Source organism: Aeromicrobium sp. EU05-FHT14F07 (genome assembly GCF_058790455.1).
Window position 1 is genome coordinate 1 of record NZ_JBYTCR010000021.1, and the last position, 55,568, is coordinate 55,568.

The 55,568-nt window shown below is 71.0% G+C and carries 54 protein-coding genes, 1 tRNA gene and 1 riboswitch (1 of these 56 running past the window's edge); of the genes, 24 read left to right on the forward strand and 31 right to left on the reverse strand.

Going from position 1 to position 55,568, the window contains the following annotated elements; translation table 11 throughout:
• The 3 genes from AC3WRM_RS16015 to AC3WRM_RS16025 form a co-directional block, all read right to left on the reverse strand.
• Window positions 1-247, reverse strand: a 247-nt coding sequence (locus AC3WRM_RS16015) for a leucine zipper domain-containing protein (protein ID WP_492249602.1), incomplete at its 3' end; no start/stop codon positions are given.
• A 95-nt stretch (window positions 248-342) separates the two neighbouring features.
• A complete protein-coding gene (locus AC3WRM_RS16020; RefSeq protein ID WP_492249601.1) occupies window positions 343-2,079 on the reverse strand; it encodes a phospho-sugar mutase in 1,737 nt (578 codons plus the stop codon).
• Between the two features lie 35 nt (window positions 2,080-2,114).
• Window positions 2,115-2,906, reverse strand: coding sequence for a purine-nucleoside phosphorylase (locus AC3WRM_RS16025; protein ID WP_492249600.1), 792 nt, complete (start codon window positions 2,904-2,906; stop codon window positions 2,115-2,117).
• Between the two features lie 180 nt (window positions 2,907-3,086).
• Here AC3WRM_RS16025 and AC3WRM_RS16030 point away from each other — a divergent pair, with 180 nt between their 5' ends.
• Window positions 3,087-3,293, forward strand: a complete 207-nt coding sequence (locus tag AC3WRM_RS16030) for a hypothetical protein (protein ID WP_492249599.1) — start codon at window positions 3,087-3,089, stop codon at window positions 3,291-3,293.
• Window positions 3,294-3,412: 119 nt separating this feature from the next.
• Here AC3WRM_RS16030 and AC3WRM_RS16035 read toward each other — a convergent pair whose 3' ends face one another.
• Both AC3WRM_RS16035 and AC3WRM_RS16040 read right to left on the reverse strand, forming a co-directional pair.
• Window positions 3,413-4,231 (reverse strand): aldo/keto reductase, encoded by an 819-nt coding sequence (locus AC3WRM_RS16035; protein ID WP_492249598.1) that lies wholly within the window; start codon window positions 4,229-4,231, stop codon window positions 3,413-3,415.
• Between the two features lie 109 nt (window positions 4,232-4,340).
• Window positions 4,341-5,459, reverse strand: coding sequence for a citrate synthase 2 (locus tag AC3WRM_RS16040; protein ID WP_492249597.1), 1,119 nt, complete (start codon window positions 5,457-5,459; stop codon window positions 4,341-4,343).
• Between the two features lie 80 nt (window positions 5,460-5,539).
• Between AC3WRM_RS16040 and pdxH the strand changes: the two genes are divergently transcribed.
• Window positions 5,540-6,196 (forward strand): pyridoxamine 5'-phosphate oxidase, encoded by a 657-nt coding sequence (pdxH, locus tag AC3WRM_RS16045; RefSeq protein WP_492249596.1) that lies wholly within the window; start codon window positions 5,540-5,542, stop codon window positions 6,194-6,196.
• Window positions 6,197-6,218: 22 nt separating this feature from the next.
• On the opposite strand, the gene AC3WRM_RS16050 is transcribed toward pdxH, so the two are convergent.
• Entirely contained in the window at window positions 6,219-6,497 is a 279-nt protein-coding gene (locus AC3WRM_RS16050; protein ID WP_492249595.1) for a hypothetical protein, read from the reverse strand.
• 50 nt (window positions 6,498-6,547) lie between these two features.
• Between AC3WRM_RS16050 and AC3WRM_RS16055 the strand changes: the two genes are divergently transcribed.
• Complete coding sequence (locus AC3WRM_RS16055; protein WP_492249594.1) at window positions 6,548-7,804, forward strand: MFS transporter; 1,257 nt, start codon at window positions 6,548-6,550, stop codon at window positions 7,802-7,804.
• A gap of 72 nt (window positions 7,805-7,876) precedes the next feature.
• On the opposite strand, the gene AC3WRM_RS16060 is transcribed toward AC3WRM_RS16055, so the two are convergent.
• Together AC3WRM_RS16060 and AC3WRM_RS16065 are read right to left on the reverse strand one after the other, a co-directional pair.
• Window positions 7,877-8,596, reverse strand: a complete 720-nt coding sequence (locus AC3WRM_RS16060) for a hotdog family protein (protein ID WP_492249593.1) — start codon at window positions 8,594-8,596, stop codon at window positions 7,877-7,879.
• Between the two features lie 52 nt (window positions 8,597-8,648).
• Window positions 8,649-10,004, reverse strand: a complete 1,356-nt coding sequence (locus tag AC3WRM_RS16065; RefSeq protein WP_492249592.1) for a cryptochrome/photolyase family protein — start codon at window positions 10,002-10,004, stop codon at window positions 8,649-8,651.
• A gap of 46 nt (window positions 10,005-10,050) precedes the next feature.
• Between AC3WRM_RS16065 and AC3WRM_RS16070 the strand changes: the two genes are divergently transcribed.
• Entirely contained in the window at window positions 10,051-10,740 is a 690-nt protein-coding gene (locus tag AC3WRM_RS16070; RefSeq protein WP_492249591.1) for an iron-dependent transcriptional repressor DtxR, read from the forward strand.
• 791 nt (window positions 10,741-11,531) lie between these two features.
• Here AC3WRM_RS16070 and AC3WRM_RS16075 read toward each other — a convergent pair.
• The 5 genes from AC3WRM_RS16075 to AC3WRM_RS16095 form a co-directional block, all read right to left on the reverse strand.
• Window positions 11,532-12,647, reverse strand: a complete 1,116-nt coding sequence (locus AC3WRM_RS16075) for a helix-turn-helix domain-containing protein (protein ID WP_492249590.1) — start codon at window positions 12,645-12,647, stop codon at window positions 11,532-11,534.
• A gap of 43 nt (window positions 12,648-12,690) precedes the next feature.
• Window positions 12,691-13,302 (reverse strand): hypothetical protein, encoded by a 612-nt coding sequence (locus tag AC3WRM_RS16080; protein ID WP_492249589.1) that lies wholly within the window; start codon window positions 13,300-13,302, stop codon window positions 12,691-12,693.
• 461 nt (window positions 13,303-13,763) lie between these two features.
• Window positions 13,764-14,669 (reverse strand): NAD(P)H-binding protein, encoded by a 906-nt coding sequence (locus AC3WRM_RS16085; RefSeq protein WP_492249588.1) that lies wholly within the window; start codon window positions 14,667-14,669, stop codon window positions 13,764-13,766.
• 2 nt (window positions 14,670-14,671) lie between these two features.
• Window positions 14,672-15,478, reverse strand: a complete 807-nt coding sequence (locus tag AC3WRM_RS16090) for a DUF1295 domain-containing protein (protein WP_492249587.1) — start codon at window positions 15,476-15,478, stop codon at window positions 14,672-14,674.
• Entirely contained in the window at window positions 15,475-16,782 is a 1,308-nt protein-coding gene (locus AC3WRM_RS16095) for a class I SAM-dependent methyltransferase (RefSeq protein WP_492249586.1), read from the reverse strand. The genes AC3WRM_RS16090 and AC3WRM_RS16095 overlap by 4 nt, the downstream gene beginning before the upstream one ends.
• 128 nt (window positions 16,783-16,910) lie before the next feature.
• On the opposite strand from AC3WRM_RS16095, the gene AC3WRM_RS16100 reads away from it, so the two are divergent.
• The 4 genes from AC3WRM_RS16100 (at window position 16,911) to AC3WRM_RS16115 (ending at window position 20,967) form a co-directional block, all read left to right on the forward strand.
• Window positions 16,911-17,360, forward strand: a complete 450-nt coding sequence (locus tag AC3WRM_RS16100; RefSeq protein ID WP_492249585.1) for a PGPGW domain-containing protein — start codon at window positions 16,911-16,913, stop codon at window positions 17,358-17,360.
• A 10-nt stretch (window positions 17,361-17,370) separates the two neighbouring features.
• Entirely contained in the window at window positions 17,371-18,576 is a 1,206-nt protein-coding gene (locus AC3WRM_RS16105) for a S8 family serine peptidase (RefSeq protein WP_492249584.1), read from the forward strand.
• Window positions 18,573-19,523: a 1-aminocyclopropane-1-carboxylate deaminase/D-cysteine desulfhydrase gene (locus tag AC3WRM_RS16110; protein ID WP_492249583.1), complete on the forward strand. Its 951-nt coding sequence runs from the start codon at window positions 18,573-18,575 to the stop codon at window positions 19,521-19,523. Before AC3WRM_RS16105 ends, AC3WRM_RS16110 begins: the two co-directional genes overlap by 4 nt.
• Before the next feature lie 76 nt (window positions 19,524-19,599).
• On the forward strand, window positions 19,600-20,967 hold the full coding sequence (locus AC3WRM_RS16115; protein ID WP_492249582.1) for a dihydrolipoyl dehydrogenase family protein: 1,368 nt from the start codon (window positions 19,600-19,602) through the stop codon (window positions 20,965-20,967).
• A gap of 3 nt (window positions 20,968-20,970) precedes the next feature.
• Here AC3WRM_RS16115 and AC3WRM_RS16120 read toward each other — a convergent pair whose 3' ends face one another.
• Complete coding sequence (locus tag AC3WRM_RS16120; RefSeq protein ID WP_492249581.1) at window positions 20,971-21,963, reverse strand: DNA topoisomerase IB; 993 nt, start codon at window positions 21,961-21,963, stop codon at window positions 20,971-20,973.
• Between the two features lie 85 nt (window positions 21,964-22,048).
• On the opposite strand from AC3WRM_RS16120, the gene AC3WRM_RS16125 reads away from it, so the two are divergent.
• Window positions 22,049-23,014 (forward strand): CE1 family esterase, encoded by a 966-nt coding sequence (locus tag AC3WRM_RS16125; RefSeq protein ID WP_492249580.1) that lies wholly within the window; start codon window positions 22,049-22,051, stop codon window positions 23,012-23,014.
• Window positions 23,015-23,135: 121 nt separating this feature from the next.
• Here AC3WRM_RS16125 and AC3WRM_RS16130 read toward each other — a convergent pair whose 3' ends face one another.
• From AC3WRM_RS16130 to AC3WRM_RS16150, 5 genes are all read right to left on the reverse strand, one after another.
• A complete protein-coding gene (locus AC3WRM_RS16130; protein ID WP_492249579.1) occupies window positions 23,136-23,804 on the reverse strand; it encodes a (2Fe-2S) ferredoxin domain-containing protein in 669 nt (222 codons plus the stop codon).
• The gene (locus AC3WRM_RS16135; RefSeq protein ID WP_492249578.1) at window positions 23,801-24,613 is read right to left on the reverse strand and encodes an ABC transporter ATP-binding protein; all 813 of its coding nucleotides are present in this window, start codon (window positions 24,611-24,613) and stop codon (window positions 23,801-23,803) included. The genes AC3WRM_RS16130 and AC3WRM_RS16135 overlap by 4 nt, the downstream gene beginning before the upstream one ends.
• Window positions 24,610-25,674 (reverse strand): FecCD family ABC transporter permease, encoded by a 1,065-nt coding sequence (locus AC3WRM_RS16140; protein WP_492249577.1) that lies wholly within the window; start codon window positions 25,672-25,674, stop codon window positions 24,610-24,612. The genes AC3WRM_RS16135 and AC3WRM_RS16140 overlap by 4 nt, the downstream gene beginning before the upstream one ends.
• Before the next feature lie 13 nt (window positions 25,675-25,687).
• Window positions 25,688-26,671, reverse strand: coding sequence for an ABC transporter substrate-binding protein (locus tag AC3WRM_RS16145; protein ID WP_492249576.1), 984 nt, complete (start codon window positions 26,669-26,671; stop codon window positions 25,688-25,690).
• A gap of 62 nt (window positions 26,672-26,733) precedes the next feature.
• Window positions 26,734-26,919, reverse strand: a riboswitch (cobalamin riboswitch).
• A gap of 43 nt (window positions 26,920-26,962) precedes the next feature.
• Window positions 26,963-28,363: a short-chain fatty acyl-CoA regulator family protein gene (locus AC3WRM_RS16150; protein WP_492249575.1), complete on the reverse strand. Its 1,401-nt coding sequence runs from the start codon at window positions 28,361-28,363 to the stop codon at window positions 26,963-26,965.
• A 177-nt stretch (window positions 28,364-28,540) separates the two neighbouring features.
• On the opposite strand from AC3WRM_RS16150, the gene aceA reads away from it, so the two are divergent.
• The 4 genes from aceA (at window position 28,541) to AC3WRM_RS16170 (ending at window position 32,471) form a co-directional block, all read left to right on the forward strand.
• A complete protein-coding gene (aceA, locus tag AC3WRM_RS16155; protein WP_492249574.1) occupies window positions 28,541-29,833 on the forward strand; it encodes an isocitrate lyase in 1,293 nt (430 codons plus the stop codon).
• The gene (aceB, locus tag AC3WRM_RS16160; protein ID WP_492249573.1) at window positions 29,833-31,440 is read left to right on the forward strand and encodes a malate synthase A; all 1,608 of its coding nucleotides are present in this window, start codon (window positions 29,833-29,835) and stop codon (window positions 31,438-31,440) included. Before aceA ends, aceB begins: the two co-directional genes overlap by 1 nt.
• Window positions 31,437-32,303 (forward strand): 3-hydroxybutyryl-CoA dehydrogenase, encoded by an 867-nt coding sequence (locus AC3WRM_RS16165; protein ID WP_492249572.1) that lies wholly within the window; start codon window positions 31,437-31,439, stop codon window positions 32,301-32,303. The genes aceB and AC3WRM_RS16165 overlap by 4 nt, the downstream gene beginning before the upstream one ends.
• A 95-nt stretch (window positions 32,304-32,398) precedes the next feature.
• Window positions 32,399-32,471 (forward strand) — tRNA-Arg (locus tag AC3WRM_RS16170).
• Window positions 32,472-32,736: 265 nt separating this feature from the next.
• Here the strand turns inward: AC3WRM_RS16170 and AC3WRM_RS16175 are convergent.
• The 8 genes from AC3WRM_RS16175 to AC3WRM_RS16210 form a co-directional block, all read right to left on the reverse strand.
• On the reverse strand, window positions 32,737-33,438 hold the full coding sequence (locus tag AC3WRM_RS16175) for a hypothetical protein (protein WP_492249571.1): 702 nt from the start codon (window positions 33,436-33,438) through the stop codon (window positions 32,737-32,739).
• Window positions 33,439-33,496: 58 nt separating this feature from the next.
• A complete protein-coding gene (locus AC3WRM_RS16180; protein WP_492249570.1) occupies window positions 33,497-34,468 on the reverse strand; it encodes a hypothetical protein in 972 nt (323 codons plus the stop codon).
• Window positions 34,468-35,724, reverse strand: coding sequence for an ATP-grasp domain-containing protein (locus AC3WRM_RS16185; RefSeq protein WP_492249569.1), 1,257 nt, complete (start codon window positions 35,722-35,724; stop codon window positions 34,468-34,470). The genes AC3WRM_RS16180 and AC3WRM_RS16185 overlap by 1 nt, the downstream gene beginning before the upstream one ends.
• 12 nt (window positions 35,725-35,736) lie before the next feature.
• A complete protein-coding gene (locus tag AC3WRM_RS16190; protein WP_492249568.1) occupies window positions 35,737-36,747 on the reverse strand; it encodes a TauD/TfdA family dioxygenase in 1,011 nt (336 codons plus the stop codon).
• Window positions 36,744-40,070, reverse strand: a complete 3,327-nt coding sequence (locus tag AC3WRM_RS16195) for an amino acid adenylation domain-containing protein (protein WP_492249567.1) — start codon at window positions 40,068-40,070, stop codon at window positions 36,744-36,746. Before AC3WRM_RS16195 ends, AC3WRM_RS16190 begins: the two co-directional genes overlap by 4 nt.
• An 858-nt stretch (window positions 40,071-40,928) precedes the next feature.
• On the reverse strand, window positions 40,929-41,447 hold the full coding sequence (locus AC3WRM_RS16200) for a helix-turn-helix domain-containing protein (RefSeq protein WP_492249566.1): 519 nt from the start codon (window positions 41,445-41,447) through the stop codon (window positions 40,929-40,931).
• A gap of 101 nt (window positions 41,448-41,548) precedes the next feature.
• Window positions 41,549-42,772 carry an MFS transporter gene (locus AC3WRM_RS16205; protein WP_492249565.1) on the reverse strand — a complete coding sequence of 408 codons (1,224 nt, stop codon included), beginning with the start codon at window positions 42,770-42,772 and terminating at the stop codon, window positions 41,549-41,551.
• Window positions 42,773-43,258: 486 nt separating this feature from the next.
• Window positions 43,259-44,437: a PQQ-dependent sugar dehydrogenase gene (locus AC3WRM_RS16210; RefSeq protein WP_492249564.1), complete on the reverse strand. Its 1,179-nt coding sequence runs from the start codon at window positions 44,435-44,437 to the stop codon at window positions 43,259-43,261.
• A gap of 134 nt (window positions 44,438-44,571) precedes the next feature.
• On the opposite strand from AC3WRM_RS16210, the gene AC3WRM_RS16215 reads away from it, so the two are divergent.
• The 4 genes from AC3WRM_RS16215 (at window position 44,572) to AC3WRM_RS16230 (ending at window position 46,944) form a co-directional block, all read left to right on the forward strand.
• Complete coding sequence (locus tag AC3WRM_RS16215; protein WP_492249563.1) at window positions 44,572-44,856, forward strand: gas vesicle protein GvpO; 285 nt, start codon at window positions 44,572-44,574, stop codon at window positions 44,854-44,856.
• 130 nt (window positions 44,857-44,986) lie between these two features.
• Window positions 44,987-45,760 (forward strand): HAD-IIA family hydrolase, encoded by a 774-nt coding sequence (locus tag AC3WRM_RS16220; protein WP_492249605.1) that lies wholly within the window; start codon window positions 44,987-44,989, stop codon window positions 45,758-45,760.
• A 100-nt stretch (window positions 45,761-45,860) separates the two neighbouring features.
• A complete protein-coding gene (locus tag AC3WRM_RS16225; RefSeq protein ID WP_492249562.1) occupies window positions 45,861-46,757 on the forward strand; it encodes an NAD-dependent epimerase/dehydratase family protein in 897 nt (298 codons plus the stop codon).
• A 4-nt stretch (window positions 46,758-46,761) separates the two neighbouring features.
• Complete coding sequence (locus tag AC3WRM_RS16230) at window positions 46,762-46,944, forward strand: hypothetical protein (RefSeq protein WP_492249561.1); 183 nt, start codon at window positions 46,762-46,764, stop codon at window positions 46,942-46,944.
• Between the two features lie 16 nt (window positions 46,945-46,960).
• Here the strand turns inward: AC3WRM_RS16230 and mscL are convergent, their stop codons facing one another.
• The 3 genes from mscL to AC3WRM_RS16245 form a co-directional block, all read right to left on the reverse strand.
• Entirely contained in the window at window positions 46,961-47,359 is a 399-nt protein-coding gene (mscL, locus tag AC3WRM_RS16235; protein WP_492249560.1) for a large conductance mechanosensitive channel protein MscL, read from the reverse strand.
• Between the two features lie 91 nt (window positions 47,360-47,450).
• Complete coding sequence (locus AC3WRM_RS16240; RefSeq protein ID WP_492249559.1) at window positions 47,451-48,053, reverse strand: SAF domain-containing protein; 603 nt, start codon at window positions 48,051-48,053, stop codon at window positions 47,451-47,453.
• 59 nt (window positions 48,054-48,112) lie between these two features.
• Window positions 48,113-48,436: an FmdB family zinc ribbon protein gene (locus AC3WRM_RS16245; protein WP_492249558.1), complete on the reverse strand. Its 324-nt coding sequence runs from the start codon at window positions 48,434-48,436 to the stop codon at window positions 48,113-48,115.
• A gap of 116 nt (window positions 48,437-48,552) precedes the next feature.
• Between AC3WRM_RS16245 and AC3WRM_RS16250 the strand changes: the two genes are divergently transcribed.
• Complete coding sequence (locus AC3WRM_RS16250) at window positions 48,553-49,956, forward strand: hemolysin family protein (RefSeq protein WP_492249557.1); 1,404 nt, start codon at window positions 48,553-48,555, stop codon at window positions 49,954-49,956.
• A complete protein-coding gene (locus tag AC3WRM_RS16255) occupies window positions 49,949-50,992 on the forward strand; it encodes a hemolysin family protein (protein WP_492249556.1) in 1,044 nt (347 codons plus the stop codon). The genes AC3WRM_RS16250 and AC3WRM_RS16255 overlap by 8 nt, the downstream gene beginning before the upstream one ends.
• Here the strand turns inward: AC3WRM_RS16255 and AC3WRM_RS16260 are convergent.
• Window positions 50,989-51,612 carry a 5-formyltetrahydrofolate cyclo-ligase gene (locus tag AC3WRM_RS16260; protein ID WP_492249555.1) on the reverse strand — a complete coding sequence of 208 codons (624 nt, stop codon included), beginning with the start codon at window positions 51,610-51,612 and terminating at the stop codon, window positions 50,989-50,991. The two genes, AC3WRM_RS16255 and AC3WRM_RS16260, sit on opposite strands and share 4 nt — an antisense overlap.
• Window positions 51,613-51,659: 47 nt before the next feature.
• On the opposite strand from AC3WRM_RS16260, the gene AC3WRM_RS16265 reads away from it, so the two are divergent.
• From AC3WRM_RS16265 to AC3WRM_RS16285, 5 genes are all read left to right on the forward strand, one after another.
• Window positions 51,660-53,000, forward strand: a complete 1,341-nt coding sequence (locus AC3WRM_RS16265) for a UTP--glucose-1-phosphate uridylyltransferase (RefSeq protein WP_492249604.1) — start codon at window positions 51,660-51,662, stop codon at window positions 52,998-53,000.
• A gap of 5 nt (window positions 53,001-53,005) precedes the next feature.
• Entirely contained in the window at window positions 53,006-54,328 is a 1,323-nt protein-coding gene (gene glp, locus AC3WRM_RS16270; RefSeq protein ID WP_492249554.1) for a molybdotransferase-like divisome protein Glp, read from the forward strand.
• Between the two features lie 64 nt (window positions 54,329-54,392).
• Window positions 54,393-54,821 (forward strand): cyclic pyranopterin monophosphate synthase MoaC, encoded by a 429-nt coding sequence (gene moaC, locus AC3WRM_RS16275; protein ID WP_492249603.1) that lies wholly within the window; start codon window positions 54,393-54,395, stop codon window positions 54,819-54,821.
• Window positions 54,818-55,345, forward strand: coding sequence for a MogA/MoaB family molybdenum cofactor biosynthesis protein (locus AC3WRM_RS16280; RefSeq protein WP_492249553.1), 528 nt, complete (start codon window positions 54,818-54,820; stop codon window positions 55,343-55,345). Before moaC ends, AC3WRM_RS16280 begins: the two co-directional genes overlap by 4 nt.
• Window positions 55,342-55,568, forward strand: partial view of a GNAT family N-acetyltransferase gene (locus AC3WRM_RS16285; protein ID WP_492249552.1) — the 5' end (the start) only. 388 nt of this gene lie beyond the right edge of the window; the window shows 227 of its 615 coding nt (coding positions 1-227); its start codon is at window positions 55,342-55,344; its stop codon lies beyond the right edge, outside the window. Before AC3WRM_RS16280 ends, AC3WRM_RS16285 begins: the two co-directional genes overlap by 4 nt.

The following is a 55,568-nucleotide window of genomic DNA, read 5'->3' on the forward strand; positions in this document are numbered from 1 at the left end:
ACCGCAAAGCAACGATCCGCCGCTTCACCTGCTCGGAAGTTCGATGCGGACACGAGCGGGGCCGGCTCGACCGGTCGACCATCCCGGCCGGTCCCTCGACGCGGAACCGGTTCGCCCACTTGCGGGCCGTGACGGTCGAGACCATGAACATCTTCGCCGCCTCGGCCGGTCTCCACCCGTCCTCGACGATCAACCGAGCCAGCCGAAGCCGAGCACGAGGGGTCAGAGCAGCGTTAGCGTGGACCACGAAGGCATCCTGGGACGAGACGGAACCTAGACAGCTCCACTCTCACCCCGGAGGCCTTCACCTATCCAGAGAAACAACGTCCCTGGACATCACAGCTAGGCGAGGCCGAGGGCCGTCGCGAGATCGGAGCGCAGCGCCTCCAGCGTCGCGGCGGCCTGCTCGCGCGACACGTCGACGGACTCGCGCACGGACACGACGACCTCGATGTAGCACTTGAGCTTGGGCTCGGTGCCCGACGGGCGGCAGATGATGCGCGCCGAGTCGATCGCGGGCCCGTGCGGCGCCGCTTCGGTGGCCGGGGGCAGTGCCAGGGCGAGGCGGATCCCGTCCGTGGGCGGGAGGCCCGCGTACCCGTCGGCGAGGTCGTCGACGGCCGTCACCTCCAGCCCGCCCAGCAGGCGCGGCGGCGTCGTGCGCAGGGTGCTCATGGCGTCGGTGATGATCGACAGGTCGTCCACGCGCACGGACAGCTGGCCCGTCGCGTGCAGACCGTGCTCGCGGTAGAGGTCGTCGAGGAGGTCGAGGAGCGTGCGACCCTCGGCCTTCAGCGCCGCCGCCAGCTCGAGCACCGCGAGGATCGCGGAGACGCCGTCCTTGTCGCGGGCCACGTGCGGGGCGACGCTGTAGCCGAGCGCCTCCTCGTAGCCGAACGCGAGGTCGCCGATCTTGCCCAGCCACTTGAAGCCCGTGAGGGTCTGCTGCCACGGGCGTCCGTGCGCAGCCGCCTGGCGTCCGAGCATGTCCGAGGAGACGATCGACGCCCCGTAGGTTCCGGTCACGCCACGTCGCAGCAGCAGCTCGCCCAGCAGCACGCCGACCTGGTCGCCGGTGAGCATCCGATAGGCCTCGCCTGCCTCACCTGTCGGCCGCGGCCCGGCACCCCCGCCTGCCTCACCTGCCGCCCGCGGCCCGGCACCCCCGCCAGGTACGCGCACTCCCACCGCGCAGCGGTCGGCGTCGGGGTCGTTGGCCACGATCACGTCGGCCTCCACCTCCGAGGCGAGCTTCAGAGCGAGGTCCATCGCGCCCGGCTCCTCGGGGTTCGGGAACGCGACGGTGGGGAAGTCGGGGTCGGGGTCGCCCTGCTCGGCCACCACGTGCAGGGGTGCGAAACCGGTGCGCCGCACGACCTCGACGAGGGTGTCGCGTCCGACGCCGTGCATCGGCGTGTAGACGGCCACGACGTCGCGCGGGCCGTCCTGCGCGAGGTCGACGACGGCCTGCACGTAGGCCTCGGCGACGTCGGCGCCGCAGACGGTGTAGTCGTCGCTGCGGGGCAGCTCGTCGACCCGCCCGACCTCGTCGATGAGCGCGGAGATGTCGGTGTCGGCCGGCGGCACGATCTGGCTGGAGTCGCCGAGGTAGACCTTGTAGCCGTTGTCCTGGGGCGGGTTGTGCGAGGCCGTGACCATGACGCCGGCCGAGCACCCGAGGTGCAGGATCGCGTGGGCGAGCACCGGGGTGGGGAGGTGCTCGGGCAGCAGGTAGGCGCGCACGCCCGCCGCCTGCATGATCTCCGCGGTGTCGCGGGCGAACACGTCGGAGTTGTGCCGCGCGTCGTAGCCCACGACCACCGACGGCTCTCCGTCCACCTCGCGCCGCAGGTAGGCGGCGAGACCCGCCGCGGCCTTGGCGACGATGACGCGGTTCATCCGGTTCGGCCCGGCGCCCAGGGCACCGCGCAGGCCGGCGGTGCCGAACTGCAGACGGGTACCGAAGCGGTCCTCGAGCGCCGCCGTGTCGTCGGCGTCGACGAGCGCCTGCAGCTCGGCTCGGGTCTGCGGGTCGGGGTCCTGGCTGATCCAGTCGAGGGCGAGGTCGACGACGGACATGGGTGGCTCCTCGGGGCGTGGGTGGCCGGGTCGGCTCAGATGCGGGGGATGACGTCGGCGAGCAGGGCGCCCATGCGGCTCGCGGCCGCCTTGCCGGCCTCGAGCACCTCCTCGTGGTTCAGCGGCTCGCCGGAGATGCCCGCCGCGAGGTTGGTCACCAACGACAGGCCCAGCACCTCCAGGCCGGCCTCGCGGGCGGCGATCGCCTCCAGCGTGGTCGACATGCCCACGAGCGTCCCCCCGATGGCGCGGACCATCGCGATCTCGGCGGGCGTCTCGTAGTGCGGTCCCGGGAACTGCACGTAGACCCCTTCGTCGAGCGACGGGTCAACCTCGCGGCACAGCGCGCGCAGGCGGCTGGAGTACAGGTCGGTCAGGTCGACGAAGTTCGCACCCTCGATGGGGGAGGTGGTCGTCAGGTTGATGTGGTCGCTGATCAGCACGGGGGTGCCGGGGGTCCAGCTCGGGTCGAGCCCGCCGCACCCGTTGGTCAGGACGACCGTGCGCACGCCCGCCGCCGCGGCGGTGCGGACGCCGTGCACGACGGCCGCGACGCCCTTGCCCTCGTAGAAGTGGGTGCGCCCCAGGAACACGAGCGCGCGCCGCTCGCCGACCTGCACCGAGCGGACGGTGCCACCGTGCCCGGCGACGGCCGGTGCGCTGAAGCCCGGCAGGTCGGCCAGGGCGATCTCGTGCTCGGGGGCGCCGAGCGCGTCGGCCGCGGGCAACCAGCCCGAGCCCATGACGAGGGCGACGTCGTGGGCCACCCCTCCGGTGCGTTCGGCCAGGGCGTCCGCGGCGGAGCGGGCGAGGTCTGCGGTGGTCACCGTCCCACCCTACGAGACCTCGCGGCCGCGGCACCCGCGGCCGGTCCTGGGGTGCACGCCCGGCGTTCCAGGGACGGGCGACGTGCAGACCTGGACAAAGTGATGACTACTGGGGTCTAGTCCCAAAGGACTAGTTCGGTGTAGTCTCCTGCTACCAGGACGACGACGGAAGGAACCACGGTGTCGACGAACCGCACGCGCTCCATGATCGCCACAGCCGGTGCCGCCGCCCTGTTCACGGTGGCCCCGGCCTCCGCGAACGCGACCGTCCAGGGAATCCAGCCGCTCGGCCAGGGCATCCAGCCCCTGGGCGAGGGCATCCAGCCGCTTGACGACACCGCCGGCATCCAGCCGTTGGTCGCGGGACTGGTGCCTGACGCCGGCTGACACGACGTCCGGCCTGTCGGGGGACGGGTCGGCGGTGGAGCATCTCGGGGGGATGGTCCATCACACACGACGAGACCCTGGCCGTTCGGGGGGATGGCCAGGGTCTCGTCGCGTGCGGGTCAGTTGAACTCGGCCGGGTCCGGTCCGGTGCGCTCGTCGCGGTTGATCGCGCTGATGCGCTGCAGCTCGTCGTCGGTGAGCGTGATCTCGGTGGCGGCGAAGTTCTCGGCGATGCGCGACGGCGTGACCGACTTCGGGAAGACCACGTTGTCGAGGGCCAGGTGCCACGCCAGGACGACCTGGCCCGGCGTCGCGTCGTGCGCCTCGGCGATCTCCACGACCGCGGACTCGTCGAGGACCTGGCCCTGCGCCAGCGGGCTCCACGCCTCGGTCACGATGCCGTGCTCGGCGTGGTAGGCGCGCAGCACGTCCTGCGTGAGGGCCGGGTGGAGCTCGATCTGGTTCACCACCGGCGTGGTGAGTCCCTCGTCGGCCAGACGCTGCAGGTCCTGCACGCGGAAGTTCGAGACGCCGATCGAGCGGACCCGGCCGTCGGCCTGGAGCTGCTCGAAGGCCTTCCACGTGTCGACGTAGGTGTCGTGGGCGGGCGTCGGCCAGTGGATGAGGTAGAGGTCGAGCGTGTCGAGGCCGAGACGGCCCATGCTGGCGTCGAAGGCGCGCAGCGTGGAGTCGTGGCCCTGGTCCTCGTTCCACAGCTTGGTGGTCACGTAGACCTCGTCGGCGAGGCCCGTGGCCTTCAGGGCGGCGCCGACACCCTCCTCGTTGCCGTAGATCCGGGCGGTGTCGATGTGGCGGTAGCCGACCTCGAGCGCCTGCTCGACGGCCGCCTGGGTGTCGGCGGGGTCGATCTGGAACACGCCGAAGCCCACCTGCGGGATCGTCGTGCCGTCGTTGAGTGCGATGTCGCGTACGGTCATGCTCTCCACCGTAGGGGCCTGCTGGTGATGCGCAGCCCGAGCCGCGACGACGACGGCGCCCGCCCCGACGTGGTCGGGACGGGCGCCGCGGTTCAGGCTCGACGTGGGGTCAGCGGTCGGCCCAGGCGGGGTTCCAGCCCTCGACCTCGTCGGCCTTGCGCTCGGACGGACCGACGTAGATCGACGAGGGACGGATGAGCCGGCCCTTCTTGTACTGCTCGAGGATGTGCGCGCTCCAGCCGGCCGTGCGCGCCGACGTGAACATCGCGGTGAACATGTTCGGGGGCACCTCGGCGAAGTCGAGGACGATGGCGGCCCAGAACTCGACGTTGGTCTCGAGCACGCGGTCGGGACGACGGGCGCGCAGCTCGGCGAGGGCGGCCTGCTCCAGGGCCTCGGCGACCTCGGCGCGCGGCGCGTTCAGCTCCTTGGCCGTGCGGCGCAGCGTGCGGGCGCGGGGATCCTCGGCGCGGTACACGCGGTGCCCGAAGCCCATGAGGCGCTCGCCGGAGTCGAGGAGCTGCTTGACGTAGCCCTCGGCGTCGCCGGACTTCTCGACCTGCTCGATCATGTGCAGCACGCGCGAGGGCGCACCGCCGTGCAGCGGTCCCGACATCGCGCCCACCGCGCCGGACAGGGCGGCGGCGACGTCGGCGCCCGTGGAGGCGATGACGCGGGCGGTGAAGGTGGAGGCGTTCATGCCGTGCTCGGCGGCCGACACGAGGTAGGCGTCGATGGCCTTGGCGTGGTCGGGGTTCACCTCGCCGCGCCAGCGCATCAGCATCCGCTCGACGATCGTCGCCTGCTCGTCGATGACGGCCTGCGGCACCATGGGGAGCCCGACGCCGCGCGCCGCCTGGGCGACGTAGGACAGGATCATGACGGCGGTGCGGGAGAGGTCCTCACGCACCTGCTCGGGGGTCTCGATGTCGTACAGCTGGCGCAGGCCCCAGGCGGGCGCGGTGAGCGCGATGGCGCTCTGGACGTCGGCGCGGATGTCACCGGAGTGGACGGGGATGGGGAACGGCTCGGCGGGCGGCAGTCCCGGCTCGTAGTGGCCGTCGACGAGGAGGCCCCAGATCTTCTCGAACGGCACGCGGCCGACGAGGTCGTCGATGTCGACGCCGCGGTACCGCAGCGCGGACCCTTCCTTGTCGGGCTCGGCGATCTCGCTCTCGAACGCGACGACTCCCTCGAGCCCGTGGTGCACCTGTACGTCATCAGCCATGCCTGCATTCTGCCCTGAGCCGTCGCCACCCGGCACGGCGAGTCCTACTCGCTCGTCCCGCCGGCGCTAGCGTGAGCGACATGGAGCGTCCGATCGACCACGACCGCCTGGCGGCGATGCGCAGCGAGTACGAGGAGGGCGGGCTCGACGAGGCGCAGGCGGGGGACGACCCGTTCGACCTCCTGGCCCGCTGGCTGCGGGACGCCGTCGACGCGGGTGTGCCGGAGCCGAACGCGATGGCGCTGGGCACGGCGACCCTCGACGGTCGCCCGTCGGTGCGGATCGTCCTCATGAAGGGCCTGGACGAGCGCGGCGTCACGTTCTTCACGCACTACACGTCGCGCAAGGGCAGCGAGCTCGAGGCGAACCCGCGGGCGGCCGCCACCCTGCTGTGGCACCCCGTGCAGCGCCAGGTGCGGCTGGAGGGGTCCGTGCAGCGCCTGCCGGCGGCCGAGAGCGACGCCTACTTCGCGAGCCGACCGCGTGGGGCCCAGGTCGGCGCCGTCGGCTCGCACCAGTCCCGACCCGTCACGGACCGCCGGGCCCTCGAGGCCCAGGTGCGCGCCGCGGAGGACGCGGCGGTCGACGGCGAGGTGCCGCGACCGTCGACCTGGGGCGGCTACCTCCTGGTCCCGGAGACCATCGAGTTCTGGCACGGTCGACGCAACCGCGTGCACGACCGGCTGCTGTACCGCCGCGACGTCGGTGGCTGGGAGCGGGTGCGGCTCCAGCCCTAGTGGTCGGAGGAAGACGCAGGGCTCAGAGGTAGAGCACCGCCGCCGCGAGGGCCGGGAGCAGGCCGAGCAGGGTCCACGGCGACACGGGGGAGAGGCGGTGGACGAGGCGCCCGGCGGACACCGCGGCCACGCCGAGGGCCGCCATCACGCCGACGAGCACCAGCGCCGCGTCGTGCCGCTCGGCGGAGAGCATCGCGACCGCCGCGGTGAGGGCGCCGAGCGGGAAGCACGACACCGCGATCACCAGGAGGCTGATGATCCACTGCTGCACCTTCTGCGTCGACATCGGTGCACGGGCCATGGGGGCATCCTGCCAACCGGCCGGTCCAGGCCATGCGTCAGGATCGTTGCGTGAGTCGACTGTCCGGGGTGCTGACCGACGTGCGCCCGCTGCGCGCCTCCCCGGCCTACCGGCGACTCTGGATCGGCCAGACCGTGTCCGCGTTCGGCCAGCAGATGACGATCGTCGCGATCGCCTTCGAGGTCTACTCCCTGACCCGCTCGTCGTTCTCCGTCGGCCTGATCGGGCTCGCCGGACTGCTGCCGCTCGTGCTCGGCGGTCTGTACGGCGGTGCGCTGTCCGACGCCTTCGACCGGCGGCGCGTCGCCCTGGTCTCCGCGCTCGGCCTCTGGCTGTGCTCGATGGCCCTCGTCGCGCACAGCCTCGCCGGGATCGACTCCGTCGGCTTCCTCTACGGCCTGGTGGCCGTCCAGTCGGCGCTGTTCGCCGTGAACCAGCCTGCGCGCTCGGCCATGCTGCCGCGTCTGCTCCCCGCCGAGCTGCTGCCGGCGGCGAACGCACTGGGCATGGCCGCCACGAACCTGTCCTTCACCGCCGGTCCGTTGCTCGGCGGCGTCCTCATCGCGTGGAAGGGGGTCGACGCCGCCTACCTCGTCGACGTCGTGCTGTTCGTCGCCGCGCTGTACTCCTTGTCGCGGCTCCCCGCGATGCCCCCGACGTCGCACCAGGGCGCGCCGGGCCTGCGGTCGGTGGTCGAGGGGCTGCGCTTCCTCGGCACCGCGCCCAACGTGCGGATGACCTTCGTCGTCGACCTGTTCGCCATGGTGCTGGCGCAGCCGCGGGCGCTGTTCCCGGCGCTCGCCGTCACGGTGTTCGCCACAGGACCGGAGACCCTGGGCCTGCTGCAGGCGGCCCCTGGGATCGGTGCCGTCGCCGCGTTCCTCGTCTCCGGCTGGGTCAGCCGGGTCCACCGCCACGGCGTGGCCGTCGTCGCGGCCGTGTGCGTGTACGGCACGGTCGTCGCCCTCGCCGGCGTCTCGGTGTTCTCCGGCGCCTCGCTGCTGTGGCTGTGCGTGCTGATGCTGGCCTGCTCCGGTGCGGCCGACATGGTCAGCGCGGCCTACCGGTCGACGATCCTGCAGACCGCCGCACCCGACGAGATGCGCGGTCGGATGCAGGGCGTGTTCATCGTGGTCGTGGCCGGTGGTCCGCGGCTCGGCGACTTCGTGATGGGCTCGCTGGCCGGCCTGGCGGGCGAGGCGTGGGCCATGACCGTCGGCGGGGCGCTCTGCGTGGTCGCGACGGCCTGGTTCGGCCTGCGGTCCCGAGGGTTCCGCGCCTACGACGCCCGCAACCCCACCCCCTGACGAGCCCTCCCACCCCGCTGACCGTGACGATGTGGCCCTCGATCGGTGGGATCCGGGGCCACATCGTCACGGTCAGGAGAAGCGGGCGAGGTCGATCTCGATCCACACCTGCTCGGCGCGGCCGAGCAGCTCGCCGTCGGCGGTGTGCAGGGCGGTCGCGGTGCGGAACTTGCGACCGTCGCGCTCCCGCAGCAGTCCGGACGCGACCAGCGGCTCGCCGGCTGCCGGTCGCCGCAGCACCTGCGCCGTCATGCGGCCGAGCACCATCGCCTGGGCGGTGAAGTCGGCGGCCCACCCGCCCGGGCAGTCCAGCGCCGCCCAGGTGGTCGGAACGTCGAGCAGCCCGTCGTCGCCGGCCACACCAGGGTCCGGCGTCCAGGTGCCCGCCGTGCGCCGAGCGTCGCCCACGGGACCCGTGAACAGCCGGAGTCCGTCGCCGGGCTCGCGGGCCGTGCCGCAGGTGAAGCACCGGTCGAACGGGTGCAGCGTGAAGCCGGGGTACGACGCCACCCCGGCCTCGGCCTCCGCGGCCGACGGGGCAGGGAGGGGGTCGTGCTCGAACGCGCCAGGAGCGGCCTCGCCGATGAGCGCACCACCGGCGGTCACGAGGCGCACCGTGTCGGGGTGCTCCTCCCACGTGAGCGGCACCTCCAGCGGGGGTGGCTGGCGCAGCGTCGCCGTGACGACGTCGCCGCCGTGCCGGTGGGTCTGCTCGTGGGCGAGCAGACCGCTCACCCACCCGCCGTTGCCGGAGTGCTCGGGTCCGTTGTACCTGCGCGGGATCGTCGTCACCGCCCCACCGTAACCACGGACCGGCCGGCGACCCAGGACCGTGCGCGCAGGGTCAGGAGCGCAGCTCCGCGTAGCGGCGCAGGGACTCCTCACGCTCCTCGGCGTGGTCGACGATCGGGGCGGGGTAGTCGGCCGGCGGCTCGTCGAGCTTCCACGGCTCGTGCACGAACTTCTGCGGCACGCCGCGCAGCTCGGGCACCCACCGCCTGACGTAGGTGCCGTCGGGGTCGAACTTCTTGCCCTGCGACGTCGGGTTGAAGATGCGGAAGTACGGCGACGCGTCGGTGCCGCAGCCCGCGACCCACTGCCAGCCGTGCTGGTTCGAGGGCGGGTCGGCGTCGACGAGCAGGTCGAGGAAGTGGTCGGCGCCGACGGTCCACTCCAGGTGGAGGTCCTTCACCAGGAAGCTGGCGACGATCATGCGGACCCGGTTGTGCATCCAGCCCTCGGCGAGCAGCTGGCGCATGCCCGCGTCGACGATGGGGAAGCCGGTCCGACCGTCCTTCCACGCCTGCAGGTCCTCGCCCGGCTCGTCGTAATCCATCGCCTCGAACCGCTTGTCGTAGTACCCGGCGAGGGTGTCGGGGCGATGGTGCACGACGTCGGCGTAGAACTCGCGGAACGCCAGCTCCCGTGCGTAGGCCTCCGCGCCCTTGGTGCCCCGCTCGGCGAGGTCGGCGAGCAGGGTGCGCGGGTGGATCGTGCCCCACTTCAGGTGCACCGACATGCGCGACGTCGCGTCCTGGCCCGGGAGGTCGCGCAGGTCGTCGTACTCGTCGACCTGGTCGAGGTACGCGCGCCAGCGACGCCGGGCGGCCTCCTCGCCGAGCGGCGGGAGCGTGACGCCCTCGGGCGGGTCGACGTCGGGGATCTGCTTGGTGCGCACATCGGCGCGGATCCACGGCACGGACCGCACACCCGGGGCGGGTGCTCGCCAGCCGTGCTGCTGCCAGGCGCGGTAGAAGGGCGTGAAGACGCGGTAGGGGGTGCCGTCGTCCTTCGTGATCCGCCCGGGCGCCACGGCGTACGAGGAGCCCGTGCGCACGAGGGCGACGTCGTCGTCGGCGAGGGCCTTCTCGATCCGGTCGTCGCGCTCCTTCTCGTACGGACCGTAGTCGGCGGCCACGTGCACGCTCGTCGCCTCGACCGCACGCGCGACACGCGGCACCACCTCCCACGGCTTGCCGTGCACGACCGTGAGCCCGCCGACGCGCTCGTCGAGGTCGCGCAGGAGCGCCATGAGGTAGGCCAGGCGGGTCCGACCGTTCGGTCCCCAGTAGTGGTCGTCGAGCACGAACATCGGCACGACCCCGTCCGGACCCGCCTCGATCGCCTCGCGGAGGGCGGGGTTGTCGTTCAGCCGGAAGTCGGAGCGGAAGCAGATCACGGAGGTCGACACGGTTCTCATCCTCACGCGTGCGCGGGCTGTCTGCACGCCATGGAACAATGGGCGCGTGAGCGAGCTGATCGACACCACCGAGATGTACCTGCGCACCGTCTTCGAGCTGGAGGAGGAGGGCATCGTCCCCCTGCGTGCGCGCATCGCCGAGCGTCTGCACCAGAGCGGCCCGACGGTCAGCCAGACCGTCGCCCGCATGGAGCGCGACGGCCTGCTCACCGTCGAGGGCGACCGTCACCTCGAGCTGTCCGACAAGGGCCGCGCCCTCGCCACCCGCGTCATGCGCAAGCACCGCCTCGCGGAGCGTCTGCTGACCGACATCATCGGTCTGGAGATCGAGTTCGTGCACGAGGAGGCGTGCCGCTGGGAGCACGTCATGTCCGAGCAGGTCGAGCGCCGGCTGGTCGAGCTGCTCGAGCACCCCACCGAGTCGCCCTACGGCAACCCGATCCCCGGCCTGGACGAGCTCGGCGAGACCGTCGACCCCTCCCTGTTCCTGCACGGTGTGGAGCCGCTCACGAAGGCGGTCCGCGGTGGCGACGAGCCGGTCCGCCGGATCGTGCGGCGCATCGCCGAGGAGCTGCAGAAGGACACCGAGGTCATGTCGGTGCTGCGCCGCGTCGGCGCGCTGCCCGGCAACGACGTCCTCGTCTCGCGCGGCCACGACGGTGTCGTCGTCGCCCGGCAGGGCGAGACGGCGGAGGTCGACGCCGACGCCGCGGTGCACATCTTCGTCAGTGAGTAGTCGAGGGCTTTGAACTGCGGAGCCGTGTCCGCCCCGTGTAGCGCTTGGTCTTGAGATCGTCCAAGCCAGTCATACTGCGCTGTACGGCCATATCATGCGCCCCTTCGCCGGAGTTGCGTTGCGATTGGTTCACCTTCTTAGGTGACGCTGGAGCGTAAGCCGACCCTGCCTGATGACCTGGCTTTTCGTCAGCAGTCCACAGCGTTAACCCGCCCCAAGAGCGGGACGGAAGCGGCCCCGATGCGACGAACGGGCGGCGCCGCGCAGATCTAGTCGCGGATAACCCTCGCGGAGGGATCGGTGCCTGAATGACCTGCGATTCGACGCTGTGGGTTAGGAGTTTTGTCAACAGGTAATGCGCGACAGAACCAGACCTCAAGAGAGTGCCGACGGCCCAAGGAGGCCTTCTATGCCCGCTCTGCACTCGTGCCGCACTTCGAGCAGTTGGGCCACATGCCAAAAGGAAGTCCGCCATTGTCATACTCACGCCATGTGTCGCGGCATCCCGGGCACAGGTAGTCCACGTATGACGTTGAGTCTGTTCCCCGGTCGCCACACCTGCACTTTGGCGTTCCGTAACCCTGGTACAGACCGTCCACATCGGGCTCACTCGCCCACTTGGTTTGACACGTAGGGCACTCGAAGTTCACCATCTCGCGACCCTAGCGTCTGGAACCAGCCTGGGTGCGCGAAAGTCGCGACGTTCTCGCCCGGCTTCAGCGCCTTGATCGGAGTGACCGCCGGGAGAGTTTGGGCACGATGGACGGATGTGACATTACCGAAGCTCCCGGTTAGAGAATCACACCAGGCGGATCGGTCTGGGCACGCCTAGAGCTGAGCTCAATGACCTCCGCTGTCGACGCGGCTGACCAATCCGTCCAACGATCGAAGTATGAGCGAGCGAGGCCGAGGCGCTTTTGCAGTTCGCCGGGGTCATGAGACTTCAAGGCGGCGGCTGCCCAGCGGGCACCCTCGTTGTCGACGAGAACAGGTTCCACCTTGTTCATCTTGCGCGCCGACATTTGCTTGTAGAGACTGCGCGCTTGGTCGCTGTCGATGACTCCAAGCTGACTGAACCGCATCACTAGCGCCTTAATAGAGAACCCCCAAGTCGCCTTGAGTTTCGCCAAGGTCGTTATGGTGACGCGTCCGCCAAGATTCTGGAGGTCGGCGATGAGCGCATCTGCCGGTGTGAGGAAAGCTCCAGCGAAACGGTGAGCCTGCTTCTCGATGCGAGTTGCTTCTGTTGGAGTCGTGGGCGAAGGCGTTGCGTGATGAAGTCCGAGGTGCCCGAGTTCGTGGCAGATGGTGAAACGCTGACGGTCTCCCGGAACGGCCCCTTGGCGAGCTGCGCGGATGACCGGCACCCCATCAACTCGAAGAGACAGGCCCATATGCCGCCCGAGCTCGGAGTCCATTGGCAGGACTATCACGCCAAGCCGTTCTGCTGCTCTCACGCTATTGAGCACTACGGCGCCAGGGTCGATTTTCGCGGCTTGGCGCACCTCTCCAGCGAAGGCTTCGATCTGGTCGTCGTCCTCGAGATCACCGTCGAACGCCGGCAGGTTGTCGGGCACGCGGCGAAGGCGAAGCGATTCGAATGCACCTACGGCGAGTTCGCTGTCGGCGACAAACCGGTCAACCTCTCGCTTGGGTGCGTCCGCGTAGGCGCGCAACCAGGGCTTGGTGGTGACGGGATCTTGATGGGAGGTTCTCAAGAAGAACGCTGAGCAGCCCAACGCGTCGGCTAGCGCCTCGAGTTGTTCGTCGTTGGGATGCAGTCTGCCGTTCTCGATCATCGAGATGGCGCCGCTCGAGATTTCAGCAGTCTCCCCGAGTTTGGTCTGCTCGAGGCCGTTCGCAAGGCGCAGTCGTCTAACGGTCGATCCAGCGGAGTGGTGCGGCACGGTTTCACACTCTCAGTCGTGCGTGCAGGGAAGTTTCGTGGGTCTATCGGGCGCCGTCGAGGTAGTCGTCCTCGACGTCCTCGAACCCTTCCAGAGCCTCGTCGGCCGGCGTGAACCGACCCGGGTCCTGCATCGGCGCGGTCGAGTCGAGCCAAGTCGTTGGTCCGAGTACCAGATGACCGGGTGAGCCTGCAGTCACGCCCAACACTGGAGCTACCGCGTACCGCCCTGGAGCGTCGCCAGAAACGGTGTAGGCGAAAACCCATCGTTCTTGCGCAGCGAACGCGAGGGAAGGAGGTTCGAGACCGGCCAGGATGCTCTCGTCTCCGAGAAGCACGAGTTGGTCGTTCTCGTCCAGTTCTGCCTTGCGCAACCTGAACAGCTTGTATGCGGCCTCGCTGGTTGAGTGGATCTCACGGCATCCGCCGGTACCTGTTTCCCACCCCATCTGCACAGCGGACGTTCCGCGCTGAATCCCGTCCTCAACGAGCGCCTTGATGAGCTGCGCACGCGCACCGTTGCCGCGGCGGTAGCTGGGGTCGCCGTCCAGTGCTTTCGTCACAGTATGACCACGAGCGCTGAAGACTTCCTCGATCTCGTGCGCGATGTAGTTCATCGCCTCGAGTTCCCCCCGAGACAGCTGTGACATGGCCATGAGGAAATTTTATCACATGTCACAGGGAACACCTGTTCGAGCAGAATTCCTCTCTGGGGTCGAGAGGTCGTGAGCTGCATCGATCGACGCCAGCCATTTCCTGCGAAGCCCTCGGGTTGTACTCGGCGTGCTTCATGCCACGAGCAGGCGCAAGGCATGCTGGACGGCTTGAGTCTCTCGACCACGGCATCAGAGAGCGAGCGCTGGAGTCAAAGATGCTGCCCGGCAGGGTGGCCCCAACAGCTTGGACACCACCTCGCTTATCGCGTCCCGGGCCTCTCCATCATCAGGAAATGTGCTCACTTCGGCATGGGAACAGTTGCTCGTTCATACAACGCCTGCCTTCGTGACCAGAGCCTTCACGAAGATGGATGGACTGGACCTGCTGCACGTAACAGCATCGTCTGCGTTGGCCAGTTGTCTCCTTGGGCCGCTGAACCGCGCGGAGATGAAAGACTCTGTCAGGCGTTCGCGCGCCGCAGCGCCTCCTCGACCCCGGTCGGACCGCCCTCGGGCGGGCCGACGAGAGCCTCGAGGTCGCGCTCGGTGCACACCATGTCGAGGCTCAGGCTGTGCACGAGGGCCGCGTTCAACGAGCTCGACCCGGGCGCGAGGGTGCCGACGACCAGGCTGAACGTGTGCGGCAGCAGCACGGGGAACAGCAGCGCGGGAGCACGCCGACGCCCCGACGCCTGCGCGTGCGCCTCCAGCAGCTCCCGGTAGCTCATGACGTCGGGCCCGCCGACGTCGAAGCCGCGGTTCACGTCCTCGTCGAGGTCCGTGACCGCGACGAGGTAGTGCAGCAGGTCGTCGAGGGCGACGGGCTGCATGTGCCGGCGCAGCCACGTCGGGCCCACGACGACGGGCAGCAGGCGGGTGGCGACCTCCATGAGGTCGAACGACGCCGACCCGCGCCCGATGACCATGCCCGCCCGCAGGACGACGGCCGGTACCGCCCCGGCGAGGAGGATCTGCGCGACCTCGTCGCGCGACGCGAGGTGCTCGGTCGGCTCGCTGTCGGCCGGCGGGCGCAGGCCGCCGAGGTAGACGATGCGGCGCACCCCGGCCCGCTCGGCCGCGGCGGCGAACGTCTGCGCCATCTCGCGGTCGGCGGCGGCGTAGTCGTCGCCGTCGGACATCGCGTGCAGGAGGTAGTGGGCCACGGAGACGCCGTCGAGCGCTCGCTCGAGCGACGCGGGGTCGGTCGCGTCGCCCTGCACGACCTCGACGTGCCGCACCCAGTCGGCGTCGGGCAGCCGCGCAGGGTCGCGCACGAGGACGCGGACCTCGCGATCGAGCTCGACGAGCCGCGCAGCCAGGTGCGCACCGACGAAGCCGGTGACCCCCGTGACGAGCACCGGCGCCATGCTCAGGCCTTCTTCGGGGGCAGGGGGATGAAGCCGCTCGTGCGACGCACGTAGTCGTCGTAGCCGGGCTTGCTCTTGCGCATGCCCTTCTCGTTGTTCGCGGCCCCGGTGACCTTGGTGAGGAAGATCGTCATCGCGATCGGGCTGACGACCGTGGCGACGCCGGCCCACGACGACGCGGCGACCAGCCAGATGCCGGTCCACACGCAGGCGTCGCCGAAGTAGTTCGGGTGCCGGGTGTAGCGCCAGAGTCCCTGGTCCATGATCTTCCCCTTGGTGTCGGGGTCCTTCTTGAACTGGGCGAGCTGCCAGTCGCCGACGGCCTCGAAGAAGAGGCCGACGGCCCACACGACGACGCCGAGCCACCCGAGCCAGCCGACGACGCCGAGGTTGTTCATGCCGACCATGACCGGGGTGGCGACGAGGAACATCGCGATGCCCTGCGGGAGGAAGACGCGCGTCAGCGCCACCTGCGCGAACGATCGACCGTCGGCCTCGGCCAGCTCGGCGTAGCGGGGGTCCTCGTCCTTGCCGCTGTTGCGGTGGTGCAGGTGCGCGGCGAGACGCAGGCCCCACAGCGTCACGAGGACCAGCAGGAGCAGCTGCGGCGCGGGCATGCCGTCGCCGGCGTTCGTCACGAAGACGGACACGACGGCGACGAGCACGAACCCGAGCGGCCAGGCGGTGTCGACCACGGTGAGCTTCTGCACGCGCACCGAGATCGCCATGCAGACGCCCATGAAGACCACGACGGTCGCCAGCCCGATCGCGAGCGTGAGCAGGCTGTGCGAGCCGTCGTTGGCGATCATGCGAGCCACTCCAACGGGGTCAGCGGCATGTCCGAGCGTCCGGCCGGCGACGGCTTGACGGCGAGGATCTGGTCGACGCCCATGCGGTTCTCCTCGAACGCGAGAGAGCCGCCGGCCAGGTAGAGGCGCCACACCCGGGCGGTCTCCTCGCCCACGAGCGCGACCGCGGTGCCCCAGTTCTCCTCGAGGTTGCGCGCCCAGCCGGCGACGGTCATGGGGTAGTGCTCGCGCATGGCCTGCACGTCGCGGATCTCCAGCCCGGCGCCGGCGATGAGGCCGATCGTCTTGGCGATCGGCTTCATGTGCATGTCGGGGGCGATGTAGGTCTCGATGAACGGGCCGCCGCCGGGACGGTCGCCGACCTGGTCGTTGCTGCGTGACATCTGCTGGATCAGCACGCGGCCACCGGGACGCAGGTAGCGGTGGATCGACTCGGTGAACACGACGTACTCCTCGTCGCCCACGTGCTCGCCCATCTCGATCGAGGCGATGGCGTCGATGGTTCCGTCGGTCACGCCCGCACCCGAGAGGTCGCGGAAGTGGCGCAGGCTCACCTCGACGCGACCCTGCAGCCCGCGCTCCGCGGCCCGCTTCATGACGAAGTCGCGCTGCTCGTGGGAGAGGGTGACGCCGGTGACGTGCACGCCGTAGTGCTCGGCGGCGTGCAGGCTCAGCGAGCCCCAGCCCGAGCCGATGTCGAGCATCCGCATGCCGGGCCGCAGGCCGAGCTTGCGGCAGACGAGGTCGAGCTTGGCGGTCTGCGCCTGCTCCAGGGACCACGTCGGATCGGCGTGGAACCCGCTCGAGTACGCCATCTGCGGGTCCAGGACGAGCTCGTAGAAGTCGTTGGAGAGGTCGTAGTGGTGGCTGATCGCGGCACGGTCGCGCTCGCGGCTGTGCAGCTCGCCGGTCAGGTTCGACTCGGCGGCCGGTGCCTTCGGGCGACGTCCGATCGCGCCGAGCCGCACGGCGAGCCAGGCGCCGCGCAGTGCGTGCCGCGCCTTGATCCGCGGGCGAGCGGCGCTCGCGTCGGCCGCACGGGCGTCGCGGACGGCCTCCCACATGGTGCGCAGGCCGTCGGCGAGGTCGCCCTCGATGTCGAGGTCGCCCTGCACGTACGCACGGGCGACGCCGAGCTCGCCGGGGGAGTACAGCACGTGCCGGACGGCGCGCTTGTCGCGCAGGACCAGGACGGGTGCATCCTCCGGGCCGGCCTCGCTGCCGTCCCACAGCCGCAGTCGGACGGGGAGGGTCATGCCGAGGGCGTCCTCGGCGAGTGAGTGCAGCGCAGCAGCCTTGTTCATGAGGTCAATCCTGGTCCGGTCGGGTCGGCCCCGCCAGCCGGGGTCCGCGAGGGTGGTTCGACGCTGCCGGCGTCCGGGATCGGTGGGCGTCGGGTGCTGCGGCTGGGACCGTGCGGCATCCTGTGCGCATGGAAGGTCAGCGCCGCGACCAGGGCGTGGTGGAGCGGGTCGTCACCGAGGTGCTGGGCTGGACGGTCGTCGTCATCGGCATCATCCTCTGGCCGCTGCCGGGACCCGGCCTGCTGATCATCCTCGCCGGCATCACGATCCTCGCGCGCCAGCACGCCTGGGCTCGCCGGGTGCTCGACCCCCTGCGCGCGAAGGCGGTGGAGGCGGCTCGGTTCGGCGTGGCCACCTGGCCCCGGATCGCCCTGAGCGCTCTCGGCGGCGTCTGGCTCGCCGTCCTCGGCGTCGTGTGGTGGGTGAGCCCGACGATCCCGGAGTTCGAGGTGCTCGGCGTCGGGTTCGGCCCGCGGCTTCCCGCGGCGGGCTGGGCCACGGGTCTCGGCCTGGTCGGGTCGGCCTGCGCGGCGTGGGGACTGCTCGTGTACAGCGTGCTGAGGTGGCGGGAGCGGTAGTCTCCCGCCCGTGACCTCACGCACACGCAGCGCCCGATCGACCGCCCTGGCGGCGGTCGTCACGGCCCTGGCGGGCGCGGTCGCCGTGCCCGCGTCCGCGGCGCCGGAGGTGGGCTCCTCCGACGCCGCCGCAGCGCGCATCGTCGCCGCTGCGCCGTCCCGCGGGGCGCTCAGGGTGGTCACGTCGGTGACCGCGCCCGACGGTCGGCCCGTGGTGCGCACCGTGCGCGTCGCCGACCGTGCGCACGCGCTGCGGGTCGTGGCCACCCAGCTCGACGACCCGTCGGCGGTCACCGTCTCCATGGCGCAACCGGTGGGGGCGCTGCGCTCGAACGACACCCTGCGCGGACGGCAGTGGGCGCTCGACCGGCTCCAGGCGGAGACGCTCTGGCGTCGGGCCGACGGACGCGCCACGCGCTCCACGCCCCGCGCCGTGGTCGCCGTCGTCGACACCGGCGTCGACCGCAGCCACCCCGACCTGCGCGGCAACGTCATGCGGGGCGTCGACGTCCTCCAGGGCGGGACCGTCTCGCGCGACCCCCACGGGCACGGCACGCACGTGGCGGGCATCGTCGCAGCCGTGGCCGGCAACCGTCGCGGCGTCGCCGGTCTGGCGCCCCGTGCGGCGGTGCTGCCGATCCGCGTGCTCGGGGCCGACGGGAAGGGCTCCAGCGACGACGTCGCCCGGGGTGTGCTGCTCGCGGTCGACCGCAAGGTGCAGGTCGTCAACCTCTCGCTGTCGGTCGGCACCGACGACCCGGCCCTCGCCAGGGCCGTGGCGTACGCCCAGCGCAAGGGTGTGCTCGTGGTGGCCGGGGCGGGCAACAACGGGTGCGGCGCGCTGTTCCGCCCCGTCCAGTACCCCGCGGCCTACCCCGGTGTGGTCGGGGTCGGCTCGGTCGACGCCGACCTGAGGGCCTCGTCGTTCAGCAGCTGCGGCTCGTGGGTCGACGTCGTCGCTCCCGGACGGGGCATCTGGTCGACGGTCCCGCGGGACGACCGCCTGTCGTGCCGCGACGTCTACTGCGCGCTGAGCGGCACGTCGATGTCCTCGCCCTACGTCGCGGCAGCGGCCGCGCTCGCCATGAGCCGACGGGGCCTGAGCGCGCAGCGGGTCGCGGCGCGGCTGGAGGAGACGGCCCGTGACCTCGGGCCCCGAGGCAAGGACCAGACCTTCGGCGCAGGTCTGCTCGACGTGCGGCGGCTGGTCGGATGAGCCTGCTCCTGCGCCGGTTCCCGGGCGCCGACCTGCCCTGGACGCGGCTGGGTCGCGGCCCCACCCCGGTGCGCGAGCTCGACGGCTTCTGGCTCAAGGACGAGTCGGTCTTCGGCGACGGCGGCTGGGGCGGCAACAAGGTCCGCAAGCTGGAGTGGATCCTGCCCGACGTGCGGCGTCGCAAGCGGGGCACGCTGCTCACGGTGGGTGGCATCGGCACGCACTGGGGCCTCGCGGCGGCCTTGTACGGCCGGGAGGAGGGTCTGCGCGTGGTGCTGGGGCTGGTCGACCAGCCGGTGGACGACCACGTGCGCGAGCAGACGCGCCGTCTCGACGCCTCGGGTGCCGTGGTGCACCGCTTCCGCTCCGTCGCCCGGCTGCGCGCAGCGGCGCCCTTCCTTCTGGCCCGCTACGCCGACGGGCTGAGGACACCGGCGTACCTGCCGGCCGGTGGCTCGTCGCCCGTGGGCACGCTCGGCTACGTGGAGACGGCGCTGGAGATCGCCGAGCAGGTGCGCGCAGGTCTGCTGCCCGAGCCGGAGACGGTCGTGACGGCGGTCGGTTCCGGGGGCACCGCGGCAGGTCTGACGCTCGGCCTGCGGATGGCGGGGCTGCGCTCGCGGGTGCTCGGCGTCGTCGTCAACGACTCCTTCCGCCTCGACGCGGTGACCGTGGCGCGCCTGGCCGACGACACCGCGTCGTTGCTGCGCACGCGTGGCGCCCTGGTCGACGTCCGCGTCACGCCCGACGACCTCGACGCCGACCACGGGTGGCTGGGCGCCACCTACGGGGCCTCGACCCCGGAGGGCGAGGCCGCCCTCGCGTGGGCGGCGGAGCAGGGCCTGCACCTCGAGCCGGTCTACACGGCGAAGGCGCTCGCGGCCGTCCGGGCGCGCGTGGCGTCGGGCCCCGTGCTCTTCCTCCAGACGCACGGGCCCCGTCCCTAGGCGTCTCCACGGGGCGCCAGGACGGTCGGCCGGTGGCCCGCTGGCCCGTGTCGGCGGTCTGCCGCAGGATGGGGACATGACGACCTGCGACGTGGTGGTGATCGGACTCGGACCCGGCGGAGAGGCGCTGGCGTCCCGGCTGGCGGGGGAGGGCCTCGACGTGGTCGCGGTGGAGTCGGGCCTGGTCGGTGGTGAGTGTCCCTACTGGGGCTGCATCCCGTCCAAGATGTTCATCCGCGCCGCCGGAGCGGTGGCGGAGACCCGCCGTGCCGCCGAGCTGGCCGGCGCGGCCACGGTCGAGCCCGACTTCTCGGTCGTCGCTCGCCGCATCCGCGAGGAGGCCACCGACGACTGGGACGACACCGTCGCCGCGGAGCGCCTCGAGAAGTCCGGCGCGCGCCTGCTGCGCGGGCACGGCCGGCTGGCCGGGCCGCGGGTCGTCGAGGTCGACCTGACCGGGGGCGGCAGCACGCGCGTCGAGGCGCGTCGGGGCGTGGTCCTGAACCCCGGCACTCGTGCCGCGGTGCCGCCGATCGAGGGCCTGGCCGGCACCCCGTTCTGGACGAACCACGAGGCGCTCGAGGCGTCGGTGCTGCCGGCGACGCTCGCGGTGGTCGGGGGCGGTCCGATCGGGCTCGAGCTGGCGCAGGCGTTCGCGCGGTTCGGCAGCGAGGTCACGGTCGTGGAGGTCGGCCCCCGCATCCTCGGCCCCGAGGAGCCCGAGGCGGCCGACGTGCTGCGCGGCGCGTTCGAGCGCGACGGCATCGACGTCCGCGAGGGCGAGCGCATCGCCTCCGTGTCGCACGACGGACAGCAGTTCACGCTGGAGCTCGCGTCGGGCACGCTGCACGTGGAGCAGCTCCTCGTCGCCGCAGGTCGCACGCCGCAGATCGCCGACATCGGCCTCGAGACCGTGGGCCTGGACCCGCAGGCCCGCTCGATCGACGTCGACGACGCGATGCGGGCCGCCGACGGCCTCTGGGTGGTCGGCGACGTCGCCGGCCGTGGCGCGTTCACCCACGTCTCGATGTACCAGTCCGACCGGGCGGCGCGAGCGATCCTCGGTGAGAGTCTCCCGGAGTACGACCAGACCTTCCCGCGCGTGACCTTCACCGACCCCGAGGTCGGAGGGGTCGGCCTGACCGAGAAGCAGGCCCGCGAGCACGGGATGGACGTCCGGGTCGCCACGACCGACCTCGCGCAGAGCTCGCGCGGGTTCACGCACGGTCCGGGCGCCGAGGGCACGGTCAAGCTGGTGGCCGATGCCGCGCGCGGCGTGCTCGTGGGTGCGACGGTCGTCGGTCCGACGGGAGGCGAGACCGTCTCCGGCCTGGCCGTGGCCGTCCGCGGCGAGGTGCCGCTGGCGACGCTGCGCAACTCCGTCTACGCCTACCCGACGTTCTGGCGGGCGGTCGAGAGCGCGCTCGGCGAGCTCGACGCCTGACGCTCAGGCCTTGCCGAGCAGCTCGAGCACCTGCTTCTCCAGGGTGCGGCTGACGGGCTCGCCCGGCGCGACCGGGCGGTGGCCACCCGCGACGACGACGCCGTCGCTGAACAGGTCGACGACCCTCGGGTCCACGTAGGACGAGCGGGCGACGGCGGGCGTGTTCCCGAGGTGCTCGGCGACCTCGCGCATGGCGGCGGCGACCGACTTCTTGCGGGCGGTCTTGGTCGACGCGTCCGAGGAGGAGAGGGCGGCCGCGGCGATCACGGTGCCGCGCCAGGTGCGGAAGTCCTTGGCCGAGTACTCCTCGCCGAGCACCTCCTTGACGTAGTCGTTGACCGCCGTGGCCCCGAGCGTCGACCAGCCGTCGCCGCCCCGGTACGCCAGCAGCACGTCACCGCCGGTGCGTCGGCGCCGCAACGGCTCGAGGGCCGCGACGAGCCGCTCGTCGCGCAGCGAGACCTCGAGGTCCTGACCGCTCTTGGCCACGTACTCGAAGACGAGCGCGTCGCCGTCGCGTCGCACGTGCTGCTTCTCGATCGTCGTGAGCCCGTAGCTGCCGTTCTCGTCGGTGTAGCGGTCCGAGCCGACCCGGAAGATGCCGAGGTCGAGCAGGCAGAAGGCGAGGGCCGCCGTGCTCCGCAGGGTCGCGTCGTCGGCCACCTCCTCGCGCGCGGAGTCGCGCGCCTCGAGCAGCGCCGTGGCGAAGCCCTCCATGTGCTGGAACTTCTCGGCGTCGCGGCGCTCCCGCCAGGCCGGGTGGTACAGGTACTGGCGACGTCCGGCGTCGTCGGTGCCGACCGCCTGCAGGTGCCCGTTCTCTGCCGGGCAGATCCACACCTTGGTCCAGGCGGGCGGGATGACCAGCTCCTTGCAGCGCGCGACGTCGATCTCCTCCAACGGCGCGCCGTCCTGGTCGAGGTAGCGGAATCCTCGGCCGTGCTTCACCCGGGTCCAGCCGGCCATGGACGGTGACGTGCGACGCAGGCGGACCATGCTCCGACCGTAGGCGCGGCGCCGGACGGCCGCGAGCCGAGCGGTTCGTGCGGTCGGGTTCGCGGCCAGCAGGCAGACTACGAGGGTGCGAGCTCTCGTCGCGGTCGTCGCGTTGTCCCTGGCCCTGACCGCCTGCACGCGCGACGGCGACGCGGACCGCGCCGAGCCGTCCGCATCGGCGACGCCGACCTCTTCCGCGGGAGACGCCCGAGGTTGCGGCAGGGTCCCGGACGACGTCACCGGCGGCACGCGCGACGTGACGCGCACGATCGACGTGGACGGCTCGCAGCGGTCGTACGTCGTGCACGTCCCGCCCGGCTACGACGGACGTCGAGCCCTGCCCGTGGTGTACCTCTTCCACGGGCTGGGCAGCAACGCCCCGCAGGTCCTCACCTACTCCGGCTTCCCCACCGTGGCCGACGAGCGCGACTTCATCGTCGTGGCGCCGCAGGCGCTCGAGCCGCGTCGGGAGTGGGACGTCATGGCGACGGCCGACCAGCCCCGGTCCGACGCCGCCTTCTGGCTGCAGCTGAGCGAGCGCCTCGGCGACGAGTGGTGCGTCGACGCCGACCGCCAGTTCGCCGCGGGCATGTCGAACGGCTCGGCCGTGGTCTTCGCGATGGCCTGCCGCGGCGGCTACCCGTTCCGCGCCTACGGTGGCGTCGCCGCCACCTTCTACGACCAGGCGGCCTGCGGCGACGCGCCGCCGACGTCGATCATCTACTTCCACGGGACCGGCGACGAGGTGGTGCCGTACCAGGGGGGCGAGACGCCGATCTTCCCCGTCCGCGCCGTGCAGACGGTGCTGCGCGACTGGGCCGGCCACGACGGCTGTGCGCGGGAGCCGCGTCGCCAGGACGTCGCCTCCGACGTCGTCCGTGAGACGTGGCGCGGGTGCTCCGACGGCAGTCGGCTGCAGGCCTACGTGATCGACGACGGCGGTCACACCTGGCCCGGTGCCGGCTTCGAGGTGCCCGTCCTCGGGAAGACGACCTCGTCGGTCGACGCCACGAGGCTCATGGCCGACTTCTTCGGGCTGAAGGCGCCCTGACCTCGACCGCCGAGGGCCTCGCCCCGGGAGGGTCGCGACCACTACCGTGAGGAACGGCTTCCCCCGCGCCAACCCCTGGAGGGCCTCAGGCCCAGGCGCGGGGGAAGCGCGCACCGTCGGCTCAGGGTGACGGTGCGGGGCCGTCGTCGGATGCGGTGCGCGGGCCACGGGGGAGGCGTCGAGGCAGGTCCACCGATGTGCCGGCGAGCGTCTCGACCAGGGAGCACGCGCCGTCGGCGTCCACGGGTCCGTACCAGGCGTCGTCGGGGTGGACCACCACGACGGGTGCGTGGTTGCAGGGGAAGAGGCAGCCGGTCTGGGTGACGAGGACGTCGTCGTCGCCGAGCCCGTGGTCGCGCAAGGCTCCGCGGAGCGCCGACGCCGTGTCGGCCGCGCCCCGAGCCGCGCACCGAGGTCCGCGGCACACCAGGAGCTGGTGCGCGTGCGCGGGGACGTCCTCCCAGGCGGACGACGTCAGCGGTGCCTCCGCTCCGCTGACGGGTCGTCCCGCGACCGTCAGCACCTGGGTGGCGTCCCGGTCACGCAGCCAGTGCCCCGCGACGCGACGTAGCCACGAGCGCGCGGGTGCCGCCCCGCCGCCCGACGGCGCGGCCACGAGGGTGATCTCCTGGACTCCGGCGGCCGCCAGCTCGTCCAGGACGTCGACGAGCGAAGGGTCGCCGTTCTGCAGGTACGCGTGACGTGCACCGACGGTCTCGGCCAACGTCAGGAGGTCGTCGACGCGGGCGGCGGCGTCGACGGACATCGCCACCAGCACGAGCTCGGTCACGGCGCCTCCGGCTGACCCAGGGCCCGAGACGTCCCGCTCCACACCACGTGGGGGCGGTCGACGACGGGGTGCCGCTCGACGTCGGCTGTCACGCCGTACACGCGGTCGAGAAGGTCCGACGTCAGCACGTCCCCCACGTCGCCGGAGGCGACGACCCGTCCGTGGTCGAGCACGACGAGGTGGTCGCAGAACGCGGCCGCGTGCTCGAGGTCGTGCAGCGCCGCGACGACCGTCGTGCCGAGGGACCGGACGGTGGCGAGGAAGTCGATCTGGTGGCCCAGGTCGAGGTGGTTCGTGGGCTCGTCGAGGACGAGCAGACGTGGCTGCTGGGCGAGCGCTCGGGCGAGCTGGACCCGCTGCCGTTCACCGCCGGAGAGGCTGGACCAGCGCCGTGCGGCCAGGGCGGTGACCCCGCACAGGCGCATGGCCTGCTCGACGACCTCCTCGGCGTCGTCGCGCGCCAGGCTCCAGCGTGAGCGGTGCGGGACGCGGCCGAGCTCCACGACCTGACGCACCCCGAGGTCGAGACTGGTCGTCGCGTGCTGCTCGAGCACGGCGACCGACCGGGACCGGGCGCCGGGGGAGAGGCCGTGCACGTCGTGGTCGTCGAGGGTCACCCGACCTGTGGCGGGGCGGCGAAGACCGGCCAGGACGTGCAGCAGCGTGGTCTTGCCGGACCCGTTCGGACCGAGGAGGCCGGTGACGCGTCCCCGGGACGCGACGAGGTCGACGTCACGCAGGACCGGCACCCCCTCGGGGGCGGTCCACGAGACGCCATCGGCGACCAGTCGGGCGGGCGCGGCGCTCACGTGCCCCTCGCCTCACGTCGCAGCAACCAGGCGAGGAACGGCGCCCCGACGACCGCCGTCACGATGCCGACCGGGACCTCCTGGTTCTCCAGGGTGCTGCGGGCCGCCAGGTCCGCCGCGACGAGCAGGAGTGCGCCCGTGATCGCGCTGAGCGGCAGCACCACGGCGTGGGCCGAGCCCACCAGGAGCCTGACGACGTGCGGCACCACGAGACCCACGAAGCCGATCGCTCCCGACAACGCGACGAGGCAGGCGGTAAGCAGCGCGGTGCCCGCCATGAGGACCCACCGCGTCCGTTCGACCGGCACGCCGAGCGAGCGGGCGGCGGTCTCCCCGAAGGCGAACGCGTCAAGGTGCCTGGTGAACGACAGCACCAGCAGGAGCCCAGCAGACGTCACGCCCACGAGCACCAGAGCCGTGGGCCAGCGGACGCCCGCGAGCGAGCCGAGGGTCCACGAGAGGACGCGTCGTGCGGCCTGGCCGTCGCCGTCGGACAGGACCACGAAGGAGGTGAAGGCCGCACAGAGCTGACCGACCACGACGCCGGCGAGGACGGTCCGCGAGGGTGGCAGCACACCGGAACGACCCGCGGCCAGCGCCAGCACGAGACCGAGCGCCCCGAGCGCCCCGAGGAAGGCGCCGAGCGTCAGGGACGCGGTCGACGCGAGGGCGCCGGCCCCGACTCCGAGGACCAGCACGCAGACCGCGCCGACCGCGGCTCCGCTGGAGATGCCGAGCAGGTAGGGATCCGCCAGCTCGTTGCGGGTGAGGGACTGCAGCACGGCTCCGGTGACGGCGAGTCCGGCACCGACCGCGGCCGCGCCGACCATGCGGGGGAGCCGCAGCTGCCACACGATCCGGTCCTGCAGGAGCGTCACCTCGCTGTCGCCGACCCCGACGCGACGCGCCACCACCTCGAGGACCGTGTGAAGCGGCACGTTCACCGAGCCGACGGCCAGCGCGGCGGCCATCGTCGCGAGGAGCAGGGCCACGAGGACGAGACAGGCCGGCGTCGCCGACCTGGGGCCGGTCCGATCCCGCACCGGGTGGGTCTCCCGCATCCTGACAGCCTCCTCAGCCCAGGTCCGTGAGCTGCTGGGCGAGGGTCGAGGCCCCCTCCACGAGCCGCACGCCGGGCGTCGACGCGCTGTACGGCACGGTGACCAACCGACCCTCGCGGACGGCACGCAGCGTCCTGAGCACCGGGTCCTTCTCGAGGTGGCCGCGCTTCTGCGCAGCCGAGGACCATGAGGCGTCGGCGAGCACGATCACGTCGGGATCGGCCGCGAGGACGTCCTCCCAGGGCACCTCGGACCAGCCGCCGTCGACGTCGGAGAAGACGTTGGTGGCCCCGACCGCGTCGAGCACGAGCTGCGGGCCGCCCTGGCCCGCCCCGGCCAGCGGTGTCCTGTCGCCGGAGTCGAACCAGAAGACGTCGAGCCCGTCCCCGGCCGCCTCGTCCTCCAGCTTCGTCAGGGTGTCGCGCTGCCGCTTCACGAGGGCGGTGGCGCGGTCGGTCACGTCGAAGACCTCCGCCACGGTCTCGACCTCGTCCCAGACGTCGTCGAACGCCACCCGGCCGTCGGCGTCCCGGCAGCCGAGGGGCGAGGTGTAGGTGGCGATCCCGAGGTCGGCGAGCTCGGACCGGGACGCTGCCGTCTCCTCGTCGAACGCGCTCGTGTACGAGGCGTAGACGAAGTCGGGCTCGGCCGCCAGGAGGGCCTCCTGGTCGGGGTACTCCTTCGCGATCACGTCGACGGAGGAGTAGGCGTCGGCGTGCGCGTCGGCGACCCGGTCGTCGAGGTAGGCGGTCCCGGCGAGCCTGTCCTCCAGGCCGAGAGCGAGCGCGACCTCCGTCGCGCCCTGGTTCATCGTGACGGCTCGACGCGGCGGGGCGTCGACGACGGAGGTGGTGCCGCAGTCGTCGACGGAGAGGGGGTAGCCGGCGGTGCCCCCGACGTCGGAGCGGTCGGCTCCGGGGGCGCCGGTGCAGGCGCTCAGCAGCAGGGCCGAGGAGAGGCAGGCGGCGAGGTGGACGGGGGTACGACGGATGGCCATGGTGGTGCCCTCTGGGGTCCGGGGGCTCCGTGCGCGAGAACCCCGGGTCGGGTGTCGCGACCTCGGCGAGGCCGCGGCCAGCAGGTCTTCGGACTCGGGATCAACCGGGCCAGGCACCTTCCCGGACCCGAGAGTCCAGTGGTGTCATGCCTGGCCCGTCACCCACACCGCTGCGCGTCAGTCCCGGATTCCCACCGGGTTCCCTGGTCCGACCGTGGCCGGACGCGACTGGCAGCCGCACCGTAGCAGCACCGAGGCGACGAGCGACCACGTGCCGAGGGCGCATCGTGCTCAGGCCGGTCGACCGACCCCGTACGGGTCGAAGGAGCTGCGGTGCTCGTCGACCTGGAGCGGTCGGCCGATCGGCGGGGCGGCACGCTGCGGGCAGCGAGGGCGGTCGCACGTGCGACAGCCAGGTCCGATCGGCATGACGTCCGGCTGGGCGAGGTCGAGCCCCGCGCTGTAGACCAGGCGCCCGGCCTGGCGCAGCTCGCAGCCCAGCCCGATGACGAACGTCTTGGCCGCGCTGCCGTAGCCGCCGCGCCGCCGGGTGACGGTCCGGGCCACCCACAGGTAGCGCTGGCCGTCGGGCATCTCCGCCACCTGCACGTCGACCTGTCCGGGGGAGGCGAAGGCGTCGTAGACGTTCCAGAGCGGGCAGGTGCCGCCGCTGCGCGAGAAGTGGAAGCCCGTGGCCGACACGCGCTTGGAGATGTTCCCCGCCTTGTCGACCCGCACGAAGATGAACGGCACGCCGCGCAGCTCGGACCGCTGCAGCGTGCTCAGCCGGTGAGCGACGGTCTCGTAGCCGACGCCGAAGTGCTCGGCGAGCACCTCGACGTCGTAGCGCAGCCGCTCGGCGGCGCGGAAGAAGGGGCGGTAGGGCAGGATCAGCGCGCCGGCGAAGTAGTGGGCCAGACCGATCCGCGCCAGGGCGCGGGTGGTGTCGTCCGGCCAGGTCTCGGCGTCGAGGACGGCGTCGAGGACGTCGCCCGCCTCCAGGTAGGCGAGCTGTGTCGCCATGCGGAACGCCTGCTGCCCAGGGCGGAGGTCGGGCGCGAGACGGAGCGTGCGTGTGGCCTCGTCGTACTCGAGGGTGCTGCGACCGTCGGCCGCACTGGCCGCGACGGTGACGCCGTGAGCGGTCTGCAGGTGACGTCGCAGGTGGCGGCGGACCTCGAGGCGTCGTGTCCCGATGGACCGCGCCAGGTCCTCCGCGGCCCGGTCGACAGGGTCGATGTAGTTCTGGTGCCGGTAGAAGAAGTCGCGGACGTGCTCGTGCGGCATGAGGGCCTGCGAGGCGGCGCGGCGGTCGGTCACGGCCTCCAGGTGGGCGACGGCGTCGCGGTAGCGCCGGTGCAGCTGCACGATCGCCTCCGCGACCTCGGGCATGGACCCGGCGACCTGCTGCAGGTCCGACAGCGGCAGGCCGGTGGCGCCGCTGGCCTCCGGCAGCGCCTCTCGCAGCTCCGCGAGCTGGCGGGCGGTGTCGCGGGGGCTGAAGAACGCCGGGTCGACGCCGAAGACCTCGGTGAGCCGCACCAGCACGGTGACCGTCAGCGGACGGGTGTCGTGCTCGATCTGGTTCAGGTAGCTGGCCGAGATGGCCAGGATCCGTGCGAGCTCGACCTGGCTGAGGCCGCGCTCCTCGCGCAGTCGACGCAGCCGCGCACCTGCGTAGAGCTTGTCCATGGGCTCACCGTAGGCGATCTGTGAAAGGTCGAGCCTTCGCAATCTTGGCAAAAGCGGTGGTCTTGGTTGTCAGAACCTGGCGGACTGCGTGACTTCACCTCGGGCGGGACGGCCGCTGCACTGGATCCCGAGACGCCCCGGATCACCCGGACCGGGAGCACTGCACCAGGAGCCACGATGACGAACCAGAACCCCGCCCCCACCGCCGAGCAGCTCGACGCCGCCTGGGCGTCCGACCCGCGCTGGAGGAACGTGAAGCGCGACTACACCGGCGCCGACGTCGTGCGGCTGCGCGGCACCGTGCAGGAGGCGCACACCCTCGCCGACCTCGGCGCCCGCAAGCTGTGGGACTACGTCTCCGGCCAGTTCGAGGGCGTCGACTACGTGAACGCGCTCGGCGCCCTCACCGGCAACCAGGCGGTCCAGCAGGTCCGCGCCGGGCTCCGTGCGATCTACCTGTCCGGCTGGCAGGTCGCCGCCGACGCGAACCTCGCCGGGCAGACCTACCCCGACCAGAGCCTGTACCCGGCCAACTCGGTGCCCGCCGTCGTGCGTCGCATCAACAACGCGCTGCAGCGCGCCGACCAGCTCGAGCACGCCGAGGGGGAGGTCACCCGCGACTGGTTCGCCCCGATCGTCGCGGACGCGGAGGCCGGCTTCGGCGGCCCGCTCAACGCGTACGAGCTGATGCGGGCGATGATCGCCGCCGGTGCCGCGGGGGTGCACTGGGAGGACCAGCTCGCGAGCGAGAAGAAGTGCGGACACCTGGGCGGGAAGGTCCTGATCCCGACCCAGCAGCACGTCCGCACCCTGAACGCGGCCCGCCTCGCCGCCGACGTCGCCGGCGTGCCGACCGTCGTCATCGCCCGCACGGACGCGCAGGCCGCGACGCTCCTCACGAGCGACGTCGACGAGCGCGACCGTCGCTTCCTCACCGGGGGCCGCACCTCCGAGGGCTTCTTCGAGGTGTCGAACGGCATCGACCCGTGCATCGACCGTGGCATCGCCTACGCCGAGTACGCGGACCTGCTGTGGATGGAGACGTCCGAGCCGGACCTCGAGCTGGCCCGCCAGTACGCGGAGGCGATCAAGAAGGAGCACCCCGACCAGCTGCTCGCCTACAACTGCTCGCCGTCGTTCAACTGGCGCAAGCACCTCGACGACGCGACGATCGCGAAGTTCCAGCGTGAGCTCGGCGCGATGGGCTACACCTTCCAGTTCATCACCCTGGCCGGCTTCCACGCGCTCAACCACTCGATGTTCGACCTCGCCCACGGCTACGCGCGCACCGGCATGAGCGCGTACGTCGAGCTGCAGGAGCGTGAGTTCGGCGACGAGGCGCGCGGATACACGGCCACGAAGCACCAGCGCGAGGCGGGGACCGGCTACTTCGACGCCCTCAGCACGACCATCAACCCGGCCTCGTCCACCACCGCGCTGACCGGGTCGACCGAGGAGGCGCAGTTCTGATGTGCGCACCCACCCGCAACGACATGCAGGTGCTCGGTCCGGTCGGACCGCGCGACCACGAGGTGTTCAGCGACGGCGGGCTCGGCATCCTGCGCATGCTGCACGACCGGTTCGACGGGCGTCGGCGCGAGCTGCTGCGCCTGCGTCGCGACCGGGACCTCTCGGCCGCAGGCGGTCCCTACTTCCTTCCCGAGACGGCCGCGGTCCGCGAGGACCCGTCCTGGCAGGTGGCGGGATCCGGACCCGGTCTGGAGGACCGCCGGGTCGAGATCACCGGGCCGGTCGACCGCAAGATGACGATCAACGCCCTCAACTCCGGCGCGCAGGGCTGGCTGGCGGACTTCGAGGACGCGACCAGCCCGTCGTGGCGCAACGTCGTCGACGGCCAGCTCAACCTGCACGACGCGGTGAGCCGGGTCATCGAGCACGAGGAGAACGGCAAGCGCTACCGGCTGCAGGACGGCCCGCTGGCCACGATCATCGTGCGTCCGCGGGGGCTCCACCTCGACGAGGAGCACCTGCGCATCAAGGGCGCACCCATCGCCGGCGCGCTCTTCGACTTCGGCCTCTACGTGCACCACAACGCCCGGCGGCTCATCGAGCAGGGAACGGGCCCGTACTTCTACCTCCCCAAGCTCGAGAGCCACCTCGAGGCCCGCTGGTGGGACGACGTGTTCACCCGCACCGAGCAGTGGCTGCGCATCCCGCACGGCACGATCCGCGCGACGGTGCTCATCGAGACGCTCCCCGCTGCCTTCGAGATGGAGGAGATCCTGTACGAGCTGCGCGACCACGCGGCCGGTCTCAACGCCGGCCGCTGGGACTACATCTTCAGCACGATCAAAAACCTGGGGGCCGATCCCGCCTACGTGCTGCCGGACCGCGCCGACGTGACGATGACCGTGCCGTTCATGCGGGCCTACACCGAGCTGCTCGTGAAGACGTGCCACCGTCGCGGCGCGCACGCCATCGGCGGCATGGCGGCGGTCATCCCGAGCCGGGACGAGGACCGCAACCGCGACGCCCTGGCGAAGGTCCGGGTCGACAAGGAGCGCGAGGCGGCCGCCGGGTACGACGGGTCCTGGGTGGCGCACCCCGGTCTGGTCCAGACCTGCCGCGACGCCTTCACGGCGGTGCTCGGCGACCGGCCGAACCAGGTCGAGCGCCAGCGCGACGACGTCCAGGTGTCCGCTGCCGACCTCCTCGACGTGGCCGCCACGCCGGGTGAGGTCACGGCCCAGGGACTGCGCGCGAACGTCTCCGTCCTCGTCCGCTACGTCGACGCCTGGCTCGACGGGCGAGGTGCCGTCGGTCTGGACGGCCTGATGGAGGACGCGGCGACCGCCGAGATCTCGCGCTGCCAGCTCTGGCAGTGGTGCCGCCACGCGACACCGCTCGACGGGGGCGGTGTCGTCACGCGCTTCCGGGTCGCGGCCCTGCTGGAGCAGGAGCTCGACGCGTTGGAGAAGGCGGGGCGACCGCCGGAGCGGATCGAGGCCCTGCGCCACGTCGTGCGACGAGGTGCGCTCGGGGACGACCTTCCCGCGTTCCTCACCGACGACGCCTACCGACGTTTCCTGGTGACCCGCGAGGAGGCGGCGGCGTGAGCGAACCGCTCGCGATCGGCGTCCTCGGCGGCGGCCTGATGGGGTCAGGCATCGCCGAGGTGTGCGCCCGCGCCGGCCACGACGTGCTCCTCGTCGAGGCCGACGCGACAGCACGGGACGGAGGCCGCGACCGGGTCGCGGCCTCCGTGGCCCGTGCGGTGGAGAGGGGCAGGCTCACGTCCGCCGACGGCCAGCAGGTGCTCGACCGGATCACCTTCAGCCTCGACCTCGACACCTGTGCGGACCGTGATCTGGTGGTCGAGGCCGTGACCGAGCGCGAGGACGTCAAGAGCGACGTGCTCTCGCGCGTCGACAAGGTCCTGCCCGAGGACGCGGTGCTCGCGAGCAACACCTCGTCCCTGCCGATCATGCGTCTTGCGGCGGCGACGACGCGGCCGGACCGCGTCGTCGGGCTGCACTTCTTCAACCCCGTGCCCGTGATGCCGGTCGTCGAGATCGTCACCGCGATCACGACCAGCGGCGAGACGCTCACCCGCGCCGAGGACTTCGTGCGCGGCAGCCTCGCGAAGCACGTCGTGCGGGCGACCGACCGTGCGGGCTTCGTGGTCAACGCGATGCTCGTGCCCTACCTGCTGTCGGCGGTGCGGATGCTCGAGTCGGGGTACGCCACCGCCCACGACATCGACCAGGGGATGCGGCTCGGTTGCGGCCACCCCATGGGCCCGCTGGCCCTGTGCGACCTCATCGGCCTCGACACCGTCCAGGCGATCGCCGCGTCGATGTACGCCGAGTACAAGGAGCCGCTGTACGCCCCTCCGCCGCTGCTCCAGCGCATGACCGACGCTGGCCTCCTCGGGCGCAAGAGCGGCCGAGGCTTCCACCCTGCGCCGTCGTCGTCCTGACGCCCGACCCGGGGTTCCCCTCCTGCCCCGCGTCGCCGCGACCTCGGCCCGGTACGCTGCTCGGGGTGCGTCGACGGGATCGAACGCACCCGCGGGCCCCCGTAGCTCAGGGGATAGAGCAACGGTTTCCTAAACCGCAGGTCGCAGGTTCGAATCCTGCCGGGGGCACCCTGGGAATCGCCGAGGTCTCGCCGAACCTCACCAGATGGTTCAGCTCGGTCAAGGGCTTCGAGACCACATCGACCGAGCGCGAAAGCGGCTCGGGCCCGGTCGAACGCGAAGCCCTGCGGGGCTCCCGGGATCGGCGACGCAAGCCCAAGTCGGTACCACGCTCATGCGGAGTGGAGGCCGTCCGAGCGAGGACGTGTCGCGCCTCCACACGCCACCAGTCCAGACGGTCCCTGCAGATGCATCGAGAGAAGGTCCCTGTCGATCATCTGGCGAACTCGGTCGGGAACAGTCGAACATGCACTCGTCCGACCGCAAACGCGAGCTCAGAGACCGCGAACGGCAGTAGATACTCCGCTTCCGCGCGAGTCTCCGTCGATGTTCGGAATCGGAAGATCGCCTTGGTGGTCGTTTCTGTCGCTCGAACGGCCTGAACCGCGGGAGCTTCCGAGATCCTCAGAGCATGGCGGAACCCAAATCCCAGACGATACTCTCGATCAGGATCTGTGTGCAGCGACAAGCCGTACTCCACCTCGCTGCCGACCTCGAGGTTGAATGCGCCGCTTGCGCGGAGCGTGCACGACAGATCGCACCCGTTCTCGATGTCTCCACACCGGTCGCAGATCGTCTGAGTCGTGTGCATGATGGACGCCAGCCTGCCCTCACGAGCGAAGCCGCGCGTCGGCCATCCGCAAGCACAGTCTTGGCTGGCGTAGAACGAGGGTGAGGCGACGCTGCGCTCCGCGAAGAACACCGGGAGCTCGCCAACGGCGCCATTTCGCGCCAGCGATCGAGCGAGCGCCTCATCCGCTGTGCTGACCGCGCGTCTCAGTTCCTTCAACGCGGCGCGACGTGCGACGGGGTCATGACGGACAGTGCGGTGGATGCATGAGTGTGCGGCATCGAGCACACGGTCGAGCGCAGCGTGCGCGTTGTCGCGTCGCGGAATGGTCCCGGTGCCGAGCATGGACTGAGCTCGGCGGACGACCACGTCGATCCAACCGTCCGAGACGCTGTCGTTCGCCTCAGCCGATGCCAACCTGTGCCAGGGCTGGGAAGGGGTTGATGTCGGCAAGGCTTCTCTCCATCCGAGTGACGGCGCCGTTCTGTTGCTCTGCCCACGCGATGATTTCCGGTCTGCCCGCGTCACACGCAGTCATCGTGAAGATGATGCGTTGGGCCGGCCCATCGATAGCCGCGAGCAGGAGGTTGTAGTCGGCGCTGTAGAGGGCAGCAGGAGCCGCGGCTCCGCTGAAGCAGTTCAGTAGTGCGAGTTCCGTTGCTCTGATCTGTCCGACGGGGATGATTCCGCGCTCAGGCTTGTAGCACCCTTGGCCGAAGTGGCACGAGGGCCCGTATCCGGTCGGCCGTCTTCCCGTCGGGGCAAAGCGCCCGCACAGCGTGTGGAGACCGAGGTTCGAGCTGTCCGTCGCCCCATTTCCATGGAACAACGCACGGCGCCAGGGTCCCCCGGCCACGCGATGTGAGAAGTTCTCGTCGAGATCTGCCTGCATCTCGTCCGGCCCGATCCAGGTGTATCCGTCGATGGGAGCGCCATCGTCGAGGTCTGAGACGATCAGGTCCGGTAGCCCCGGTCTTGGCTGGGACAGCTGCTTCGCAACCATCCACGACAGCGACGGTTGGTCGCGCCCGGTCAGGATTCTCGGCGGTGGCGTGTCACCGGCTCCGTAGCTGAGCTCAGCGTAGGTGCCGACCAGGACTTCAGGTGGCTCATCGATGGCACACTCGCCAGGAGGCAGGGCCGATGCCAGGCGCAGCAAGGGTTCTGAGACGTCCCCTTCGACACGGAGGTACCTCCGTTCCTCCCTGGCTGGCTCTGTCGAGGGCATGTAGAGAGCGTTCGCGGAGGTGACGGACGCTGTCAGATCTGGGCGGTCAGCGGTGAGCACCGGGACCGTCCCAGCATGGCTGAGGTACCGGTCGACCGCGCTGGCGTACTCAGATTCTTCCGGGTACGCCGCGAAAGCCGTCGTCATCATGGGACGGTCGCGAACCGGTACGCATCGAGGACCGCGAGCATACGTTCGTGGACCTCCAGGGAGTCCTTTCCTTCCACTTGAACCACCCCGCTGCATGCGGAGGACGCCCGGTTGGGCCGGAGCTCCTCGCCGACCTGCACGTTGATCTGGCAGGAGATCACGCCAGGCATGCTGAGGATCTCGTCTTCGCTCGAGACTGTCGTCACGACTCCGGGAGCGGTGGGCAAGAGCAGATCGCCCACTGAACGGTCTCGTGTGTGAGTCAGGCTCGGTGTGCGACCGACATAGAGATCAGCGATCGCGGTCATGATGTCGAATCCATACGACAGACCGTGGTTCAGCGGTACCTCGCAGCCGCTCAGCCGGGCGGCAAGCTCGCCCATGACGAATCGACCGTCGTGAGCGATGAAGAACTCGCCGTGCAGGTAACCATGCTCGTAGCCGAGGGCGTCGACGAGCTGCTGGGAGAGAGCGCGAGAGTCGATCGGCTCTGGCTCGCTGGGAGCGAGAGTGATGTTCGCATTGATCGATCCGATGAGGTAGTCGAGGATCGGTGCCGGGTTCAGGGAGATGTAGCTCCCGAGGACGCGCCCCTGAGAGACGAGCGCGCACAGCTGATACTCGGTTCCAGAGATGTACTCTTCGGCGATCCACTCGTACGTGTCGTCTCGTACATGGTGGAGCGCCGGGTCTGCCGGGCCTGCAAGCTTGTAGGTTCCGACGCAGGTGTCGGAGTCGATCGGTTTGAGGATCAACGGCCAACCGTGCTGGTCGGCGAAGTCGACGATGTCCTCCTCTGAGGCGACGGGGCGATGACGCGGCGCGGGGATCCCCGCTTCCGCGTACAGCTCCTTCATCGCTGGCTTCTCCCGGACGCGCGAGACCTGCGTCGGGGTGAGGTGCGGAAGGCCGGCGGCGCGTGCGAACGCTTGGGCTTGATGCTGTACTGCCTCGTTGGGGTTGCAGAAGAAGGTGGGAGTCCGCCCGATGCCCTGGAGCCACTGCTGGTAACGTGCAATCTCTTGTTCCAGAGGTGCGGACTCGTCAAGCTCGAACACGGGCACGTCGTCGCTCAGGTCTTCCTGCGGTCCGGTTCCCGTGCGATCGGCGGGATCTCCGAGCCGAAGCAGGATCGTGTCGATGTCGCCGCGATCCAAGACGCTGCGGGAGAATCGGGCGCGCTTGCTCTCCGCGAGCAAGAGGGTCGGGACGTGTGAGTCGGTGTTCGGCATCAGTGCGGTCATGTCTTCCATCCCTCTTCTGTTTCAGCTCGCGAGGATCGCGCGCTCCGCCGTGCTCGCGCGACCGGATCGTGTGACGCGCACATCACGCACGATGTTCACGCGCTTCAGCCATCGCTCTCGCGCTGACTCGAAGCGTGGGACGAACGCTCGCCGCCCGTGGACGACAACCCGGTTGTTGATGAAGCCCATCTCCCCGGGCCTCAGGACGAGGTCGTAGAGACGGCTGTTCAGGTGGTCGACGAGCCACTGGAATGCGTGGACTGCTTGATCATCGCCCTCGATCGGCTCGACGAAGTCACGATCCGCGCGGAGCACGGCGCCCTCGTCGTCCGACGTCAACAACGCCCTGGGGGCCAGCTCGCTGGTGTCCGTGACCTCATGAGCGCTGTCTGGCCGGATGTAGAACCTCGGCTGGCTGAGGACCTCGCGGATCGCAGCAGGCACGGCATCAAGCTCCACGCCAGCCACGGTCGTGGCAACGCTCCCGGGGTTCCGTAGGCAGAACAGACCCACCCAGTCAGCCCGATGTGGCGAGAATGCGTCCTCGGTGTGCCATCCGAGCTCCTTCGTGCTCGAGGAGCTGACGAGGCTTTCCTCCATACCTTGTGTTGGCACGATGTCGGTGACGATCCGTCCGCGTTGCTGTGCCTGCCAACCGATCGGATCGCCGAGCAGAGCGCCGAACAGAAGCGCCTCGAAGGCGTAGAGACGGCTTGCTGGTGTGTCTGCGCTCTGCCAGTTCTCCGGGGTAGGGCCGATCTGGCCGTCGTGGACCGGAATGCCTCGGAAGACCACGGCCCCGACCTGCTCTCCCAGGCGTGCGCGAGCGGCTAGCCGTCGCGCGGTCAGCGGCATGGCGCCGGCGACCGCATCCAGCTCGGTGAACAGAGCGAGATCGTGGGGCGAGGTGAACGTGTCCATGAGCTCGCGGGCGAGCTGCTCGACGGTGTGTGCTTCGTCCTCGTCGAGTGCGACGTCGAGGACGGTGGGATCTGCGGTGGCCGGCTTGGCCTCGTCGACAGAGAGTGTCATCTGTGTGCCTTCTTCTGCAGGGCGTCCTCGGTGCGTGTGTGGGAGGCCGCGTCGGTCATGGCGGTCGTGGACAAGGCGTCGATCGCGAGATGGCGAGCACGGGGCGCGAGTTCGTCTGCTCCGTGCCGATGTGAGTTGAGAAGGGTGACGACGACATCCGGTTCGTGCACCAGGTCGGCGGCTTCGGCCGGTTCCTGGAGCTGCCGGGCGAGGTCCTCGGTCAAGCTCGTGACAGGAGAATCCAGGTCCGCTTCTGCGATGGCGAACGATCTGCTGCTGAACGTTGCCGAACGACGGACCCACAAGCGGATCCAGGGCGAGTCGAACTCGGCCCTCATCGAGAGGAGGCAGTGCGCGAGGAGCGCAACCGAGACTGTTGCGTTCGTGTCGCGCGCCAGCACTTCCAGGTCGCGACGCTCCGGGACGGCAAGCGCTCGCATGTCCTGCGTGACAGGAGCACCCTTCGCCGGCTGCGCCGGAGTCTGCCCAGCCTCGTCCCCTTCGTCGAGATGGAGCAGCGTTGTGAGTGCGCGGGCGCTGGGTGCGCGATAGAGGTCGGGAGCACCGAGCTCGATGTCGAACAGGCGCCGGATACGGTTCGCGAGCTTGGCAGCCAGCAGGGAATGGCCGCCCATCTCGAAGAAGTCATCGACCGTGCTCACTCCGTCGGGGTGCACGGCGAGGGCCTCAGCGATGACCTCGACCAGCCAGAGCTCCTCGATCGTCCGTGGGCCTTCGCGTGGTGTCCTCGGCACAGGTCGCGTGTCGCTGCGTAATGCTGCTCGATCGACCTTGCCGGCGGTGTTGAGCGGGAGCTCGTCAGTCATGATGATCTCGGACGGCAGCATGTACTCCGGTAGCCGCTCGCGTAAGTACTGTCTGAGGTCGCGTACGTCGAGCGAGCGTCGACGTCCGGCTGACGGAACGTTGGCGAAGGCGTGCGGCCATCCGATGCTTGCCGGGAGTCGCCGACTGAGCCCCACGAGGTTTGCGGCCCCTACGGGGCTGTACACGACGTCGACATGGGTGAGGTCTTCCGCGTAGTCCACCTGTGTGTCCCGGCCGAGTCGGTCACCGAGTGCGGAGAGATCCTCTGGATCGAGTGCCAGACCTTTCTGACGCAAGCGCGCGCTCGGTATGGAGAGCCATCGAAACGACTCGCTGGGATGCTCTCGCAGCTCTGTCTCGATCTCCTGCTGAGAATGCTCGTCCCATACGCGGACGTTCTCGGGATCTGCACGTTCCGCGACGGAACCCTGCGCGGCGCGAAGTGTGACATCGTAACGGTAGACGGACAGCTCGTTGTGACTCGTGCTCCGCTTCAGGGTGACGTCGACACGATCAAACTCTGGTACCTGCTCAGGTAGTTCGCGAAAGTAGTCGGGATGGATGAGTAACTCATCCTCATCATCAAGTGCTGCGCCAACTCGTCGGGCGTAGTGATCGGCGAGTCCCAGATTGCGCAGGTCGCCGAGGAACACGGTTCCGCCGGGCGCCAGCAGGTGCGCGATGCCTCTCAGAGTGTCAGTCATGTAGACGATGGACGGGAAGTACTGGACCACCGAGTTGAGGATGACCACGTCGAAGTGCGCGGTGGGTAGTCCGGTGAAGTCATCGGCGCTCTGTCGACGCAGGATCGGGCGCACGGTGTGTGAGGCAGTCAAGCTGCGTAGCCGGTCGATGACCTCCCCGGAGATGTCTGTTCCCCAGTACTCGCTGCACTCGTGGACGATCTTCGTCAGGAGCAGCCCGGTGCCGACACCGATCTCGAGCACCCGCTGCGGATGCAGGCGCCGGATCCGACTGACCGTCGCTTGCTGCCATTCCCGCATCTCGTCGAGCGGGATGGGCTGGTGATCCTTGCGGGAGTTCCAGCCCGCGAACGCCGTGTCGGACTCGTCCAGCCTGACACCGTCGTACAGGGCGTCGTAGAAATCTTCCCAGCTGGCGAGGATGTCTGTCTCCACCCGATCGGAGACGTAGGCGAGGTGCGCGACGAGGTGGTTGACGACGCCGTCCTGTCGGCACGGAACGACTGCGGCCTGCTTGACGCGCGGATGCTCCAGCAGGACTGTCTCGATCTCCTCGAGCTCGATGCGATGACCGCGTAGCTTCACCTGATGGTCGGTGCGCCCCACGAACACGAAATCGCCGCGGCTGCCTCGTCGAACCAGGTCGCCGGTGCGGTACAGGGCTGGCGGGCCGGGAATGAACCGCTGTGCTGTGAGATCCGGGCGATTCAGGTAGCCAGCCGCCAGCCCGCGTCCGCCGAGCAGGAGCTCGTGGACGGAATCATCCTTGCTCACCGGTTCGCCCAGAGCCACGATGCAACCTTCGATGGGGCGCCCGATCGGGAGGTCGGAGGTTGCGGAGGTGACGTCATCCTCGACGACAGGGTGGATCAGCGCGAAGGTTGTCAGCTCTGTGGGCCCGTAGCAGTGCACCAGGGCTGTGGGGGCATACCTGAAAGCACGCCGTACGGAGTCGAGGTTCGCCCTCTCGCCGCCGAAGAGGATCAGACGAAAACTCGCAAGGACCTCCGGAGCGGTGTCGGTCATCATGTTGAAGAGCGACGTGGTCTGGAACATGACCGTGAGACCGTGTGCGGAGACGGCTGCGCGTAGCTGAGCTGGGTCGGTGGAGATTCTCTTCGGGAACCCCACGAGCTGCGCGCCAGTGGTCAGTGTGCCCCACAGCTCGTACGTGAAGGCGTCGAATGCAGGCGATGAGAGCTGGGCGACACGGTCGCCGTCGTGAATCTTGATCGCAGGCGTGTTGGTGACGAGGTTGACGACTGATGCGGCCTTGATGACCACGCCCTTCGGGGTGCCGGTCGAGCCCGACGTGTAGCAGACGTAGAGCGGGTCCTCGCCGGACAACGTCGCAGACCGGTCAGGGGCCTCGACGTCGGTCGGCAGGCCGAGCAGATCCCGCGCTCGACGCTGTTCACGTGAGGTGACGGCCACAGAGTCAGCGACGATCGTCGCGCGTGGTCCTGCGTCCTGGAGGATCTGACTGCGCCGGGCACTGGGCCACTGTGGATCGATGACGAGATATGTGGCGCCCAGCTTGGCCGCCGCGAGAACCAGGATGACCAGGTCCACCGAAGGTTCCAGTACCAGAGCGACACGGTCGCCCCGCCCGACATCGAGCGCGCTGAGCTTCGCGCTGGCGACATCGGAGGCGGTGTCCAGCTCGCGGTAGGTCAGCGCCGCTCCACCAGCTTCGGGATAGTGAACCGCGGTCGCATCAGGCCGACGAGCCGCTATGCGCCGAAAGAGCTGAAGCGGGTGGTCCTGATCGCCAACCGACTCGTCGGACACGCGCTACCCCCAACGCTCGCGATGCTGCATCTCACGCTCGGCTCCGGCAGAGACCGGGTGTCGGCTGCCGTCGCGACCATGATGCAGACAGTTGGAGATACAGTCAAACTGTTCTTTGGAGGTCGTCGTGCTTGGTACACCAACCGGCCGGTCTGGAGAGTCGACGCGCCCGTGTGCGTATCGCCGTCCGCGTGCCGACGCCGTCTTCGCAGTCGCCAGTGGCGAGGTGATTGCGGCGCTCGCGCGGCTGTGTCCTCCTCTCGGTGCGCACGAGTCCCTGCGTTTACGGCGGCTGAGACGCCCACGAGACCAGGCGTCTCTCCTCGCTGCCCGAGCGCTCACGAGGATCTGCGTCGCTCGTCTGCACGGAGGTGACGATGCTGCCGCTGTCCCCCCGCTGCAGCAGAGGTGCGACTCTTGCGGTCGTCGCGATCATGGACGACCACTGCCTCTGACTCTCGACGGCCGTCTGGTGCACGTGAGCTGGTCGCATGGCGGGAACGAGGTGTGCGCCGCGGCTTCTACGTGGCCCGTCGGTTGCGATATCGAACAGCTCGCGGAGACCGACTTCTCCGCGCGCGACTACGTGCCTGAGGCTGACGCCACCGTGTCCGCCGCCCAGTTCCGTGAAGCGTGGTGTGCTGGTGAAGCGCTCGGGAAGCTTGCCACCGCCCTGTCGCCCGTGGATGCCCTCGACCGCGCGCATCGCGGCGTGCGCGTGTGGTCCGCGGTGTCTGAAAATCTGGATGGGGAACGCACCGCGATGATCGCGCTTCCATCGGGTGCCACACGGATCCATCCTTACGCGGCTCAGCCCTGCGCGGGGTCAGGGATCGAACTTCGGGAGATCGACAGTCTCTACGCCGTCTCGAAGGCAGCGACCGTCAACGACGCCCTCACGGGCTTGTCGCCTGCGGGTCGCTCCGCCAGCTCGTGGATCACTCGTCCGAGCTCACGAGCGAGCTCTTGAACCTTCGGCCACTCCTCGGCAGGAATCGTCACGTGCGCGTCCGTGAAGGCGAAGACCGTGTTCTCGCGGTAGAGGGTCGCTCGTGTGGTGAGTTGATGGGCAAGTGCCTGCATCAGGCCGATGAAGTTCTCGCGATCTGCGTCGGTGAACACCTCCCCGCTGTCGGAACTATGCGTGTATCGCTTGGCGATGCCGCCCCGAATCGGCACTTCATCCACGAGATCAAGCAGGCCACCATCGGCGAGGCGCCGTATGTGATAGCTGACGTTGGCCTGCGTCTCTCCGAGTTCGCGTGCCGCCTCTGCGGCGCTCATCGTGCGTCCGATCAGGAGCGACAGCAGCCGGAGGCGCAGTGGATGCGCCACCAGCCGCAGACCGTTCAAGTCAGCGTTGTCCTGGTTCTTCATCCGTGAACTCCTCCGATATCACGACGGCATCGCCGGCCCATCCTGAGCTCCGCTCCCAAACCACCCACTCTAGAGGGCCGGCTCCGCAGCTGCGCTCGCGATCACCTGTGCGTAGCTGCTGTCGGCTCGCGTCGATGGGCGGTGTACGAGGCGACAGCGAGAGTGATCAGGGCTGCGCCCACGGCCGAGAGGTACGCCGCCGCGGCACCGACGGTCAGGCCGTCTGCCAGTGCCCCGCCCAGAGCAAAAGCAAGGGCGGCCCCGGCGTTGACGGCTGTGTTGATGAGGGCAGAGGCCTCTGTGCGCTCCTCTGCTGGAGCGAGGTCGTCCGCTGCGAGGTAGCCCGCGATCAGCGAAGGTGACACGAACAGGCCCATGACGACGAACGCCGCCAGCTGAGCCCCGAAGTGCGTGATCCACACCATCGCCACGAGCACCGTGAGTGCGCCGACGCCGAGTGCAGCCATTCTGGGCACCGCGGGCCCGTCCCACTGCCGAGCGCCATACATGAGCCCTCCCGCCGCGCTGCCGAGCGCGAAGCAGGCCAGCAGGACGCCGGGGCCGGCGTCTCCGATGGCTGGCCCGTAGGCCGTGGCGAGAAGCTCCGCCGCACCGAGCACCAAGCCGACAGCCGCGAGCACCAGGAGCACCGGCCAGAACCGGAGATGACGTAGGGGGCCGACCCACGTGCGCCAGTCCCCCCCGCGGTCGCGGCGTTGCACCGGCGTCGGCGTCGGGCCCGACACGACGCCGAGCGTACCCAGGAGGCCAGTCGCGGCAGCGGCAAGCACGGCGATGGTCGGGCCGTTGGGCATCAGCATGACCACTCCTACGGACAGGGGCCCGATGATGAAGATGAGCTCCTCGATCACTGCGTCAAGACTGTACGCCCGCCGCCTGTGCTGGTCCGTTGGCGACAACAGCACCCAGATTCCTCGGACGACGGCACCCAGCGGCGGTGTGCACACGCCACTGAAGGCGCCCAGGAGTACGAGGGCCCAGGCTGGAGCCGAGCTGCTCGCGACGAGGACCAGGCCGACCAGGCCCGCCGTGTAGCCCAGAGCCAGGAGCGCGAGCACTCGGCGAGCCCCGAATCGGTCAACGAGCCGAGCGCGCAGCGGAGCGACAACGACGTTGCCGATGCCGAACGCTCCGGCTACGGCACCGGAGACCGCGAATCCTTCGGAGCTGCTCTGGACGAGAAGCAGCAACCCCAGCGACACCATCGCGAACGAGAGCTTGCCCACGATCGTCGGGACGAGCACACGCAGGACATGCGGCAGGCGCAGAACATCCAGGTAGGTGACGTGGGTCCCTGGGTCCATGTGCGGGTTCGCCTCTCGTGGATCGCTCGTCGACGGCTCCGCGCAGTCCGAGGGCCGTCCCATACATACCACCAAACAACTCTTTGGCGGTAGTGGCGCGTGGCTCGCGCCATCGCAGTCTCCTCGTGCTCCGTGCCGGAACCGCTGGGAAGGGGAACGAGCTCGCTCGGCATCCACGAGCTGCCCTCCGACGCCACCGCGACGCTGCTCGACGAGCGGAGCGTCGAGGCGCGCACGACGCGCCTGTCGCGCCTGTCCTGCGCCCGAGACAGAGGCACTCCGTCGTCCGAACCGCACACGCCTCGGACGGCACATCACCCGCGCCGGCTCAGAGCACACGGTCACCCTCGGTCGCGCGACCATCACGGCGCCCACCGTCGGGAGAGGCCGAGGGACGTTCGATCACCGCTCCTCGGACGTGGTACTCCCGGGGGCACCAGCCCGGGAGCAGACGGCGCGAGCCGGACCGGCGCCTGAGGGGACGGGTCAGGTCCGCGGCGCCACCCGCAGGATCTTGTCGTCCGAGCCGTTCGACGTGGTCACGTAGAGCACGCCGCCCGGTCCACGCTGCACGCCGCGCAGCCGTCCGTAGGTCCCGGAGAGCTCGGGTGGGGTGTACTGCCGCACGAGGCGACGGCTGCCGTCGAAGGTCAGCAGGCGCAGGCTCGTGCCCTTGAGGGTCGCCACCGCGAGCGCGCCGTCGAGGCTGCCCCAGCCGGACCCGCTCACGAAGTCGGCACCGCTGGTCGCGACCGTCGACGTTCCCGAGCTCCAGGCAGCGCGGCGCTGCGTCCCCGGGAGCGAGTCGTCGGTCATCGGGGAGTTCGCACCCTCGTTGTAGTCGGGGTCGCCCGACGTGCGGGGGACCGGGTTCCACCCGTAGTTGCCGCCCTTGACGAGCACGTTCACCTCGTCGTCGCGGTAGGAGCCCTGCTCGACCGACCACATCTGCCCGGTCGACGGCTGCCGGACGACGCCCTGGACGTTGCGGTGGCCGTAGGTCCAGACCCGACGCTGCATCGCCGTGCGGGCCGACGCCCACGGGTTGTCGTCGTAGCCCCGCCCCGTCGTCGCCGAGACGCGCAGCACCTTGCCGCCGCCGGACGTCAGCGACTGCGGGATGCCGCCGCGTGCCGCGTCGCCCGTGCCGATGAACAGCGAGTCGGCCTTGCCGCGGTGCAACGCGCAGCCGCCGTGCCGGCCGGTGCTCGACGGCAGGCCGACGACCACGTTGCGCACGAACGTCGCCCGCCCCGCGGAGCGGTCGAGGCGCCACGCGACCACGCGGACGTCCCGCACGTCGCCCGAGCGGTAGCCGTGGCAGGTGTAGAAGACGCCGCTGCGGGCGAAGTCGACCGACGTCTCGATGCCCATGAGGCCCGTCTCGCCGCCCGACCACATGCCGGCAGGACGCGACAGCACCGTCGTCGAGCGTCCCTGGGGGTCGCGCAGGGTGACCGACAGCCGGTCCCGCTGGGTGTAGAGCATGGAGCCGTCCGGCAGGAAGGTGAGCGCCCAGGGGTGCTGCAGGCCGGCCTGCACGACCCGCACGTCGAGCGGTGGCGGCTCGGCGGCCGCCGTGGCGGCCGGAGCTCCTCCCGCGAGGGTGGCGGAGGCGCAGAGCACCCCGCCGAGGACGGCCGTGACCACGCGTCGGGCTCTCATCGCCTCAGTATCCGCCCGTTCACGCGATCTGGCAGCCGTGCGAGTCGTTCATCCGACCGTCGTCCGTTCGACGCGCGCCCGCGGCCGTGCCGTCGTACGCTCACGGCACCCGCACCAGCACCCGTGGAGGGGCCATGTCCCGTTCGGCCGAGGACGCCTGGACCGTCGTCGTGTACGAGGTCAGCGGTGTGCCCGAGCAGCAGGACATCCTCGCGGACTTCCACACCGCCGCGATGAGCGGCGTCGTCGCCCTCGGCACCCAGGGGGACCTCGCGACCTACGTGGTCGTCGAGTGCCGTACCGACGACGACGCGTGGCTCGTCGAGGCCGTCGTGCACCAGATCGACCCGCACGCGCACCGCCGCAGCGAGCACCCGCACCGACCCGTCCTGGGTCCGGCCGTGCCTGCCGACGGCTGACGCGTCCACGGTCCGGCCTGCGCCGCGCCACGCCTAGGATGAGGAACGACCCGTCGCCGGACGGGCCCGACCGACGATCCCGCCCGCAGGAGCTGCCTTGACCAAGCCCGTCGCCTCGTGGCTCACCGACATGGACGGCGTGCTCGTGCACGAGGAGCGCGCCATCCCGGGCGCTGCCGAGTTCATCGCCGCGCTGCGTCGGCACGAGCGCCCGTTCCTCGTGCTCACCAACAACTCGATCTTCACCCCGCGCGACCTCCGCGCGCGGTTGCACGCGGCCGGGCTCGACATCCCGCAGGAGTCGATCTGGACGTCGGCGCTCGCCACCGCGAAGTTCCTCAGCGAGCAGCGCCCGGAGGGCACGGCCTACGTGATCGGCGAGGCGGGGCTGACCACCGCGCTGCACGACGTGGGCTACGTCATGACCACGAGGGACCCGGAGTACGTGGTGCTGGGGGAGACCCGCACCTACTCCTTCGAGGCGATCACCAAGGCGATCCAGCTCGTCGAGAGCGGCGCGCGGTTCATCGCGACCAACCCCGACCCGACGGGACCGTCGCCGTCGGGCAGCCTCCCCGCCACCGGCTCGGTCGCGGCCCTCATCACCAAGGCCACGGGGGTGGAGCCCTACTTCGTCGGAAAGCCCAACCCGCTGATGATGCGCACGGCCCTCAACCGGATCGAGGCGCACTCCGAGACGACCGTGATGATCGGCGACCGGATGGACACCGACGTGCTGTCCGGTCTCGAGGCGGGCCTGCGCTCGATCCTGGTGCTGACCGGCTCGACGGCACCGGGACAGGTCGAGCGCTTCCCGTTCCGGCCGACCCGGGTGGTCGACTCGATCGCCGACGTGGTCCCGCTCGTGACCGAGCTGGCGGAGGGCGAGTCCGAGGGGCTCTGACGGCTCGTCGGGTAGCCTGGTCCGATCACGTCGCCCGATCGGCGGCCGTGAGAACGTCCACGCACGACGGAACATCACCCGACGTCACGGAGCCAGAACGTTGAAGGTCTTTCTCACCGGAGCCAGCGGAGTCATGGGTCGGTCCACCACGACCGCCCTCGTCGCCGCGGGCCACGAGGTCGTCGGACTGGTGCGCTCCGAGCGCGCCGCCCGCGTCGTGGAGGCACACGGTGCGACACCGCACCGTGGCACCGTCTTCGACGTCGAGGCGATGTCGGCGGGCATGCAGGGGTGCGACGCCGTCGTGAACTTCGCCGGCCGCATGCCCGTGGGCCTCGCGATGCTGCGACCCGGCGCCTGGCGCCAGAACGACCGCATCCGCGCGGTCGGGTCGCGCCGCGTGGCCGAGGCCATGCTGGCAGCCGGCGTCCCGCGGCTCGTGCAGCAGAGCCGCTCGTCGATCTACGCCGACGGCGGCGACGCCTGGATCGACGAGCTGGCGCCGGTCGAGATCACCCGCGACACCGACACCGTCGCCGAGGCCGAGCAGCACGCGAGGGCCCTCGGTCGACGTGGTCGCGACGTCGTCGTGCTGCGCTTCGGCCAGATCGTCGGGTCCGACCCCGGCTCGCGCTGGCTGCTGCGCCGGGCCCGGTCCGGCCGGCCCACCGGCTGGGGCGAGCCGTCGTCGTGGGTGCACCTGGTGCACGTCGACGACGTCGGGACGGCCGCCGAGGCTGCGCTGACCGCGCCGGCCGGCGTCTACAACGTGGGTGCGGAGCCGTGCCGTCGCGAGGACCTCGCCGAGCAGCTGGCCATCGCGGGAGGACGCCGTGGCGGTCGCTTCCACCACCGGGTCACGCAGCGACTGGCGGGCGTGCGGCTGGAGACCTTCGGACGTTCCCAGCGGGTGACGTCCCAGCGCTTCGGCGACCGTGCCGGCTGGCACCCGATGTTCCCGAAGCTCACCCCGGACTGGTTCGACGGTGTCCTCTGACGAGGTGACGGTCGACGACGCCGCGCGTCAGGCCGCCGAGCAGGCACGTCGACGCCGGGTGGCCCTGCTCCTGGGCGACCTGCTGCCGGACACCACGCGTGACGAGCGCGGGGAGGACGGGACGTCGGCCGGCTCGCATCGCGACGACGAGCTGCTGCGGGACGTCCCGCCCCACCACGGCGGCTGAGCCCGGACCCCCGGTCTCAGGGGTTCTGGCGCTGCAGCGCGTCGCGGATCTCGCGCAGCAGCGCGATGTCCTCGCTGGGCCCTGCCGGCTCCGGCTCGCTGCCGCGCTGGCGGGCCTCGTTGATCTTCTTCATCGGCACGACCACGAAGAAGTACACGACGGCCGCGGTGATCGCGAACGTGATGGCGGCGTTGATGAAGCCGCCCACGTCGATGAACGTCGAGGGATCACCGCTGCGGATGCGGAACCCCAGACCCTGACCCGCGTCGCTGCTGCCGGTGCTCGCGATCAGCGGGTTGATGAAGGACGCGGTGAACTTCGTGACCAGCGCGGTGAACGCGGTGCCGATGACGACGGCCACGGCGAGGTCGACGATGTTCCCGCGCAGCAGGAAGTCCTTGAATCCCTTGATCATGTGTCCCCCTTGGACGTCGGTGAAGGTCGTCCACGAGCCTAGGGGTTCAGCGCGTCCCCGCGCGGCGTCCCACTCACCGGGCGAGGCGCGGTCAGCCGTCGCCCGACGCCACGACGACGCTCAGCTGCGCCTCGAACCCCACCCGCGCGAGCTCGAGCGCGGTGCGACGGGGCACGGTGAGCCAGAGGGTGGGCGCGTCGGTGTCCCGCGGGTCGGGCACGGCCGCGACGAGCGCACCGGAGGCCACGACCGACGCGCGCGGACCGCCCGCGCCCGTCGCCACCGCGAGCACCTCGACCCGGTCGCCGACCCGCAGGCCCTGTCCGCTCGTCGCGTCGGCGAGACGCACGGCCGTCACCACGCGGCCCCGCGGGAGGCCGTCGCCGGGCCCGGCAGCCAGGAGACGCGCGTCGGTGAAGGGCTCACCGCGGCGCATCGGGCCGCCGACGCGCCGTCCGGACAGGTCGTCGGACGCCACGAGGCGCTGTGGTGCCGCCCCGGTCGGCAGCAGCGCCGTGGTCACGTCCGCGTCCGAGAGGACGCTGCCGCTGGCGAGGTCACGGGCGGCGACGGCGACCTCCACCTGGTCGGGCGGTCGGCGCACCGACGCGAGCGCCAGCAGCACGGCGAGGGCGGTGCACACGGCCGCGAGCAGGCGACGGTGCTCGAGCAGGGCGGAGCGCAGACGGTCCATCCGGCCACGCTAAGCAGCGGGCAGGACCCCGTTCCAGCGTGTCTCCACAGGGGAGCGGGTCAGGCGGCCGACCCGCCCGAGGACGAGGAGCCGCTGCCCGACGTGGACGTGCCCGACGACGCGGGGGAGCTCGACGACGTCGAGGAGCCCGACGTGGAGGACGAGGTCGTGGAGGACGAGCTGGCGGTGTCCGACGACGTCGTCGAGCTGCGGCTGTCGGTGCGGTAGAAGCCCGACCCCTTGAACACGACGCCCACCGCGTTGAACACCTTGCGGAGCCGGCCCTGGCACGCGGGGCACTCGGTCAGCGCATCGTCGGTGAACGACTGGTGCACCTCGAGCGCGTTCCCGCACTCGGTGCACTGGTACTGGTAGGTCGGCACGGTCTTCTCTCCTGGATGTCACCGGTCGGCGGGCGCCGCTCCGGCACGAGGTCTCCGACGTCAAAGGGTACAGTTCCCACCATCGTGACCGACCCTGACTCATCCGGGACCCCGTGATGACCGAGCTCCTCCTGCTGGGACTCTCGTTCCTCCTCATGCTCGCGTGCGGCGTCTTCGTGGCGGCCGAGTTCTCGTTCGTGACCGTCGATCGCGCGACGGTCGAGCGCGACGCCGAGCGGGGCGAGGCGGGCGCGGTCGGCACCCTCAAGGCGCTGCGCAGCCTGTCGACGCAGCTCAGCGGCGCGCAGCTCGGCATCACGATCACCAACCTGGCGATCGGGTTCCTCGCCGAACCGGCCATCGGGCGGCTCGCGCGCGGGCCGCTGGAGGACCTCGGCGTCACCGGAGGGGCGCAGAGCGCCGTCGCGTACGGCCTGGCGCTCTTCCTCAGCACCGTCGTCACGATGCTGGTGGGCGAGCTCATCCCGAAGAACCTGGCGCTCGCCCTGCCCCAGCGGGTGGCCGCCGTCGCGCAGCTGCCGCAGCGGGTGTTCACGCGGGTCATGGCCTGGCCGATCCGCTTCCTCAACGGCACCGCCAACCGCACCCTGCAGCGCATGGGCGTCGAGCCGCAGGAGGAGCTGCGCTCGGCCAGGTCGCCGCTGGAGCTGCGCTCGCTCGTGCTGCGCTCCGCTCGCGAGGGGGCCATCGACGACGAGACGGCCGAGCTGGTGGCGCGCAGCATCGCGTTCGGCGACCGCACCGCCGCCGACGTGCGCACGCCGCGCGTCCGCGTGCACTTCCTCGACGCCCGCGACACCGCCCTCGACGTCATCGAGGCGGCGCGGCAGACCGGCCACTCACGCTTCCCGGTCACGGGCCGCTCGCCCGACGACGTGGTCGGCATCGTGCACGTCAAGCAGGCCGTGGCGGTCGACCCCGACCGTCGTCGCGGCGTCCGGCTGAGCGACCTGGCCGGCCCGGTGACCACCGTCCCCGACAGCCTCGAGCTCGACCCGCTGCTGGCGCTCCTGCGCGCCCAGGGGATGCAGATGGCGGTCGTCGTCGACGAGTTCGGCGGCACCGACGGCATCGTGACCCTCGAGGACCTCGTCGAGGAGATCGTCGGGGAGGTGCTCGACGAGCACGACCGTGTCGCGAGCCGCAGCCGCCACCGTCCCGACGGCACGTGGTCGCTGTCGGGTCTCCTGCGTCCCGACGAGGTCCTCGAGCAGACCGGGGTGGCCCTGCCGGAGAGCGAGGACTACGAGACGATCGCCGGCCTGCTGCACACCGAGCTCGGTCGTCTGGGCGTGCGTGGCGACGTCGTCCACCTGCAGGTCGACCCGACGCCGGACGACGAGGACGACGACCCCGAGCCGCTGCAGGTCTCGCTCACCGTCGAGCGGATGGAGGGGCGGCGGATCGACCGCGTCACCCTGACCGTGCAGCCCCCCGAGACCTCTGCCGACGCCGCTGCCAACATTGGGCCGATCGGGGACGGTGACGGCCGTGGGTGACTGGATCGGCGTCGGGCTGACCTTCGTGCTGCTCGCCCTCAACGCACTGTTCGTGGCGGCGGAGTTCGCGCTCATCTCGGCCCGGCGCACGCAGCTCGAGCCCCTGGCGCAGGCGGGGTCGCGCACGGCGCGGCTCGCGCTCAAGGCCGTCGAGAACGTCACGCTGGCGATGGCGGCGGCCCAGCTCGGCATCACGATCTGCTCGCTCGGCCTCGGCGCGATCAGCGAGCCCGCGCTCGCGCACCTCATGGAGCCGGCGTTCGAGGTCGCCCACGTGCCCGAGGGCCTCGTGCACCCGATCTCGTTCGTGATCGCGCTGTCGGTGGTCGTGTTCCTCCACGTCGTGTTCGGCGAGATGGTGCCGAAGAACCTCGCGCTCGTGCAGCCCGACCGCGCCGCCCTCGTGCTGGGCCCGTTCATGCTGCTCGTCATCGCCGTGCTGCGGCCGCTCGTGGTCATGCTCAACGGCATCGCGAATCTGGCGGTCCGCCTGCTCGGCGTGCAGCCGGTGGAGGAGGTCGCCTCGACCTACTCCCACGACGAGGTCGCGGGCCTCGTCGACGAGTCGCGTCGCGAGGGTCTGCTCGACGACGACGAGTACGGCCTCGTGCAGGGTGCCCTGGAGTTCCACGACGGGCGGGTCGAGCAGGTGCTGCTGCCGCGCGACGGACTCGTGACCGTCGCCCCGGAGGCGACCCCGGCCGACGTCGAGCGGGCGTGCGCGGACACGGGCTTCTCGCGCTTCCCCGTGCTGGACGCCGACGGGGACCTCGCCGGGTACCTGCACATCAAGGACGTCCTCGAGACCGACGACGACGCGCGCCGCGCGCCCATCGCCGACAAGTGGCTGCGTCCGCTCGCGACCGTCGCCGCGGGGTCCGGGCTCCACGAGGCGCTGCGCGTCATGCAGGCGAAGGGCTCGCACATGGCGCGCGTGGCCGACGGAACCGGCGAGGTGCTCGGCGTCATCATGCTGGAGGACGTCCTGGAGGAGCTGGTGGGCGAGATCCGCGACGCGGAGCGGCTCGACGCCTAGGCCGACGCCTCAGGCACGCGGAACACGCCGTTCTCGGTGACGACGACGTCGACCGGCTGGTCGTGCGGCTCGTGCGGCACCTCCGCGAGCAGCTCCTCGGCGTGCACGACGGCGACCAGCAGCGGTCGAGGTCGGCGGGGGAGCAGCGCCAGGGCGCGGTCGTAGTAGCCGGCGCCACGGCCCAGGCGACGTCCCGCGTGGTCGACGGCGAGCGCGGGCAGCACGACGACGTCGACGGTGTCGAGCGCGTCGTCGGCGAGCGTGCTCCCCACGGGCTCCTCGACGCCGAGCCGTGAGCGGGTGGTCGGCGCCGCGGGGTCGTGCAGCGCCCACGCGAGCGAGCCGTCGCTGCGGCTGACCGGCACCAGCACCTCCACGCCGCGCTCGCGCAGACCCGCGAGCAGCGCCTCCGTGCCTGGTTCGCCCGGCATCGAGCGGTACGCGGCCACCCGTCGGGCGCGCACCACCGAGGGGAGGGCCAGGAGGTGGGCGGCGACGGCGTCGTCGACGGCTCGACGCTGCTCGTCGTCGCGGCGGCGACGGGCCTCCAGCAGTGCGGGGCGCACCGCGCGCTTCCGCTCGGCTGCGGCGTCGTTCCGACGCGCGCCCGATCCGTCCATACGTCTAGCCTAGGCGCGTGGACGGACTCGAGCTCGCACGGAGCACCATGGAACGCGCCGGCGTGGCGGCACCCGCGATCGAGGTCTTCAGCGACTTCTACCGCCAGCTCGAGGGTGGGGCCACCGGTCTCGTCCGCGAGGCCGACGTCGACCCGCTCGTCGACGTCGACCGTGCCGCCGACGTCACCTTCGACCTCGACGCGCAGCGCGAGGCGGCCTCGGTCACGGCCGTCATCAAGCTCAACGGAGGGCTCGGCACGTCGATGGGCATGGACCGGGCCAAGAGCCTCCTGCCCGTCCGCTCCGACCTCACGTTCCTCGACATCATCGCCCGCCAGGTGCTCCAGGTCCGGCGCGACCTCGACGTCACGCTGCCGCTGCTGTTCATGCACAGCTTCCGCACGCAGGACGACTCGCTGGCACGGTTGCGCCAGCACGAGGGTCTGCAGGTCGAGGGGCTGCCGCTGGACTTCCTGCAGAACCGCGAGCCGAAGCTGCGGGCCGACGACCTGACCCCGGTGCAGTGGCCCGCCGACCCCGCGCTCGAGTGGTGCCCGCCGGGACACGGCGACCTCTACACCGCCCTGCTGGTCTCGGGCGTGCTCGAGCAGCTCGTGGCCGCGGGCTACCGGTACGCGACCGTCTCCAACGCGGACAACCTCGGCGCGGCGCCCGACCCGTCGATGATGGCGTGGTTCGCCTCGACGGGAGCGCCGTACGCCGCCGAGGTGTGTCGACGCACGCCTGCTGACGTCAAGGGTGGCCACCTCGTCGTCCGACGTGCCGACGGACGCCTCGTGCTCCGCGAGACCGCGCAGACCGCCGACGAGGACGCGGCCCTCGCCGCGGACGCCGACCGGCACCCCTTCTTCCACACGAACAACCTGTGGTTCGACCTGCCCCGGCTGCTCGACACGCTCACCGAGCGCAACGGCGTGCTCGGCCTGCCGCTCATCCGCAACGAGAAGACGGTCGACCCCACCGACAAGACGTCGCCGAAGGTCGTGCAGATCGAGTCGGCCATGGGTGCTGCGGTGGAGGTCTTCGAGGGTGCGACCGCCATCGAGGTCGAGCGCTCCCGGTTCCTGCCCGTCAAGACGACGAACGACCTCCTGCTCCTGCGCTCGGACGTGTTCGGCCTCGGCGACGACAGCCGGCTGCGGGCCACCGTCGACCCGCGGCCGCTCGTCGACCTCGACCGTCGCTTCTACACGACCATCGCCGACTTCGACGCCCGCATCCCGCACGCCCCGTCGCTCGCCGGCGCGTCGTCCCTCACGGTGCGCGGCGACTGGCACTTCGGACGCGACGTGGTCGTCACGGGCGACGCGACCCTGGACGACGACGGCACGGCACGCAGCGTCCCGCAGGGTGCCCGGTTAGGCTGACGCCCATGTCTTCCGACGCAGGGAACGAGGCCGCTCCGCCCTCCGGCGACGCTGCTCCACCCCGGGGACCGCGTCCGCGGGTGCGTCCGGAGAGCGTGCCCGACGGCTTCCTGACCGTCGAGGATCACCTGGAGAAGATCCTGCGCGGCATCGGCCCGCTCGAGCCGTACGACCAGCCGGTCGTGGAGTCGCTCGGCCTGCCGCTGCACGCCGACGTGCACGCCCCGATCTCCCTGCCCCGCTTCGACAACTCCGCCATGGACGGCTACGCCGTCCGCGCGGAGGACCTCGCCCAGGCCACGTCGGCCACGCCCGTGGAGCTGCCGGTCGTGGCCGACATCTACGCCGGGTCGAGCCGGCCGTTCGCCATCTCGCCGGGCACGGCCGTCAAGATCATGACGGGTGCTCCCGTGCCGCGCGGTGCCGACGCCGTCGTGCCGTTCGAGGCGACCGACCGCGGCAACGCGCGGGTGCGATTCACCGAGGCGGTGCGCGAGGGACAGCACGTGCGTCGCGCCGGCGACGACGTCGCCCAGGGCGACCTCGTGCTGGCGGCCGGCACGGTCGTCGGACCACGGGAGGCGGGTCTGCTGGCCTCGCTCGGCCTGGGGCGGGTCGCCGCCCGACCGCGACCGCGCGTGGTCGTGCTGTCCACCGGCAACGAGCTCCGCGAGCCGGGCGCCCACCTCGACTTCGACTCCATCTACGACGGCAACAGCTACATGCTCGCCGCCGCCGTGCGCGCGGCCGGCGCGATCGCCTACCGCGTCGGCGCCATCGGCGACGACCCGCGGACCTTCCGACGCACGCTGTCCGAGCAGCTCGTCCGCGCCGACCTCGTCGTCACCAGCGGCGGCATCAGCGAGGGCGAGAAGGACGTCGTCAAGGAGACGCTCTCGGCGCTCGGCACCGTCGCCTTCCCGAAGGTCGCCATGCAGCCCGGCAAGCCGCAGGGTTTCGGCACGATCTTCGACGAGCAGACCCCGATCATCACGCTGCCCGGCAACCCGGTCTCGGCCTACGTGTCCTTCGAGGTGTTCGTGCTCCCGGCCATCCGCCGGCTCATGGGCCTCACGCCGTACCGCCGGCCCATGGTGCACGCGGTGCTCACCCAGGACATCGCGTCCATCCCCGGACGCCGGCAGTACGTCCGCGGCGTCTTCGAGGTGACCCACCGCGGCGCCAAGGTCACCCCGCTCGGCGGCCACGGGTCGCACCTGCTCGGCTCGCTCGCGCAGGCGAACGCGCTGATCGTCGTGGGCGAGGACGAGACCGCGCTGAACCTGGGCGACACGGTCCGCACACTCGTGCTCGACAGGCCGTTCTGACGTGGCCGGGCCCGATCCGTCCGCAGCGCGGCTGACGCACGTCGACGAGTCCGGCGCGGCCCGCATGGTCGACGTCGGCGACAAGGACGTCAGCCGGCGCGCGGCGACGGCTCGCGGGCGCGTCGAGGTGTCCGCCGAGGTCGTGGCGCTCCTGCGCGGCGAGGGCGTGCCCAAGGGCGACGCCCTCGGCGTCGCGCGGGTCGCGGGCATCATGGGCGCCAAGCGGACGCCCGACCTCGTGCCGCTCTGCCACCCCATCGCCATCAGCGGGGTCGAGGTCGACCTGCAGGTCGTCGACGACGCCGTCGAGATCACCGCCAGCGTCCGCACCACCGACCGCACGGGCGTCGAGATGGAGGCGCTGACGTCGGTCACGGTCGCCGCGCTGACGGTCGTCGACATGGTCAAGGCCGTCGACAAGCGGGCACGCATCACCGACGTCGAGGTCGTCGCGAAGGCGGGCGGCCGCAGCGGGGACTGGGACGTCCGATGAGCTCGCCCACCGGCGGCCGACGCGGCGCCGTCGTCGTCGCGTCGAACCGCGCGGCCGCGGGCGTCTACGAGGACACGACCGGGCCGCTGCTCGTCGCCGCGCTCCGTTCCTGGGGCCTCGAGACCGACGCCGCCGCCGTCGTGCCCGACGGCGACCCGGTCGGCCGCGCCGTCGCGGAGGCCGTGGCGTCGGGCGCGGCCGTCGTGCTGACCACCGGCGGCACCGGCATCAGTCCCACCGACCGCACGCCCGAGGTGACCCGGCCGCTGCTCGACCGCGAACTGCCCGGCCTGGCCGAGGCGCTGCGTGCCGCAGGAGTCGCCCAGGGCGTCCCCACGGCCGTGCTGTCGCGAGGCCTGGCCGGCGTGGCTGGCCGGACCCTCGTCGTCAACCTCCCCGGCTCGCGCGGAGGCGTCAAGGACGGCATCCAGGTGCTCGCCGACGTCGTCCCGCACGCCGTCGACCAGCTGGCCGGCGGCGACCACGCCGGCCCGGACCACCCGGGACCCCAGGCGACGGCATGAGGGGCTGGCCCGTCGAGCTCGCGCACGGCGACGTCGGGGTGCGGCCGCTGCGTCGCTCCGACGCACGCGCGTGGGCACGGCTGCGGCGGGCCGACGTCGCCTGGCTGTCGCCCTGGGAGGCCACGCTGCCCCCGGGCGGGGGTGCGGCGCCGCTCTCCTACCGCGCGATGATCGTGACGCAGCGACGTCGCGCACGCCAGGGGAGGGCGATGCCCTTCGTGGT

What these genes read in the sequence shown, in the direction of transcription:
- AC3WRM_RS16020 (WP_492249601.1), bottom strand. Translation starts at nt 2,079, where the DNA reads ATGTCCGTCGTCGACCTCGCCCTCGACTGGATCAGCCAGGACCCCGAC.
- AC3WRM_RS16035 (WP_492249598.1), bottom strand. Translation starts at nt 4,231, where the DNA reads ATGACCGTACGCGACATCGCACTCAACGACGGCACGACGATCCCGCAG.
- AC3WRM_RS16040 (WP_492249597.1), bottom strand. Translation starts at nt 5,459, where the DNA reads ATGGCTGATGACGTACAGGTGCACCACGGGCTCGAGGGAGTCGTCGCG.
- pdxH (WP_492249596.1), top strand. Translation starts at nt 5,540, where the DNA reads ATGGAGCGTCCGATCGACCACGACCGCCTGGCGGCGATGCGCAGCGAG.
- AC3WRM_RS16050 (WP_492249595.1), bottom strand. Translation starts at nt 6,497, where the DNA reads ATGGCCCGTGCACCGATGTCGACGCAGAAGGTGCAGCAGTGGATCATC.
- AC3WRM_RS16065 (WP_492249592.1), bottom strand. Translation starts at nt 10,004, where the DNA reads ATGAGAACCGTGTCGACCTCCGTGATCTGCTTCCGCTCCGACTTCCGG.
- AC3WRM_RS16080 (WP_492249589.1), bottom strand. Translation starts at nt 13,302, where the DNA reads ATGGCCATGTCACAGCTGTCTCGGGGGGAACTCGAGGCGATGAACTAC.
- AC3WRM_RS16085 (WP_492249588.1), bottom strand. Translation starts at nt 14,669, where the DNA reads ATGGCGCCGGTGCTCGTCACGGGGGTCACCGGCTTCGTCGGTGCGCAC.
- AC3WRM_RS16090 (WP_492249587.1), bottom strand. Translation starts at nt 15,478, where the DNA reads ATGATCGCCAACGACGGCTCGCACAGCCTGCTCACGCTCGCGATCGGG.
- AC3WRM_RS16095 (WP_492249586.1), bottom strand. Translation starts at nt 16,782, where the DNA reads ATGAACAAGGCTGCTGCGCTGCACTCACTCGCCGAGGACGCCCTCGGC.
- AC3WRM_RS16100 (WP_492249585.1), top strand. Translation starts at nt 16,911, where the DNA reads ATGGAAGGTCAGCGCCGCGACCAGGGCGTGGTGGAGCGGGTCGTCACC.
- AC3WRM_RS16110 (WP_492249583.1), top strand. Translation starts at nt 18,573, where the DNA reads ATGAGCCTGCTCCTGCGCCGGTTCCCGGGCGCCGACCTGCCCTGGACG.
- AC3WRM_RS16115 (WP_492249582.1), top strand. Translation starts at nt 19,600, where the DNA reads ATGACGACCTGCGACGTGGTGGTGATCGGACTCGGACCCGGCGGAGAG.
- AC3WRM_RS16120 (WP_492249581.1), bottom strand. Translation starts at nt 21,963, where the DNA reads ATGGTCCGCCTGCGTCGCACGTCACCGTCCATGGCCGGCTGGACCCGG.
- AC3WRM_RS16140 (WP_492249577.1), bottom strand. Translation starts at nt 25,674, where the DNA reads ATGCGGGAGACCCACCCGGTGCGGGATCGGACCGGCCCCAGGTCGGCG.
- AC3WRM_RS16145 (WP_492249576.1), bottom strand. Translation starts at nt 26,671, where the DNA reads ATGGCCATCCGTCGTACCCCCGTCCACCTCGCCGCCTGCCTCTCCTCG.
- AC3WRM_RS16150 (WP_492249575.1), bottom strand. Translation starts at nt 28,363, where the DNA reads ATGGACAAGCTCTACGCAGGTGCGCGGCTGCGTCGACTGCGCGAGGAG.
- aceA (WP_492249574.1), top strand. Translation starts at nt 28,541, where the DNA reads ATGACGAACCAGAACCCCGCCCCCACCGCCGAGCAGCTCGACGCCGCC.
- aceB (WP_492249573.1), top strand. Translation starts at nt 29,833, where the DNA reads ATGTGCGCACCCACCCGCAACGACATGCAGGTGCTCGGTCCGGTCGGA.
- AC3WRM_RS16175 (WP_492249571.1), bottom strand. Translation starts at nt 33,438, where the DNA reads ATGCTCGGCACCGGGACCATTCCGCGACGCGACAACGCGCACGCTGCG.
- AC3WRM_RS16180 (WP_492249570.1), bottom strand. Translation starts at nt 34,468, where the DNA reads ATGACGACGGCTTTCGCGGCGTACCCGGAAGAATCTGAGTACGCCAGC.
- AC3WRM_RS16185 (WP_492249569.1), bottom strand. Translation starts at nt 35,724, where the DNA reads ATGGAAGACATGACCGCACTGATGCCGAACACCGACTCACACGTCCCG.
- AC3WRM_RS16190 (WP_492249568.1), bottom strand. Translation starts at nt 36,747, where the DNA reads ATGACACTCTCTGTCGACGAGGCCAAGCCGGCCACCGCAGATCCCACC.
- AC3WRM_RS16200 (WP_492249566.1), bottom strand. Translation starts at nt 41,447, where the DNA reads ATGAAGAACCAGGACAACGCTGACTTGAACGGTCTGCGGCTGGTGGCG.
- AC3WRM_RS16205 (WP_492249565.1), bottom strand. Translation starts at nt 42,772, where the DNA reads ATGGACCCAGGGACCCACGTCACCTACCTGGATGTTCTGCGCCTGCCG.
- AC3WRM_RS16210 (WP_492249564.1), bottom strand. Translation starts at nt 44,437, where the DNA reads ATGAGAGCCCGACGCGTGGTCACGGCCGTCCTCGGCGGGGTGCTCTGC.
- AC3WRM_RS16215 (WP_492249563.1), top strand. Translation starts at nt 44,572, where the DNA reads ATGTCCCGTTCGGCCGAGGACGCCTGGACCGTCGTCGTGTACGAGGTC.
- AC3WRM_RS16220 (WP_492249605.1), top strand. Translation starts at nt 44,987, where the DNA reads ATGGACGGCGTGCTCGTGCACGAGGAGCGCGCCATCCCGGGCGCTGCC.
- mscL (WP_492249560.1), bottom strand. Translation starts at nt 47,359, where the DNA reads ATGATCAAGGGATTCAAGGACTTCCTGCTGCGCGGGAACATCGTCGAC.
- AC3WRM_RS16240 (WP_492249559.1), bottom strand. Translation starts at nt 48,053, where the DNA reads ATGGACCGTCTGCGCTCCGCCCTGCTCGAGCACCGTCGCCTGCTCGCG.
- AC3WRM_RS16250 (WP_492249557.1), top strand. Translation starts at nt 48,553, where the DNA reads ATGACCGAGCTCCTCCTGCTGGGACTCTCGTTCCTCCTCATGCTCGCG.
- AC3WRM_RS16260 (WP_492249555.1), bottom strand. Translation starts at nt 51,612, where the DNA reads ATGGACGGATCGGGCGCGCGTCGGAACGACGCCGCAGCCGAGCGGAAG.
- AC3WRM_RS16265 (WP_492249604.1), top strand. Translation starts at nt 51,660, where the DNA reads ATGGAACGCGCCGGCGTGGCGGCACCCGCGATCGAGGTCTTCAGCGAC.
- glp (WP_492249554.1), top strand. Translation starts at nt 53,006, where the DNA reads ATGTCTTCCGACGCAGGGAACGAGGCCGCTCCGCCCTCCGGCGACGCT.
- moaC (WP_492249603.1), top strand. Translation starts at nt 54,393, where the DNA reads ATGGTCGACGTCGGCGACAAGGACGTCAGCCGGCGCGCGGCGACGGCT.
- AC3WRM_RS16280 (WP_492249553.1), top strand. Translation starts at nt 54,818, where the DNA reads ATGAGCTCGCCCACCGGCGGCCGACGCGGCGCCGTCGTCGTCGCGTCG.